Origin of the sequence: Agathobaculum sp. (assembly GCF_034098985.1) — a bacterium.
Classification (GTDB): Bacteria; Bacillota; Clostridia; order Oscillospirales; family Butyricicoccaceae; genus Agathobaculum.
Genome location: NZ_JAXEOA010000004.1, coordinates 1 through 57,306 on the forward strand (window position 1 = coordinate 1; position 57,306 = coordinate 57,306).

Annotated in this window: 52 protein-coding genes, 1 pseudogene and 1 CRISPR repeat array (1 of these 54 only partly in view); of the genes and pseudogenes, 25 read left to right on the plus strand and 28 right to left on the minus strand. The window is 59.5% G+C overall.

Annotation, left to right across the window (positions count from 1 at the left end):
* Positions 1 to 21 precede the first annotated feature (21 nt).
* Positions 22 to 520: direct repeats of the CRISPR family, unit length 32 nt; unit sequence ATTTCAATCCACGCTCCCGCGAAGGGAGCGAC.
* 173 nt (positions 521 to 693) lie between these two features.
* The 7 genes from cas2 to cas3 are packed head-to-tail and all read right to left on the minus strand — an operon-like array spanning position 694 to position 8,381.
* Positions 694 to 984 (minus strand): CRISPR-associated endonuclease Cas2, encoded by a 291-nt coding sequence (gene cas2, locus SO058_RS00975; RefSeq protein ID WP_320841138.1) that lies wholly within the window; start codon positions 982 to 984, stop codon positions 694 to 696.
* Between the two features lie 9 nt (positions 985 to 993).
* Positions 994 to 2,025, minus strand: coding sequence for a type I-C CRISPR-associated endonuclease Cas1c (gene cas1c / locus SO058_RS00980; protein ID WP_320841139.1), 1,032 nt, complete (start codon positions 2,023 to 2,025; stop codon positions 994 to 996).
* Positions 2,022 to 2,684, minus strand: coding sequence for a CRISPR-associated protein Cas4 (gene cas4, locus SO058_RS00985; protein WP_320841140.1), 663 nt, complete (start codon positions 2,682 to 2,684; stop codon positions 2,022 to 2,024). Before cas4 ends, cas1c begins: the two co-directional genes overlap by 4 nt.
* A complete protein-coding gene (gene cas7c / locus SO058_RS00990) occupies positions 2,674 to 3,516 on the minus strand; it encodes a type I-C CRISPR-associated protein Cas7/Csd2 (RefSeq protein WP_320841141.1) in 843 nt (280 codons plus the stop codon). Before cas7c ends, cas4 begins: the two co-directional genes overlap by 11 nt.
* Positions 3,497 to 5,278, minus strand: coding sequence for a type I-C CRISPR-associated protein Cas8c/Csd1 (gene cas8c / locus SO058_RS00995; protein ID WP_320841142.1), 1,782 nt, complete (start codon positions 5,276 to 5,278; stop codon positions 3,497 to 3,499). The genes cas7c and cas8c overlap by 20 nt, the downstream gene beginning before the upstream one ends.
* Complete coding sequence (gene cas5c, locus SO058_RS01000; protein WP_320841143.1) at positions 5,279 to 6,010, minus strand: type I-C CRISPR-associated protein Cas5c; 732 nt, start codon at positions 6,008 to 6,010, stop codon at positions 5,279 to 5,281.
* Position 6,011: 1 nt separating this feature from the next.
* The gene (cas3, locus tag SO058_RS01005) at positions 6,012 to 8,381 is read right to left on the minus strand and encodes a CRISPR-associated helicase Cas3' (RefSeq protein WP_320841144.1); all 2,370 of its coding nucleotides are present in this window, start codon (positions 8,379 to 8,381) and stop codon (positions 6,012 to 6,014) included.
* 396 nt (positions 8,382 to 8,777) lie between these two features.
* Between cas3 and SO058_RS01010 the strand changes: the two genes are divergently transcribed.
* The 7 genes from SO058_RS01010 (at position 8,778) to SO058_RS01040 (ending at position 16,094) form a co-directional block, all read left to right on the plus strand.
* Positions 8,778 to 9,605: a sugar phosphate isomerase/epimerase family protein gene (locus SO058_RS01010; RefSeq protein WP_320841145.1), complete on the plus strand. Its 828-nt coding sequence runs from the start codon at positions 8,778 to 8,780 to the stop codon at positions 9,603 to 9,605.
* A 118-nt stretch (positions 9,606 to 9,723) separates the two neighbouring features.
* Positions 9,724 to 11,112, plus strand: coding sequence for an MFS transporter (locus SO058_RS01015; protein ID WP_320841146.1), 1,389 nt, complete (start codon positions 9,724 to 9,726; stop codon positions 11,110 to 11,112).
* A 35-nt stretch (positions 11,113 to 11,147) separates the two neighbouring features.
* Entirely contained in the window at positions 11,148 to 12,206 is a 1,059-nt protein-coding gene (locus tag SO058_RS01020) for a zinc-dependent alcohol dehydrogenase (RefSeq protein WP_320841147.1), read from the plus strand.
* A 17-nt stretch (positions 12,207 to 12,223) separates the two neighbouring features.
* Positions 12,224 to 13,087: a transketolase gene (locus SO058_RS01025; RefSeq protein WP_320841148.1), complete on the plus strand. Its 864-nt coding sequence runs from the start codon at positions 12,224 to 12,226 to the stop codon at positions 13,085 to 13,087.
* Between the two features lie 7 nt (positions 13,088 to 13,094).
* Positions 13,095 to 14,060, plus strand: a complete 966-nt coding sequence (locus tag SO058_RS01030; protein WP_320841149.1) for a transketolase family protein — start codon at positions 13,095 to 13,097, stop codon at positions 14,058 to 14,060.
* A gap of 22 nt (positions 14,061 to 14,082) precedes the next feature.
* Positions 14,083 to 15,195 (plus strand): glycerol dehydrogenase, encoded by a 1,113-nt coding sequence (locus tag SO058_RS01035; RefSeq protein WP_320841150.1) that lies wholly within the window; start codon positions 14,083 to 14,085, stop codon positions 15,193 to 15,195.
* 20 nt (positions 15,196 to 15,215) lie between these two features.
* The gene (locus tag SO058_RS01040) at positions 15,216 to 16,094 is read left to right on the plus strand and encodes an AraC family transcriptional regulator (RefSeq protein ID WP_320841151.1); all 879 of its coding nucleotides are present in this window, start codon (positions 15,216 to 15,218) and stop codon (positions 16,092 to 16,094) included.
* A gap of 58 nt (positions 16,095 to 16,152) precedes the next feature.
* On the opposite strand, the gene SO058_RS01045 is transcribed toward SO058_RS01040, so the two are convergent.
* Positions 16,153 to 16,587: a NifB/NifX family molybdenum-iron cluster-binding protein gene (locus SO058_RS01045; RefSeq protein WP_320841152.1), complete on the minus strand. Its 435-nt coding sequence runs from the start codon at positions 16,585 to 16,587 to the stop codon at positions 16,153 to 16,155.
* Entirely contained in the window at positions 16,584 to 17,402 is an 819-nt protein-coding gene (locus SO058_RS01050; protein WP_320841153.1) for a P-loop NTPase, read from the minus strand. The genes SO058_RS01045 and SO058_RS01050 overlap by 4 nt, the downstream gene beginning before the upstream one ends.
* Before the next feature lie 103 nt (positions 17,403 to 17,505).
* Here SO058_RS01050 and SO058_RS01055 point away from each other — a divergent pair, with 103 nt between their 5' ends.
* Positions 17,506 to 18,009, plus strand: a complete 504-nt coding sequence (locus SO058_RS01055; protein ID WP_320841154.1) for a superoxide dismutase family protein — start codon at positions 17,506 to 17,508, stop codon at positions 18,007 to 18,009.
* A gap of 672 nt (positions 18,010 to 18,681) precedes the next feature.
* Here the strand turns inward: SO058_RS01055 and SO058_RS01060 are convergent.
* Together SO058_RS01060 and SO058_RS01065 are read right to left on the minus strand one after the other, a co-directional pair.
* On the minus strand, positions 18,682 to 19,674 hold the full coding sequence (locus SO058_RS01060; protein WP_320841155.1) for an ATP-binding protein: 993 nt from the start codon (positions 19,672 to 19,674) through the stop codon (positions 18,682 to 18,684).
* Entirely contained in the window at positions 19,664 to 20,599 is a 936-nt protein-coding gene (locus SO058_RS01065) for a DnaD domain-containing protein (protein ID WP_320841156.1), read from the minus strand. The genes SO058_RS01060 and SO058_RS01065 overlap by 11 nt, the downstream gene beginning before the upstream one ends.
* Positions 20,600 to 21,447: 848 nt before the next feature.
* Between SO058_RS01065 and SO058_RS11100 the strand changes: the two are divergent.
* From SO058_RS11100 to SO058_RS01080, 3 genes and pseudogenes are all read left to right on the plus strand, one after another.
* Positions 21,448 to 22,029 (plus strand): annotated as a pseudogene (locus SO058_RS11100) (DapH/DapD/GlmU-related protein); the annotation flags it as partial.
* 50 nt (positions 22,030 to 22,079) lie between these two features.
* Complete coding sequence (locus SO058_RS01075) at positions 22,080 to 23,039, plus strand: ribose-phosphate pyrophosphokinase (protein ID WP_320841158.1); 960 nt, start codon at positions 22,080 to 22,082, stop codon at positions 23,037 to 23,039.
* 67 nt (positions 23,040 to 23,106) lie between these two features.
* Positions 23,107 to 23,889, plus strand: a complete 783-nt coding sequence (locus tag SO058_RS01080) for a TIGR00282 family metallophosphoesterase (RefSeq protein WP_320841159.1) — start codon at positions 23,107 to 23,109, stop codon at positions 23,887 to 23,889.
* Here the strand turns inward: SO058_RS01080 and SO058_RS01085 are convergent.
* Positions 23,831 to 25,546 (minus strand): DUF975 family protein, encoded by a 1,716-nt coding sequence (locus SO058_RS01085; protein WP_320841160.1) that lies wholly within the window; start codon positions 25,544 to 25,546, stop codon positions 23,831 to 23,833. The genes SO058_RS01080 and SO058_RS01085 overlap by 59 nt on opposite strands.
* A gap of 45 nt (positions 25,547 to 25,591) precedes the next feature.
* Here SO058_RS01085 and SO058_RS01090 point away from each other — a divergent pair, with 45 nt between their 5' ends.
* Entirely contained in the window at positions 25,592 to 26,773 is a 1,182-nt protein-coding gene (locus SO058_RS01090; protein WP_320841161.1) for a metallophosphoesterase, read from the plus strand.
* A 238-nt stretch (positions 26,774 to 27,011) separates the two neighbouring features.
* A complete protein-coding gene (locus SO058_RS01095) occupies positions 27,012 to 28,883 on the plus strand; it encodes a DUF4914 family protein (RefSeq protein WP_320841162.1) in 1,872 nt (623 codons plus the stop codon).
* Positions 28,884 to 28,930: 47 nt separating this feature from the next.
* On the opposite strand, the gene SO058_RS01100 is transcribed toward SO058_RS01095, so the two are convergent.
* From SO058_RS01100 to SO058_RS01115, 4 genes are read right to left on the minus strand one after another with little or no spacing between them, the layout of a single operon-like run.
* Entirely contained in the window at positions 28,931 to 29,980 is a 1,050-nt protein-coding gene (locus tag SO058_RS01100) for an Ldh family oxidoreductase (RefSeq protein ID WP_320841163.1), read from the minus strand.
* 41 nt (positions 29,981 to 30,021) lie between these two features.
* The gene (locus SO058_RS01105) at positions 30,022 to 30,960 is read right to left on the minus strand and encodes a transketolase family protein (protein ID WP_320841164.1); all 939 of its coding nucleotides are present in this window, start codon (positions 30,958 to 30,960) and stop codon (positions 30,022 to 30,024) included.
* The gene (locus SO058_RS01110) at positions 30,957 to 31,811 is read right to left on the minus strand and encodes a transketolase (protein ID WP_320841257.1); all 855 of its coding nucleotides are present in this window, start codon (positions 31,809 to 31,811) and stop codon (positions 30,957 to 30,959) included. The genes SO058_RS01105 and SO058_RS01110 overlap by 4 nt, the downstream gene beginning before the upstream one ends.
* Positions 31,805 to 32,608: an HpcH/HpaI aldolase family protein gene (locus SO058_RS01115; RefSeq protein WP_320841165.1), complete on the minus strand. Its 804-nt coding sequence runs from the start codon at positions 32,606 to 32,608 to the stop codon at positions 31,805 to 31,807. Before SO058_RS01115 ends, SO058_RS01110 begins: the two co-directional genes overlap by 7 nt.
* A 293-nt stretch (positions 32,609 to 32,901) precedes the next feature.
* Here SO058_RS01115 and SO058_RS01120 point away from each other — a divergent pair, with 293 nt between their 5' ends.
* Positions 32,902 to 34,830: a sigma 54-interacting transcriptional regulator gene (locus SO058_RS01120; protein WP_320841166.1), complete on the plus strand. Its 1,929-nt coding sequence runs from the start codon at positions 32,902 to 32,904 to the stop codon at positions 34,828 to 34,830.
* Positions 34,831 to 35,039: 209 nt separating this feature from the next.
* On the plus strand, positions 35,040 to 36,389 hold the full coding sequence (gene rpoN / locus SO058_RS01125; RefSeq protein WP_320841167.1) for an RNA polymerase factor sigma-54: 1,350 nt from the start codon (positions 35,040 to 35,042) through the stop codon (positions 36,387 to 36,389).
* Positions 36,390 to 36,431: 42 nt separating this feature from the next.
* Here the strand turns inward: rpoN and SO058_RS01130 are convergent, their stop codons facing one another.
* Both SO058_RS01130 and SO058_RS01135 read right to left on the minus strand, forming a co-directional pair.
* Complete coding sequence (locus SO058_RS01130; RefSeq protein WP_320841168.1) at positions 36,432 to 37,169, minus strand: N-acyl homoserine lactonase family protein; 738 nt, start codon at positions 37,167 to 37,169, stop codon at positions 36,432 to 36,434.
* A gap of 91 nt (positions 37,170 to 37,260) precedes the next feature.
* Positions 37,261 to 38,478, minus strand: a complete 1,218-nt coding sequence (locus tag SO058_RS01135; RefSeq protein ID WP_320841169.1) for an ABC transporter substrate-binding protein — start codon at positions 38,476 to 38,478, stop codon at positions 37,261 to 37,263.
* Positions 38,479 to 38,939: 461 nt separating this feature from the next.
* On the opposite strand from SO058_RS01135, the gene SO058_RS01140 reads away from it, so the two are divergent.
* The 6 genes from SO058_RS01140 (at position 38,940) to SO058_RS01165 (ending at position 45,006) form a co-directional block, all read left to right on the plus strand.
* Positions 38,940 to 39,836 (plus strand): branched-chain amino acid ABC transporter permease, encoded by an 897-nt coding sequence (locus tag SO058_RS01140; protein WP_320841170.1) that lies wholly within the window; start codon positions 38,940 to 38,942, stop codon positions 39,834 to 39,836.
* Positions 39,837 to 39,846: 10 nt separating this feature from the next.
* Entirely contained in the window at positions 39,847 to 40,851 is a 1,005-nt protein-coding gene (locus SO058_RS01145; RefSeq protein ID WP_320841171.1) for a branched-chain amino acid ABC transporter permease, read from the plus strand.
* Positions 40,848 to 41,606 carry an ABC transporter ATP-binding protein gene (locus SO058_RS01150; RefSeq protein WP_320841172.1) on the plus strand — a complete coding sequence of 253 codons (759 nt, stop codon included), beginning with the start codon at positions 40,848 to 40,850 and terminating at the stop codon, positions 41,604 to 41,606. The genes SO058_RS01145 and SO058_RS01150 overlap by 4 nt, the downstream gene beginning before the upstream one ends.
* Positions 41,599 to 42,330, plus strand: a complete 732-nt coding sequence (locus SO058_RS01155) for an ABC transporter ATP-binding protein (RefSeq protein WP_320841173.1) — start codon at positions 41,599 to 41,601, stop codon at positions 42,328 to 42,330. The genes SO058_RS01150 and SO058_RS01155 overlap by 8 nt, the downstream gene beginning before the upstream one ends.
* 207 nt (positions 42,331 to 42,537) lie before the next feature.
* A complete protein-coding gene (locus SO058_RS01160) occupies positions 42,538 to 43,476 on the plus strand; it encodes a 3-hydroxyacyl-CoA dehydrogenase family protein (protein ID WP_320841174.1) in 939 nt (312 codons plus the stop codon).
* A gap of 15 nt (positions 43,477 to 43,491) precedes the next feature.
* Positions 43,492 to 45,006, plus strand: a complete 1,515-nt coding sequence (locus SO058_RS01165) for a UxaA family hydrolase (protein ID WP_320841175.1) — start codon at positions 43,492 to 43,494, stop codon at positions 45,004 to 45,006.
* Between the two features lie 467 nt (positions 45,007 to 45,473).
* Here SO058_RS01165 and SO058_RS01170 read toward each other — a convergent pair whose 3' ends face one another.
* Positions 45,474 to 45,686, minus strand: coding sequence for a helix-turn-helix domain-containing protein (locus tag SO058_RS01170; protein WP_320841176.1), 213 nt, complete (start codon positions 45,684 to 45,686; stop codon positions 45,474 to 45,476).
* A gap of 89 nt (positions 45,687 to 45,775) precedes the next feature.
* On the opposite strand from SO058_RS01170, the gene SO058_RS01175 reads away from it, so the two are divergent.
* Positions 45,776 to 46,030, plus strand: a complete 255-nt coding sequence (locus tag SO058_RS01175; RefSeq protein WP_320841177.1) for a DUF6809 family protein — start codon at positions 45,776 to 45,778, stop codon at positions 46,028 to 46,030.
* Positions 46,031 to 46,051: 21 nt separating this feature from the next.
* On the opposite strand, the gene SO058_RS01180 is transcribed toward SO058_RS01175, so the two are convergent.
* Genes SO058_RS01180 through SO058_RS01220 form a run of 9 tightly spaced genes read right to left on the minus strand, consistent with a single transcriptional unit; the run spans position 46,052 to position 53,969 of the window.
* Positions 46,052 to 46,975, minus strand: a complete 924-nt coding sequence (locus SO058_RS01180) for a hypothetical protein (RefSeq protein WP_320841178.1) — start codon at positions 46,973 to 46,975, stop codon at positions 46,052 to 46,054.
* A gap of 17 nt (positions 46,976 to 46,992) precedes the next feature.
* Positions 46,993 to 48,813 (minus strand): hypothetical protein, encoded by a 1,821-nt coding sequence (locus SO058_RS01185; protein ID WP_320841179.1) that lies wholly within the window; start codon positions 48,811 to 48,813, stop codon positions 46,993 to 46,995.
* A complete protein-coding gene (locus SO058_RS01190; RefSeq protein ID WP_320841180.1) occupies positions 48,813 to 49,181 on the minus strand; it encodes a hypothetical protein in 369 nt (122 codons plus the stop codon). Before SO058_RS01190 ends, SO058_RS01185 begins: the two co-directional genes overlap by 1 nt.
* A 21-nt stretch (positions 49,182 to 49,202) precedes the next feature.
* Complete coding sequence (locus SO058_RS01195; RefSeq protein ID WP_320841181.1) at positions 49,203 to 50,234, minus strand: chitobiase/beta-hexosaminidase C-terminal domain-containing protein; 1,032 nt, start codon at positions 50,232 to 50,234, stop codon at positions 49,203 to 49,205.
* Between the two features lie 34 nt (positions 50,235 to 50,268).
* A complete protein-coding gene (locus SO058_RS01200; protein WP_320841182.1) occupies positions 50,269 to 50,745 on the minus strand; it encodes a hypothetical protein in 477 nt (158 codons plus the stop codon).
* On the minus strand, positions 50,723 to 52,276 hold the full coding sequence (locus SO058_RS01205; protein WP_320841183.1) for a hypothetical protein: 1,554 nt from the start codon (positions 52,274 to 52,276) through the stop codon (positions 50,723 to 50,725). The genes SO058_RS01200 and SO058_RS01205 overlap by 23 nt, the downstream gene beginning before the upstream one ends.
* The gene (locus SO058_RS01210; RefSeq protein WP_320841184.1) at positions 52,266 to 52,457 is read right to left on the minus strand and encodes a hypothetical protein; all 192 of its coding nucleotides are present in this window, start codon (positions 52,455 to 52,457) and stop codon (positions 52,266 to 52,268) included. The genes SO058_RS01205 and SO058_RS01210 overlap by 11 nt, the downstream gene beginning before the upstream one ends.
* 19 nt (positions 52,458 to 52,476) lie before the next feature.
* The gene (locus SO058_RS01215) at positions 52,477 to 53,739 is read right to left on the minus strand and encodes a phage terminase large subunit (protein WP_320841258.1); all 1,263 of its coding nucleotides are present in this window, start codon (positions 53,737 to 53,739) and stop codon (positions 52,477 to 52,479) included.
* Between the two features lie 20 nt (positions 53,740 to 53,759).
* Positions 53,760 to 53,969, minus strand: a complete 210-nt coding sequence (locus SO058_RS01220; RefSeq protein ID WP_320841261.1) for a hypothetical protein — start codon at positions 53,967 to 53,969, stop codon at positions 53,760 to 53,762.
* A 180-nt stretch (positions 53,970 to 54,149) separates the two neighbouring features.
* Here SO058_RS01220 and SO058_RS01225 point away from each other — a divergent pair, with 180 nt between their 5' ends.
* From SO058_RS01225 to SO058_RS01235, 3 genes are all read left to right on the plus strand, one after another.
* On the plus strand, positions 54,150 to 54,962 hold the full coding sequence (locus SO058_RS01225) for a Cof-type HAD-IIB family hydrolase (RefSeq protein WP_320841185.1): 813 nt from the start codon (positions 54,150 to 54,152) through the stop codon (positions 54,960 to 54,962).
* A gap of 110 nt (positions 54,963 to 55,072) precedes the next feature.
* Positions 55,073 to 55,909: an undecaprenyl-diphosphate phosphatase gene (locus SO058_RS01230; RefSeq protein WP_320841186.1), complete on the plus strand. Its 837-nt coding sequence runs from the start codon at positions 55,073 to 55,075 to the stop codon at positions 55,907 to 55,909.
* Positions 55,910 to 55,925: 16 nt separating this feature from the next.
* Positions 55,926 to 57,306: the 5' portion of an FtsK/SpoIIIE family DNA translocase gene (locus tag SO058_RS01235; RefSeq protein ID WP_320841187.1), read on the plus strand. It continues 1,097 nt past the right edge of the window; the window shows 1,381 of its 2,478 coding nt (coding positions 1-1,381); the start codon lies at positions 55,926 to 55,928; the stop codon falls past the right edge of the window.

Sequence of the window (57,306 nt, forward strand, 5' to 3'; positions counted from 1 at the left end):
TAAATGTACTAACAGAGAGAAATTTCAATCCACGCTCCCGCGAAGGGAGCGACAAAAGACGCCGGCCACCGGCCACCTGAATGCCAAATTTCAATCCACGCTCCCGCGAAGGGAGCGACGCGGTTCGGCTGTAACGCTCTCCTTTAGTAGTGTGATTTCAATCCACGCTCCCGCGAAGGGAGCGACGATATGTCACGCTGACCGCTGTTAAGCCATATTCGATTTCAATCCACGCTCCCGCGAAGGGAGCGACGGACGCGAGAAGCGGCAACAGAAGACGGACGAGATTTCAATCCACGCTCCCGCGAAGGGAGCGACTTCTCTTTCTCGATCCATGCGCGGGAATTATCAAGAATTTCAATCCACGCTCCCGCGAAGGGAGCGACGCTATATGTACAAAGCGAGATACACCAGCGACGAATTTCAATCCACGCTCCCGCGAAGGGAGCGACTTCAAGCTGGTTCTCGGTGGATACGCGGACATAACCATTTCAATCCACGCTCCCGCGAAGGGAGCGACGACAAAAACATACAAAACTCGTTTGCTGGTTTTGTATAATCAGCATAAGATCGGCCATTTACTTTAAGACGTGGGGCATTACGTAGTATAAAAAAGGAGCAAAAGAGGTGTTATAGCCTGAAAAAACAGTGCGAACCCCGCCAAGATTTCTTGTGAACTGCCCCTTCGCACCATTATAGTAACAGCGTATCCCCGGGCAGATAGGTTTCCCTGCAGCCGAAATGCTCAATTCTATTTTCATAGCGCTTTCCCAGATAATAGAACCGTAGGCTGTCTTTTTCCGGATCCATGATGGTGCACAGCTTGGCTTGCAGGCTGCGGCACTGCGCCGGGTCGAGCAGGCACTCAAAAACTGAGCACTGCACCCGCTGGCCGTAATTGACACACTGTTTGGAGATCTGCCGCAGGCGCTTTCTGCCCGCGGCATCCTGCGTATTAACGTCATATGTGATGAGAACCAGCATACCATGCCCTCACTTCCACAAAAACGGCGGATACGCGTCCACGTCGCCGCGTAGATACCGCGCAAGCAGCAGCGCCTGGATGTAGGGTACCATGCCCCACTGCAGCTTTTCTTTTAGATAAGGGTGCGTCAACGTATCCTTTTTCTTTTCTTGCCAGGCTTTTAAGAACGTTTTTCTGGCATCGTCGGCCATTAGTACAGCGTCGCTTTCACGTGTTTCGAAATCCGACGGCGCGACCATGCGGTTGTTGACCAGCGTCAGAACAAAACGGTCGGCCATGATGGGGCGCAGCTCCTCCATCAAATCGAGCGCGAGGGACGATCTACCCGGTCTGTCTCGGTGCAGAAAACCGACGTATGCATCCAGCCCAACGCTCTCCAGCGCGGACGCGCAGTCGTGCGCCAGCAGGCTGTACGCAAAGGAAAGCATCGCGTTGACCGGGTCGAGGGGCGGTCGGCGGTTACGTCCGCGGAACGCAAAGACCTCTTTATTATTTAGGATCATCTCGTCGAAAACGCTGAAATACGCGGCCGCGCCCGTCCCCTCGAGCCCGCGCAGGCTGTCGAGCGAAATCTCTTCGGCGGCAAGTGGGAGCAGCGCCTTAATCCTGGCGGACGCGTCCGCCAGCTTTGCGCCGTCTACCCGCAGGCCGTGGTCGCGCCGGGTGCGCTCGATGCTCCAGCGGGCGTTTGCCAGCTTGCCGAAGATCATTGTCCGCGCGGTACGGCAGCTTTGCAACGGATCGTCCGCCGCCCGGTACTGTGCGCGGCGCAGCAGTACGTTGCCGCCGCCCTGTCCGCATACCCGCGCAAGGAACCGCCCGCGCGGCGTACAGAGCGCAAAGCCCACGCCGCGCTCTGCGCACGCGCCCATCAGCGCGGGGGAGGCGCCGGCGTAGGAAAAGGACACGATATTTTGCAGCGTATGCAGCGGATACCGCGCCACGATCTGTTTTTCACGGTTCGCTACCACGTTTTCACCGTCCAGGGATAGGTAAATATCCTCTGAGGTCACAAAAAGCGTGTTCAGCAGCTGTTTCATGGCGTTTCTCCTATCGCATCGGACAGATAATCCGCGACCGTCCCCGTGCGGAGCAATCCGGGCAGGCAAAGCTCCTTCAGAGAGCACGCGCCGCAGGCTTTGGTGGGTTTTACCTTGGGCGTATAGCCGCGCTGGTATAGCTGGTGCATTTCCGCAAGGCAGTCCCGCACGGCTTGGCGCAGTTCCTGCGTGAAAGGCACCGGGACGCGGCGGCGCGTCTCCCCAAAGTAAAGCGCGCCCTCCGGGACGGCGCAGCAGAGCATTTCCTCTAGGCACATGGCCTGTGCGCAAAGCTGCAATTCGTCGCCCCCGCGCCCGCCCGGCGCGCCGCGCTTGTATTCAACGGGATACGGCTGCCAGAGCCCGTCCCGCCCGGGAAGCGGCACACCCGTTTCACCGCGGTGAAATTCGACGATGTCGCACTCGCCGGACACGCCGAGCGATGCGGAGGATACCGCGAGGCCGCGCGTTGTGAGCAGACTGCCCCGGCTTTCGCGAAAGCCTTTGTCGTGTGCGTTGCGGTGCAGCAGCGCGCCGTCCACCGTGCGGAAATTTTCTGCCCATTGGCGCTCGATATGGATGAGTGCCCACTGCCGGCGGCAGAATTTAAAATGCTGAAGGCCGGATAATTGGAGGAAATCCTCCTCTTTATAATCCATCAATGATCTCACAGTGTAGCCCGGGCAGTTCGCCAAGGGTGATCTCGTAATTGTCCACGCTTGTGGGTGCGGCGACGTCCTGCTTCAGTTTGGCCTGCACCAGTTCATGCACCTTGGCCGAGGAATGCTGCCCCGACGGACAGTTATGCTCCCACCAGTAAAGCTTTACGACCTCCATCGAGCCCTCCGGGCGCGCCGCAGAAGCGTCGTTTTCAAACAGGGTGCGCAGGCACTCCTTGACCGTTTGCGCGTCCTCTTCGCTGAATCCGGTCTTTTCCGCAAGCTGTACGTTGATCGCGCCCTTAACTTTATATAGGCCGAAGCGGACGAAGTGCTTGGAACCCATGGTGTCCGAGCTGCGTTTTTCACCCGGTTCACCGTTTACGCTCTTGGTGATCTGCATTGACCGCACCTCGACCGGGGACACGCTGACCGCCTGATGGATGGAGACCGGCCCGCGCACGCCGACCGACACGCCGCTTTTATCCGCCTTGAACGCGAATACCTGGCCGAACGCGCGCACATCGAGCCACTTTTCGCAGGCGATGCGGGCGTATTCGTCCGCGTCCGTTACCTTGCCGATCTCCTTAGAGGCGCGCTCGCTCAGGCTTTTATATCCGTCCTCGCAGCGGTCGGCCGACTGGACGAAGATCTTGTGTCCCATATCCTGCATGCGGTTGCGGATTTTGCGCTTGACGCACACATCGGAGATCTCGCCGAAGCTCTCGTAATCCGTGCGGGGGCGGTTGCCGTTGAGCGGGTCGCCGTTTCCGTTTGCCATTTTGACGCTGACCAGCGCGACAAAGTCGATCTTATTCTGCAGTTTGCTCATGTTCTTTTTCCTCCGTCTCCGTTGTGTCTTTTTCGTTGCCGCGCGCCGCGCGCTGGTGGTAATAGCCGAGCAGGTACACGTCGTCCAGCTTTTGGTTCAGCGACGGGTCATCCCAGTCGAGCTTGTCCGTGATTTCGCTGATGATGTTTTTGTACCAGGCGCGCAGGTTGGGGGTCAGACGCGCAAAATAGGGATTTAACTGCTCGCCGAGGATGCGCCATGCGTACAGCGGTCGCTGCGCAAAGACCGTCTGCATGCGGATGGCGTTGGTCTCGCGGCCTTCCTCCTTGCCGTAGGTGCTGCGCTCGACCTTTTCCGCCACGGCCAGCAAGCGGCCGAACAGATAGCTGCGGTCCGTGCAGGATGTATCCAGTGCCAAGGTCCATTCCTCCTTTTTGTCGTTGTGGTATTTGCGGATGACGGCGCACGCCGTATCCAAAACGCTCTTCCGGTTGCCGCGGCTGTAGGCCAGCGGCATGCCCGCCCGTGCGGCGAGCGCGCGGACGATGTCGGCCGGCAGGGGACGGCCGTCCAGCAGGCAGGGCAGCAGTTGCTGAATATGTTCCCGCTGCACCCGTTCGTCCGCCTCGATAAACTGTCCCTTTTCCGTGCCGAACGCGCAGTCCACGATGCGGCGGAGGGACGGCGCGTGCACGCCGAACCGGCCGGAATCCACGCAAAAGGTATCATACCAGCGTTCGATGCGGTCGAGGAAGTCCGAGCCTCTAAGTTCGTTATAGTAGGTGACGCTCAGCCGGCCGGGCGTGGCCGCGTCCAGCGCGGCGACGACCACGCCGTCCGCCGGCTCGAGTTTCTGCCGGTAGCCGCCAAGCGTTTCAAGCAGATTTTTTCGGTAGCTGGGGAAATCCGGCGCATGGTTTTCTGAAAAACCGAACAGCGAGAACGACGGCACTTCCCGCCCATCTGGATTCCAACACAGGAACGTACGGCCGCCGATCATCACGCCGTGGTTGGCGGCGACCCAACGCAGCGCGCTGTGCGCTTGCTGCGAGGCCGTATAGCCGACGCTCACCGCCTGCTCCGCCTTGACAAAGCGGCCGCGGTAGGTGAAGCCCGCATGGTCGTTGGAGGAGATAAGCTTTGCGTTGCCGTATTTGGCGACCACGCCCTTCTGATGCATGCTGCAAAACATATCCTGCCGCCCGGAGACCATGCAGAGATCTTTCGGCCGTCCTTCGCACTGCGCGGCATAGAACTGCGTAAAGCTGTCGAACAGCGTCGTATCCCGCCAACATTCCGCAGAGGTGTTCTCGGGTTTGGGCAGCACGCGCCAGCGCACCAGCCATTTCCCATATTTATCCGGCTTATCCTCCGGCAGGATCAGGCCGGCGGCGGTCAGGTCGGCAATCACGCTGCCGCCCTTTATGTAGCGGAGCACAGCCTGCACCTTGGGGTGCGTGAAAGCCGACGACGCCCAGGCCTCAAGCTGCGCGACATATGTCTCATGCGGCCCTCCGCCATCTGGCGTCAGATAAGCGAGCTGGTCGCAGAGCGGATGGGGACAGGGGGCCGACGTCCGGTTTGCGGATTCGATCGTGGCCGGGATGATGGTCTTGGCGTCCTCCTTGGGCACAGGAGACGCGCTTTGGAAAACGCCGCCGTCTGAAATAGTGATTTCAAGCTGTGCGTTTTGCACAATGTGCGACACGGGCGTCAGCGGTTCCTTTTCGCCCTCGTGCATCACGCCAACGCGGTGCGCCTGCGTTTGATAGGTGCGGTAGGCCGCCGCGAGTAGTCCCATTCACTCCACCTCCCCAAACAGGCTGTCCGCACTTTGGAAATTGCCGAGCGCCTCGCCAAATGGTTTGACTGCCATTTCCCGCGCCGGGCGGGCGACCGGGCACTGCTCCGGCCGGGCAAATTCGATCACGCCCCGGCGCATCACCGGATACCAGAACCGGACGGTCATCTTGCCCTCCGTTTCAGGGGAGTACGCCTCGTCTGCATAGGTGATGCCGTGGTAGGTCAGGCCAAACGCGAGCTCGGAGGTGCCGTCGTAATCCCCTTCACCTTCGCCGAATATACAGGGCGATACATATCCTTGACATTCCCGCGCGCCAAGGAAAATATCGCGCCGCCCGCCGCGCTCGATCATTCTCCGCGCGATGTTGTGGTGCTTGTGCTCGTTGCGGTCACCCGCGAGCGCGGGGCGGTTTTCGTTCCACTCGAAATGCGCGCGTACTTGATAGCGGCAGTCTTTCAAATAGGTATAGTAAGACAGGTCGTTTTTATTATCCTGCCAATGGATGGGGCGAACGCCCTTGACCTCGGTCTGGATCGGGTTCATCACGCGCACCGCATCGATATACCAGATGAACGTGGGCTTCCAATAAACTGAGCTGAGTACGCCCTTGAGCGCCTCATAAGTGGGGATCTGAAGCGTACACTTCTCCCCGCCGACGCGCAGGATCGGGTCGGAGAACAGCGCGTAAGCGCCGGACACCTCAAATTCTACCGTGTTTCGATAGGCCATATCACACCTCCAAAAATATATTGACATCCCCCTCCGGGGAAAAACCTGTCTGGTCGGAATAAAACTCTGGGCGGAGCGCCAGCACCGCCCCTTCGCAAAGGGGATAGACGCCGCCGCGTTCACGCAGGCGGTCAACTTCATATTGATACAACGGGATAGAAAACGCGCCCGTCTGCCGAAACAGGTCAAAGCGGTACGCCAAATCATGCCCCGCCTGGGGCGAACCGAGCGACGCGATCAGCGCCGCGCCGCCGCCATACGGCACGAGGACGTCTACCGCAGCGTCATCGAACACATGGAAAGCCTGCCCCGCAGTGGCGAAAGCCTGCCCTATCAGATAATTTTCTGCCGCCGCGCAGTGGCCGCGCCCTTCGCTGTTGAGGGACAGCAGGTCGAGCAGCGTGCCGCCGCCCGGCAGCGGGTAGTCCTGCGCGCCCTGCTTCATCTCGGCGTACAGCGTTTGGTAATACGCGCGCACGGCCACCGCGCCCGACAGGTCGTTTCCAAATGTCTCAGGATCGCGCGCAAACTGCAGCAAAACCGAGGCCATGGCCTGTTGGGACTGCGCGATCTCTTTTAAATGCGAAAGGTTTTCACACTGTAGTCGAACTATATAAACCGGGCGCACCCCGCCGAGCTCGCCGCTCCGGTTGCAGCGTCCGGCAGACTGGATTAGGTTATCCAGCCCGGCCAACACGCGGATAACGCAGCCGAACGAAAAATCGACGCCGGCTTCGACCAGCTGGGTTGATACACAGACCACCGGGCCGCGCCCGGCAAGCGCCTGTTTGATCTTGTCTATGGTCGGTATCCGGTGCGCCATGCACATAGCGTTGGATAAATGGAACAGCTGTCCGCGCCACCGGCTGCGCATCGCGGCATAAAGCGCGCGCGCCTGTGTCCGGGTATTGCAGATCAGCAGCAGGCTGCCGTTCGCCTCCGCTTGGGAGGCCGCGAAATCCGCCAGTTCCTCCACTGTGAAGCCCGGCGGCTCCAAGCGGCTGATAAACTCTGTGCGGTGGAATGTCCGGCTTTCGTCCTGCGGGACGAGCTCGGGCTGCTCCGCATACCGCAGGCGGTGCGCGGCCTGCTCCAAACACGGCTGTGTGGCTGAACAGAGCACGACGGACGCGCCGCAGAAGCCGACAAGGTAATTCATCGCCAAATTGAACTCAGATAGCAGGTTCCGCGGCACGGACTGCACCTCGTCGATGACAATCACGCTGCCGCGCAGCGCGCCCATGCGCCGGATGCACGAGGTCCGCCCGGCAAGCAGGGTGTTTAGCAGCTGGACAAGCGTGGTGACGACGACCGGCGCGCGCCAGTTTTCCAGCAGCAGCTCGTTTTCGTCGAGTTCGCCATCCACCGTATTTTCCCGCACGGCGTTGGAGTGGTGCTCTAAGATCAGTTCGTCGTCGCTGAGCCAGTCCCGGATGACCTTCGCGTTCTGTTCAAGTACGGAAAGAAGCGGGATGACGAAAAAGATCCGCTCCCCGCCCAGCGCCGCCGCCGCGAGCGCGTAGCGCAGCGACGCCAGCGTCTTGCCGCCTCCTGTAGGCACATTCAGCCGGAACACGCCGCCGCCTCTGTCAGCCGCGGCGCGGCAGCAGTCGGAAATGCGTTTTCTCGCCTGATTGATATCGCCCGTGTCTGAAAAAGCGGCGAGCCGGGATTCGAATGCGGTAAGCAGGGTGTCCCAGCAGACATCCGGCGCGTCCCCACACACGGCCGCCCGGGCGTATTCGGCGGTGTCCTGCCGGTCGCCCTCGATAACCGCTGAAAGCGTTTGCCGGGCGAGCAGGCCGAGATAAAACAGCATTTCCTGCTCACTGTCCGCAAGCTGCCGCAGCCGTTCGCACGCGGCGGTTACCTCACGGACGGCCTCGCCGAATAGGCGGTCGAGTGCCTGCTCATTTTCGCAGTCCCGCAGGAAGGCTGCGCGCGCCTGCACGTAGCCCGTGCCCTCGGTTTCCAGACGGCGGCGGAAGCCATCCGCCCCATCTAGGGCGATGCAGTCGAACTGCCCATGATGCGCACCGACGGCATAGGCGACAAGCTCGCACGCAAGCGAGCGGAAGGATTGCTCCTTATCCGTATGCCAGCGTTCGAGTGCGTACCGCGCGCCCGCAAACGTGTGGTTGACGCTGCCGCGGCGCACCTCTTCGCCCGCCGCCGCCCGGCGGAGATAGTCTTGAAAGGCTGTGGAATACTTGCCCATATCGTGCAGCAAGCCGGCTAAATAAGCCGTTTTTTCCATGCCCGGCGGCGCGGATGCGCTGGCGTATACGGCGCACTGGCGGCAATGCGCCGCAAGCGGCTGGAATTGCAGGCTGCCTTTTTCATCCCTGCGGGAATGCGCGATTTCACACATAACAGAACGCCTCCCATGAAATGCACGGGTTGTTATCTGCTTCCAGCATACCACAGCTAAAGTACAATAAAAAGGACTTTTAAGCGTTTTGCAGATTTTTTGTAAAGTTTTGCGTTGCAGGTGTTCGGTTGTTTTGTAACCAGTATAGCATAGGCCGCGGATCATTTCCAAGAATATTCCATAAATCGGCATATGCCATGGCGGTTTCAACAATTCACATAAAATGCATTTGTGGATTTTGACAATATGCCTAGAATCGAAATAAAAAACAGACCAAAAATTATGGAAGCTGTCTTTTTAAAACATTGGAACTTTGTGCGTTTCGTCGCAAAATAGAGCTTACAGAAAGCGGAATCTATGCAATATCACAAAATATGGAAGCGAGGTCGGAAAGGGATGGAGCTTTGTTACAACCTGCAAACCTGTTCGGAAACGTCGACCCTGGACCGCGACGTGAGGCTGTGCGCCGAGGCGGGCTTTCCGCTTATTGAAATCGATTTCCAGAAAGCGCGCCAGTACCTGCAAAGCCATTCGCTGGACGACCTGACCGGGCTTTTGCGGCGGTATGGCCTGAAATGCGCGACGATCAACGCGATCTTTTCCATCAATTTCTGCTCGGAGGCGCAATGGGCGGACATTTGCAGTCAGTTCGACTTCGCCTGCGATCTGGGACGCGCGGCGGGCGCGGACACGGTGATCGTGCTGTCAAGCGAGCGCGCCGACCTGCCAGACGGCTGGACGCCGGAAGCCGTTTTCGAGGATACCGCCGCCGCGCTGCACCGTTTAGCCGATCTAGGCCGCAACAGCGGCATGAAAATTGCGTTCGAGCCGGTCGGCACGATGGCAATTGGCGACATCGCCACGGCATGGCGGCTGGTGCGGGAGGTCGACCGTCCCGAAGTCGGTCTGGCGGTGGACGATTTTAACCTCTTCCTATGGGATGTAGGAGCGGATTTCGATATGATCCGCGGTCTTGATCCGGAGAAGATCTTTATCGCGCACATTAACGATGCGGATGCCATGCCTTTTGCACAGCTCGACCAGATGCACCGCTGCATGCCGGGCGACGGCCGCATCGACGTGCGGCGGTATATGGACTGCCTGCGCGCCTGCGGCTACCGCGGGCCGGTTTCGGTCGAGGTGCTCAATCCGCGCATTTGGGCAAGGGGGCCGGAAACGGTGATACCGGAAGCATACGAGAGGCTTCGCAAATTCGTCTTTTGATGCCGCGCCGTTACTGCAGGACGGCGTAGCATTCTTTAGAAATAGGCCGCACAGGGCGGGGGGAAGAGGTCTCCCAGCGGCCACCGGTCACAATATAACTGTGGAATAGGAGAACGGTATGAGTAATTTACAAGACGAAAGCAGACGCTATTATGTCAAAATCGGTACCGGGGAAAAAATGGCCTACGGCTTTTGGGGCTTCGGCAGCGATTTGGTATTCCAGACCATCACCATTTATCTCACTTTCTTCTACACCGACATCTTTGGGATTACGCCGGCGCAGGTCACTGTGTTATTTCTGGCTGCGCGCGTATGGGACGCGATCAACGACCCGCTGATGGGCGCAATTGTGGAAAAATGCCACTTCAAGCATGGGAAATATATCCCGTGGTTCGTCGGCCTGTGTATTCCCTATGGAATTTCAACAGTCCTCGTGTTTACCACGCCGGAAAGCGTCAGCAAGGTCGCTTATGCGTGGTTTACTTACATCCTCTTCGGCATGCTGTTCACCGGCATCATCATCCCGGTTACCTCGCTGTCCTCTTCGATGACGCAGGACCCCATCGAGCGCGCCAAGCTCAATTCTTTCCGCATGTTCTGCTCGGGCATCGGCGGCGTCGCCTGCTCGATCCTCGTCCCCAAGCTGTCCGCCAGCCTCGGCACCACCCCGCAGAACGGCTACCAGCGCGCGATGCTCGTGCTGTCCGTCGTGATGGTCATTTCGTTCCTCACTGCGGGCAAGGTGTGCAAGGAGCGCGTCCCCGAATCCGCGCTGGACGCGGAGGAGCCGTTCCGCTGGCGCGATATCGGCACCCAATTTTCCAAAAACAAACCGCTGCTGATCCTGTTCGTCATGTATCTGGCGGCTTATACGTACAACATCATGGTTTCCTCCGTGGGCACCTATTTCATCCAGTATAATCTGGGCGGACGGATGGATATGGGCACGTGGAATTTGCTTCAGACCCTGCCGTCGATTATTCCGATGCTGTTCGTGCCGGCAATCGCCAAGCGCGTAGGCAAAAAGATGACGATTATTTACGGCTGCATCATTTCGACCATCGGTATGCTGCTTTTCTTCGTGATGCCGGACGGCGCGCTGACCGGCTTCTGCATCGGCAAGGCGCTCGGTTCGTTCGGCTACGGCATGACGCTGGCCACCATGTGGTCCACCCTGCCGGACTGCGTGGAATACGGCGAATATGCGACCGGCCGCCGCTGCGGCGGTTTGATCTTTTCGCTCGCCTCATTCTCAATCAAGATTTCCATGACGATCGCGGGCATCGTGCCTACCATTTTGTTTGACCGCACCGGCTATGTGCCAAACGCTGTGCAGAACGCGGCGACACTGACCGCCATTAAGGCGCTCAACTCTCTGATCCCGGCCATTATCCTGATTATCGGCATTGTGGTATATACGCGCTATACGCTCACCGAAAAACGCTTTGACGAGATCGTGCAGGAACTGACTCGCCGCCGTCTGGCAAGGTCGGAAACGCAATCATAAGCAGTGTCAATTTAAGAAGCAAGGAGGCTTTTTCTATGAAAGTCGTATGCGGCGTAAAAGTCGGCAATATGAAAGACCGTGACGAGGCAAAGCGCGGTAAGGTCGGTATCGTAGACTTCCCGGTAAAGGAAGTCGGTCCGGACGATGTGAAGATCAAGGTAGCCTATTGTTCGATATGCGGATCAGATCCGCATATCGTCGGCGGCGCGTTCGGCTGGGAGCCTCCGTTCGGGCTGGGGCATGAAATGTCCGGCGTGATCGTCGAGCTCGGCGAAACCGCAGGCAATACGGGGCTGAAAGTTGGCGATAAAGTCGGCGGCAATTTCCTGAAATATTGCGGCAGCTGCTACCACTGCAAGACCGGTAACCCGGAATACTGCGAGGACGTGGGGAATGAGCCATGTATGGCGGAATACGTGGTCTGGCACAAGTCGCAGGTCGTCAAACTGCCCGAAAGCGTCAGCTTGCTGCAGGGCTGCATGATGGAGCCGTTGTCCATCGGCGTGCGCATTATGGATAAATGCAATTTGCAGACGGGCGGCCGCGCGCTGGTCTCGGGCGGCGGCCCGATCGGGCTGATCGTCTGCCAGCTGCTTAAAAAGCGGGGCGCGGCCTGCCTTACCCTGAGCGAACCAAACCAGGAGCGCTGCCGCATCGCCAAAACGATCGGCGTGGATTATACGGTCAACCCATTGGAGGAAAACCTGTTCGAGCGCGGCATGGAGCTGACCGGCGGCCATGGTTACGATGTGATCGTCGAGGTGTCCGGCGTGCCGAGCGCGGCGGAAAACGTGCTGCCGCTCGCGGCTAAATGCGCAACCGTGTTGTTCTCCGCGATGTTCCCGAACAGCTACGACCTGCCGTTCAACCTGTTTGAATACTGCTATAACCGCCAGATCACCGTTTCGGGCACCTACTGCACGCATTTCAACTTTGAGCGCACGGCGCTGATGCTGTCTGACATGGACTTCAGCGCATTTACCGCGCCGGAGCAGATTTTTGATATCGATGATTGTGAGCAGGCATTTGCCGCCCATCTCAGTGGGAAATACCCCAAAATCGTCATCCGGTGCAACAAGATCGACGGCGAATGAGAAAGAAGGTCATTTCAATGAGCGAGAACATACTTACCACCATTCCGGAACTGGAAAACAAATGCGCGGACATCCGCAGCGACCTGCTTCGTTTTATCTACCGCATCGGCATGGGCCATCTGGGCGGCGAGCTGTCCATTGTTGAAATGGCGGTGGCGCTCTATTACAAATACTTAAACTATGATGTGCTCGATCCGCACAAGGAGGGGCGCGACCGCTTTATCCTGTCCAAGGGGCACTGCTCGGAAACACTGTACACCATCTTTTCCGACCTTGGCGCCTACACGCAGGATTACATGGTGGAGCATTTTGAAAACCTCGAAAACTACAAGTTCGGTATGCACTCCAACCGCAAGAAATGCCCGCAGATCGAGGTTTCGGCCGGCTCGCTCGGCCATGGCCTGCCGATCGCGGTCGGCTATGCGCTCGGCGCGCGCTACCGCAGGGAAAACTACCGCGTGATCGTTATGATCGGAGACGGCGAGTTTGACGAAGGCACCAACTGGGAGGCGCTTATGTCCGGGGGGCACTACCAGCTGAGCAACCTAACCTGCATTTTGGATAAAAACGGTCTGCAGATGACCGGTACGACCGAGCACGTAATGAATTTGGGTGATGTGGCCGCCAAGGTCAGCGCGTTTGGCTGGAACGTGATCGAGGTAGCGGACGGCAACGACATGTCGCAGGTCTGCGCCGCACTCGACCAGCTTCCCAAACGCGACTGCGAAAAACGTGCCAAGCCGACCTTTATCGTCTCCAACACGGTCAAGGGCAAGGGCGTCAGCTTCATGGAAAACAACCACAAATGGCACGGCGGCGGAATCAGCGAGGACGACTTGAAGACCGCGCTGGCAGACGTTGCGAAAATGAGAAAGGCGTGAAGCGGTTATGGCAAAAACAACGTATGATTTTGACATGATGCTCTCCAACGCCCGCGAGGCGTACGGCGAAGAGCTTTACAAAATGGCCAAGGAGGGCAAGGACTTCGTGTTCACGTTCAGTGACAATGTCGCCCCCTCGTCCTCGGCGGGCAAACTGCTCAAAGAGTTCCCCGAGCGCTGCTTTAACTTCGGCATTGCAGAACCAGATCAGGTGGGCGCGTCGGCCGGGCTGGCGTTTTCGGGCTGCACAGTGTTTTCACAGGTTTTCGGCCCTTTCCTGCCGCTGCGCGCGGCCGACCAGATCCATACCGATATCGCTTATAACGACGTCAAGGTGCGCCTGATCGGCACGCATTCGGGCGTGACCGCGGGCGGCGGCCCGACCCATAACGACATCGCCGACCTCGCGCTGTACCGCGCGATCCCCAACTTGACCGTCGTCGTCCCAGCGGACGCGGCGCAGTGCTGCAAGTTCATCCGCGCCTCGATGGATTACGACGGCCCGATGATCATCCGTATCGACCGCGCGGGTTCGCCCAACGTTTATGCAGAGGATTACGATTTGGAGATTGGCAAAGCGATCGAAACAATCGAGGGCACGGACGCTTCCATCATTTCATGCGGCTCCAACCTTTACGAATGCCTGATGGCCTCCCGCATGATGAAAGAGAAGCATGGCGTGAGCGTGGGCGTGCTCGATGTGCACACCGTCAAGCCGCTCGATACCGAAGCGATCCTGCGCGTGGCCGAAAGGACGGGCAACGTTGTCACGGTCGAGGATCACTCGATCAACGGCGGGCTGGGCGGCGCGGTAGCCGAGGTGCTGTGCGAAGCCGGCTACAAGGGGAATTTCAAGCGCGTGGGCATGCCGGACGAATTCGCCGTGCTCGGCTCGGTCGACGACATCTATCACTACTACGGCATGGACCGGGACGGCATTGTAGCGACGCTGGAAACCATGCTCAAACTGTAACGGGAAAGCGGGAGAAACAGTTATGACGACACAAGTGATGGGCTGCTGCGGCAAATATGTGCAGGGCTACGGAGCGATCCGCGAACTGAAAAAATATGTGGACTGGATGGGGGAGCGTTTTCTGGTCGTCGCCAGCAAAAACCGTATGCGCGATCTAAAGGACACGATCGCCGAGGCGCTTTCGGGCAAGGAGCTGCGCTTTTATGAGTTTTCGGGCGAGTGCAGTTGGCCGAACATCGAAAAGCTGATGCAGGCCGCCGCGGAATTCGGCGCGCAGACATTGGTCGGCGTGGGCGGCGGCAAGATCGTCGATTCGGTCAAGGCGGCGGCGTTTAAAAGCGGGCTGCTGCACGAGGTCATTATCCCGACCATTGCAGCCACCGATGCATACACCAGCGCGGCTTCCTGCATTTACGATGAGCAGACCCACATGATGACCGAGGCGATCAATTCCCCGAAAAACCCCGATCTGGTGCTGGCGGACACCGAGATATTGCTCAAGGCGCCGGTGCGGCAGTTCGTTTCCGGCATGGGCGACGCGCTTTCCACCTATGTGGGCGGCTTGGTGTGCCAGCAAAACTTTATTAACAATCACCATGGTGGCGTCGGCACGCACAGCGCGCTGGCGATTGCCAAGCTGTCGTATGACATGCTGTTTGCATACGGCGTGCAGGCAAAACTTGCCGCTGAGAAAAAAGCGCTCAGCGACGCATATAATGCTATAATAGAAGTAAATATCCTGATGAGCGGCATGGGTTTTGAAAACAACGGCTCCTCTTCAGACCACTGCTTTTATTTTGGCATGCTGGCGCTGCCGAACCGCGAAGAATATGTCTATCATGGCGAGGGCGTAGCCTTCTCTACCTGCTGCCAGTTGGTCATGCAAGGAGCATCAAACGACCAGCTCGATCAGGTCTACCGGTTCTGCCGCGACGTCGGTTTGCCGATTACCTTCGACGACATGCACCTCCCGGATCTGACCGACGAGGAATACGACATCATGACCCGCGCGGCGCTCGAGCAGGTTTTCATGAAGAACCAGCCGTTCGAGGTGACATACGAGAAGGTGCTCGGCGCCTACAAAGCCGCGGACGCCATCGGCCGACTGTACCATGAAGGAGGATCGCTTCTCTAATTATGAATAAGCGGCAGTACATGAAAAACATCGAAGAGCTTGCGTTTTCCGGCTATAAGTTTGTCGTGTACTATGCGGAGACGCTCGACCAATGGATCGCCGAGTTTCCGCATAACCATCCGCTGTATGAGATTTATTATGTGCTGGAGGGGTCTATCCGCATCAATATCGCGGGAAGTACACAGGAGCTTGCCGCGGGGCAGGCCTGTGTGCTGGCCAAGGATGTGAAGCACCATGTTTATTACAATCCTGATGTTCCCAAACGCTACTTTGCACTCATTTTTGATCTTGTCCCCTGCGAGCAGCTTGCAATGAACGGGCCGGATGGTCCCTTGGAGTTTTCCGATATCACGCAGGCGCTCGCGCCGGTCGATACGGTCGGCTATCAGGTGGTTTCCGACCTGCCGGCCGTCGAGCCGCTTATCGGGCGGCTGAACGCCGAGCTGCGCGAAAAGCGGCTGGGCTGGAATACGCAGGCCGTCCTGCTGTGCTATCAAATCGCCATCCAGACACTGCGTCAGCTCGGCGCAGCGAAAGTGCGCGATACACACTTCGCGGGGCGGGAGAATCTGGCGATGCAGGGGTCGATGTATATCCACGCGCATTACCCGGAAAACGTTTCCGTGGAAAACGCGGCGGAGGCGCTCAACGTTTCGCCGCGGCATCTGAGCCGCGCCTATAAAGCGATGTTTTCCACCACCTTCATCAAGAATACCAACCTGCTCCGCATCGCCTATGCGAAAAACTACCTGTGCACCACCGATTATTCCATTGAAGAGATCGCGGAAAAAATCGGGTTTTCTTCGCCCCGCGCGCTATACAAGCTGTTCCAGCAATATGAAGGGCTTTCTCTTTCCCAATACCGCGAACAGCATAAAAAAGGAAAACCAGAGGACTGACGGGATTGCTTGCAAAAACGAAAAAGGGATGAAAACAGCCTGTTTTCATCCCTTTTTCTTATTTATCCTGCGGAATTTGCTTTAAAATCTCGATCGGGCCGCAGCCTGCGCATTTGGCGCAGTCGTGCATGCAGGCCATCGGGTCGTCCGGGTCTTCCTCGCGCGCAAGGTCGAGGATGGACGGGTCGCCTTGCTTTTCGCCCACCAGAAATTTGGCGACCGCCTCTTCCGCCGCGCCCTCACAGCCGGGAACGAGCAGCACGCCCATCATTTCGAGGGCGTTCCGCGAAGCGATGCCCAGCGTGCCGCAGATGAGCACGTCCACCTTTTCCTCATTCACCAGCTTGAGCATGGCCGTGTGGCTGCCATCCGCCCACGGGGCAATGTGTTTGGCGGTCGGCAGGCCGTCCTCGGCGGTGACGATCAGAAACTCCCGGCACGCGCCGGAAAGCGCCGCGACCTGCCCGTTTTCACAGGCTACCGCAATATTCATAGCAAGCCCTCCAACGCGGCCATCGCGCCGGAAAGCGCGTCCGGTAGCTTGGCGTCCTCAATTTTGCCCGCGTCCACTGCTTCGGCGAGCTTGGGGTCGATCGGCAGCTTTGCGAGCACGTTCAGCTCATACTGCGCGGCCACCTGATCGAGCTTGCTTTCGCCAAACACGGAAATGTGCTTGCCGCAGTCCGGGCAGGCAAGATAGCTGTAATTTTCGACCACGCCGATGAGCGGGATATTCATCATCTTGGCCATCTTGACTGCCTTGCCGACGATCATGGAGACCAGATCCTGCGGCGAGGTAACGACCAGAATGCCGTCCACCGGCAGGGACTGGAATACGGTCAGCGGCACGTCGCCCGTGCCGGGCGGCATATCGACGAACAGGAAATCGACCTCGTCCCACAACACGTCCGACCAGAACTGCTTGACGGTCTCCGCGATGATCGGCCCGCGGTAGATGACCGGGTCGTCCTCATTGGGCAAAACGAGGTTGATGGAGATCATCTGCACGCCGCCCTCGCTTCGCGCGGGCAGGATGCCGTCCTCGGTGCCGTCCAGATGGCCGTGCACGCCAAAGGTCTTGGGGATGGAGGGGCCGGTGATGTCGGCGTCCAGAATGCCGCAGGTGTAGCCCTTGCGGGTCATGCCGACCGCGAGGGACGAGGTCAGCAGGCTTTTGCCGACGCCGCCCTTGCCGGAAACGACGCCGATCACTTTTTTTATGGATGCTTTCGGGTTCGCGGCGACTTGCAGGCTCTTTTCCGAGCCGCAGTTCGACGAACAGGATTCGCAGTTATGCGAACAACCCATGGTTAACAACTCCTATCTTGGCTAAAACGCTAAGAATAGTATACCGCAACGTGGAGGCATTATCAAGAGGGGGCGCATAGGCTGTTTTATGGAGGGAATGCCAATGAAACAGTCTAATTCACAATATTTTGCATCGATTATCACAGGCGGCCTGCCGGATGCGGCGGCAGTCGTGCAGGGCGCGCCGGGCGGGCGGCAGATAGAAGGGACCGTGTCCTTTTACCAGACGCCGCAGGGCGTACTGGTCACCGCCGCTGTGCGCGGCCTACCGGTTAACCGCATGGCGTGCGCCCAGCCGATCTGCGCACTGCACATCCATGAGGGCGGCTCGTGTTCGGGTACGGCGGGAAAGCCGTTCGCGAACGCGCTCGGGCACTTTAACCCCGGGAATTGCCCGCATCCGTACCACGCGGGCGACCTGCCGCCGCTTTTCGTCGACCGCACGGGCTTCGCTTGGATGGCCGTGCTGACCGACCGCTTCCGCTTGCCGGACGTGACCGGTAAGACCGTCATCATCCACGCAAAGCCGGACGATTTCACAACCCAGCCCTCGGGAGGCGCGGGCGATATGATCGCGTGCGGCGTGATCGCGCCGGTGAGGCGCTGAATAAAAAGCGAACAGGAAAGCGCCCCGGGCCTGTTGGGGGAAACAGGATTCCGGGGCGCTTTCCTCATCTCACAATAAAAAGGGGGGTAAAAAAGAGAAATAAAAGATCGGTAGGCTGCTGTGCCAGCGGGGGATTGCGGCTTCCCTTGCTGACAATCACAGTATACCCCGCGGCGGGCGCGGATGTGTGAATAGATTTTGAACATCCTGTGAAAGAATTGTTTCAGCTGCCACAAAGCGGAAAAACGCCCGTTTTGCGGAGGGGGAAACCGCGAAACGGGCGTTTTTCAATTGACAGAAAAAAGGGGGAAAGAGAAGAATCAAAAAGTTTGGCTTTTTGCAACAGGGCTTCGTGACTTCCCTGACTACGTGTTTAGTATACCGCGCTTTTTTGCCAAAAGTGTGAACGGCGTTTGAACATCCTGTGAAAGGTTTTTAAAGGCTTCACGCGGACGGGAAAAGGCCCCTGCTTTGTTGGGGGAAACAAAGCAGGGGCCTTTTCGTTCGGTTCACAAAATAAAGGGGGGTAAAAAAGAGAAATAAAAGATCGGTAGGCTGCTGTGTCAAAGTGGGGATTGCGGCTTCCCTACCTGACAATCACAGTATAACGCCGCAAAAAGGAGAATGTGTGAATAAAAAATGAACAGCTTGTGAAGCTTTTGTTTCCGTCTGTCAGGAACGCTTTTTCAGCAGTCGGATATCGTCCCCAAAGAAGCGCAGCGCGAGAAATTCCCCCAAAAGGCGCGAGGCGACCGCGGGCGAATATTTTTCCGAAAGCGTTTCAGGCAGCAGGTTGGTGTTGACAATCATCGGCCGCTTTGCCATCAGGCGATTGTTGATGAGGTTATAAAGCGCGGACACGGTGAACGCCGTACCCATTTCGGTGCCCATGTCGTCGATGATGAGCAGGTCGGCGCGCTCATAACGCTCGGTGCGCCGCGCGGCGCTTTCGCCGTCCCCGTTGCCGAATTTGAGCGTTTCATACGCGGCGACAATGTTGATCGCCGTATCGTACGCGACTGAAAAGCCGCGTGCCGCGACCGCGTCGGCGATACAAGTGGACAAAAAGGTCTTGCCCAGCCCGGTAGAGCCGTACAGCAGCAAGTTGGGAGACGCATGGCTGAACTGCGCGGCATAGGCCTTGCACTCATCCAGATTATATTCCATATTTTCGCGCGGCGACACGCCGAGGCGCGCGTCCGGGCGCGCGGAATAATAATCAAAGCGGAATTTTTTGAAATTCTGATCCTGGATCGGCAGCACGGCGGACAGTTCCTCCTGAAGCATCCGCGCACACCGCTCTTTCATGCAGCCGCAAAGCGCGCTGCCGACATAGCCGGAGTCCCCGCACTGCGGGCACGCGGGCTTGTCGGACAGGTAATCGGCGGCAAAGCCGTTTTGCGAAAGGAGTGCGGCGCGCTCCTCCTGCAAGGCGAGGTTGTTTTCGCGGATGCGCGCGACCGCTCTCTCGGGGTCGCCGCCCGATTCGAGCGCGGCGCGCAGCACGGCGGCGGCGGTCGCGGAGAGCTGGCGGTCGATCTGCCGCACGCGCGGCGCCTTTGCGTAGACCTCGGCGCGGCGGGCGTTGAGTTCGTCCTGCCGTGCGGCGCGTTCGCGTTCCAGCTCGCGCCGTGCGGCGGCGAGGATGCGTTTCTCAATTGCCATTTGACGGTTCCTCCGATTGTGCGCGGTGGCGCTTGACGCGCGCGGCCCAGTCCTGCTCCCATGCGGCGAGCGTGGCGCTGTCGGTCGGCGCGGGCTCGTGGGTCTGGCCGACGGCCGCGCGGGTCTCCGGCTCAAGCGCGGTGATCTCGCTGACGGTATGTACGCCCTTGCCGTCCCACTGGCGCAGGATGCCGAGCGTGTAGTCGAGGCTCAAACGCCCCTGCTGCTTCTCGCAGCGCTGCACCGCGAGCGCGACCGCCTCGGGCGGGAACCCGTGGGAAAGCGCAAACGCGCAAACGCGCTGTTCCTTGGGCGCGGGAGCGTCCCCCTGTGTGCCAAGGGCTTTGTAGACCGCCTCGGACAACGGCTTTTCGCTCGATTTCCGCGCGAGGTAGCTTTGCGCGTCGCGCGCGGAATAGATGCCCATATCGGCCCACGCATAGGTCTCGCGCCGGATGTCGGCCAGCCGCACCGTCCCTTTTTCTTTTTTGAGATACGCCAAAAGCTCGATGATGGCCTCGGCGGACAGCCCCAAATGGTCGTAAGCGGTGAGTAGGCAGCGGAGCTGGCCCTCGGTGAGCGTGCGGCCAAGTGTGTCCTCGGCTGTCTGGCACACGGCGGAAAAGCGATGGTCGTCCCCGCGGGCGCGGCGCAGCTCGTCCGGCGTATACTGGGGAAGCTGGGGCTTGTCCGCCGGTTCGGCAGCGGCGGCGGGCGCGGTCAGCGAGCGCAGGGTGAACGCGGCGCGTTCATAGCGGTCGCGCGGCAGGTGCAGCGCGCGCTGGACGGTTTTATCCTCCGCCCCGTCGCCATGACGCAGGACATATAAATAGAGCAGGGCGGCGTCGCCGTCGCCGACGGCGATCAGCTTGTCCAGCGTTTCGCAGCTTGCAACGCGCAGTTCGCCCTCGGGCAGCAGAGACATACCGGCTTTCCTTTCCCAAAACGTGTTTTCGTATCTCCCATTATACCTTGCGCCTCAAAAAGACGCAAGGGGGACGGGAATTTTATCAAAAATGCTGATGCAATTTGCGTGCCGGTGTTGTATAATGTTTTTGTTAATGCAATTTCGGACTTTTTTTGTCCAAATGAGAACGGAAGGATTCGTTTATGGAGAATATCACCGCCGCCCTTGTTGGCGGACTGTTTGACGCGGACGGCGTTGCCGCGTTCACCCGCCCGGTTCTGTTTGGCACAGCCGGGGACGTTGTCCTGCACGCGCTCCCCGAAACCGTGGGAACGCGGTTTTTCGCGCATACCGCGGAGGAAAGCGCGCTTCCCGGCACGCAGGACCTGCCGCTTGCCGAAAACCGGTTCGCCTCGCTCGCCGGCCTGCCTGAGTGCGGGCATGTGCTGGTCGCCGCCGCGCCGTTCGCCCTTGCGGAGGACGACGCGCTTTCCCATCTGCTGGAAAGCCACACGGCGGCGGGCTACGGCGTGAGTGTGCTGACCGGCGACCGCCAGGGCTACGACGCCGAGGGCCAGTCCATCCCGGCGGATAAGGAATGCCTCGTCGCGGTCTTTGCGTATGAGTTCCTGCTAAAGGCAGTCGACAGAGGCGCGGACACGCTCGACGGGCTGGTTTCCGCCGCGGTTGCCGCGGGCGCGCAAAAGGGCGTCGCGGTGACCAATGAGATCGTCCCCATCCGGGACGGCTCCTCGGCCTATATCGCGTTCCGCTCGATGGTCAGCCGCGTAAACTTCGGCCTTATCGAACAGGGCGTTCAGATCTTCGACCCCGCGGGCACCTACATCGCGCCCGACGCGAAGATCGCCCCCGGCGCGACCATCCTGCCCGGCTGCCACATTCGCCCGGGCTGCGAGGTGGGCGCGGGCGCGGTCATCGGCCCCAATTCGATCCTTGAAAAGTGCAAAATCGGCGCGGGGACGACGGTCAACAACTCGCAGGTCTATGAATCCACGGTCGGCGCGCACGTCACGGTCGGCCCGTTCGCCTATATCCGCCCGCAGTGTGTGGTGGGAGACAATTGCCGCATCGGCGACTTCGTCGAGCTCAAGAAATCGACCATCGGAAACGGCACCAAGGTTTCCCATCTCACCTATATCGGCGACGCGATGGTCGGCGAGCGGGTGAATTTCGGCTGCGGCACGGTCGTCGTCAACTACGACGGCTACCATAAGACCCAGACCGTTATCGGCGACGATTGCTTTATCGGCTGCAACACCAATCTGGTGTCCCCGGTCAAGCTGGGCGACCGCGTGTTCACAGCCGCCGGGACGACGGTAACCAAGGACGTGCAGGACGGCGCGCTTGCCGTCGCCCGCGCGCGGCAGACCGTGCTGGACGGCTGGAACGACCGCCGCCGCGCCGCGCATGAAAAAGAGAAAAAATAATCCGGGACAGTTCGGGGAATAAAAGAAAACAGACGGAGGGGCAAATCGAAATGATTTCTCACGGAAAAAACATCAAGATCTTCGCCGGCAACTCACATCCGGCGCTGGCCATGCAGATCGCATCCGCGCTCGGCCTGTCGATCGGCAAGTCGACCATCTCGACCTTTGCGGACGGCGAAATTTCAGTGTCGGTGCAGGAGTCGGTGCGCGGGTCGGACGTATTCCTCGTCCAGTCCACGTGCGGGCCGGTCAACAACAACCTGATGGAAATGCTCATCATGATCGATTCTTGTAAACGCGCGTCGGCGGGCCGCATCACGGCGGTCATCCCGTATTTCGGCTACGCGCGGCAGGATCGTAAGAGCAAGGCGCGCGATCCGATCTCGGCAAAGCTGGTCGCCAACCTGATCACGGCGGCGGGCGCCGACCGGGTGCTGACCATGGACCTGCACGCTGCGCAGATCCAGGGCTTTTTTGATATCCCGGTAGACAATATGCTCGGCTCTTCCGTGCTCATCCCGTATATCGCGGGTAAATTCGGCGTCGGCACCGACGATACGGTGATCGTCTCGCCTGACCTCGGCTCGGTCACACGCGCGCGGAAATTCACCGAAAAGCTGGATATGCCCCTTGCCATCGTCGACAAACGCCGCCCCAAGGCCAACGTTTCCGAGGTCATGAACATCATCGGCAACGTCGAGGGCAAAAAGGTCATCCTGGTGGACGATCTGATCGATACCGCCGGCACGCTGTGCCACGCGGCGGACGCGCTCGTCGAAAAGGGCGGCGCGACTGAGGTTTACGCCTGCGCGACGCACGGCGTGCTGTCCGGCCCGGCCATCGAACGCATTCAGTCGAGCCCCATCCGGGAGCTTGCGCTGCTTGATACCATCCCGCTTGCGCCCGAAAAGAAGATCGACAAGATCAAGCTGCTTTCGACCGCGCCGGTATTCACCGAGGCGATCGCCCGCATCTATGAAGAAGTTTCGGTTTCCACGCTGTTTGATTAAATGGACACGGAAAAGGGGCTGCTGCGAATGCGCAGCAGCCCCTTTTGCATAAGAAAGAGGGAAGTGCATGAAGATTTTAGCGGTCGGCGATATCGTCGGCGAGGCGGGGCTGGATACGCTCTCCGCGCTTTTGCGCCGTGTGAAGCGCGAACACGGGATCGATTTTACCGTGGTCAACGGCGAAAACGCCGCGGGCGTCGGGCTGACGCCCAAACAGGCCGATGAAATGCTTGCCGCGGGCGCGGACGTGCTGACGCTCGGCAACCACACGTGGGGGAAACGGCAGATCGTACCCTATCTGGACGACAGCCCGTATATCCTGCGGCCGGCGAACTATGCGCCGCAGGCGCCGGGACGGGGCGCGGCCGTTTTCGACGGGCCGCAGGCCTCGCGCATCCTGGTGGTGAACCTGATCGGCCGGTGCGACATGCAGTTTGGCCCGGACAACCCGTTTTTGTGCGCGGACAGGGTGCTCGCGGAATATGCGGGGCAATATGATATCGCCCTGTGCGATTTCCATGCGAACGCCACGAGCGAAAAGATCGCGATGGGCTACTATCTGGACGGCCGCGTGTCCGCTATCTGGGGCACGCACACGCATGTGCAGACGGCGGACGAGCGGATAAACCCCAAGGGGAGCGGGTACATCACCGATATCGGTATGACCGGCCCGATCATTTCCGTTTTGGGCGTGTGCCCGGAGCAGTCGATCGCGATGTTCCGCGGCGACCTGACGGAATATTTTAAAACCGCCCCCGGCGACTGTGCGCTTTCGGGAGCGGTCTTTGAGATCAGCATGGATGGGAAGTGCCGGTCGGTGCGCCGGGTCTGGGAGCGATATGCGCGATGAGCCCCGCATCGGCGGCGGGTTTCGCGCCGTCCTGCCAGTCGTTATAATCGGTGATGCCGCGGCCCACGTTGGGATGGAAGTGCGAGTAGGCCGCGTCCGCCGAAAACAGCGCGACCAGCACGGCGCACAGCGCAAGCTGCGCGGAGGGAGACAGCTTATCGATCAGCCCGGCGAGCAGGGGGGCGGCAAAATAGACGACCGCGCAGCAGCCCAGACCGAATACGACCGCGCCCTCCAGGCAGATGCGGCCGTTCAGGTTCATAAAATAGCCGCTGTAATCCCACCAGCGCACGCCCTTGGTGACCTCTAAGTACCAACTCGTGAAATATTCGACGACCGAGCAGACCACCATGGAGACAAAGAACGTCGCCACCGGGCTTTTAAACAGCTTTTTCAACAGGATGAGCACGAGCGCGCCGCCCGCGCCGTAGATCGGCAGCCACGGACCGAGCATGGTGCCGCGGTTGATGAACATGCCCTGCGTGACGATGTGCAGCGCGACCTCCCACATCCATCCGGCAAACGAAAACGCGAAAAACAGCAGAATGAGCGTTTTTACATTGTAGCGGCGGTTGTAATCAAATTTGTGGTGGTGCTGATAATGGAACACCGCGCCGCTTTGCGGCGTGTGGACGGCCGTATCGTCGATCGGGGGCTTTTGCCCCTCCGGCTGTTGGCCGCCGAATGCCGGAATGGTGAACAATTCGCACCCGGGCGCGTTCCGGTCGAGCTGATCCTGCCGCAGCGCGGCATACAGTCCGGCAAATGTGGCGGATTTGTAGCCGTTGACAAAGAAAAGAGATAAAAGCCCGGTCAGCCCGCCGGCAATGGAACCGCTCAGCAGCGGCTGGCCGGCGGCCATGCCGATGAGCATGCCCAGAAGCGCCGCGAGCAGGGACGGAACAAGCGTCCACTGCAAATAAAAGGTCAGGTCGATCACAAAACAGCGCCATTTATTGCCGTGCATCATCCGGCGGGACAGCGCGATCGCCTCACGCGGCTTTGCCTGCGGATTCTCCGCGAGGATATACGGCACCATGCGGTACGAATAGCTTTTAATGGCAAAGCCGACAAGCGTCAGCCCCCAGAGGAACAGATAAACGGTTTTGAGCAGCATGGCTTTGACCGTGTTCCACCAGTTCCCACGGTGATAAGGCGTAAACATGGCCGCGATACTGATATGGTCCTGCGCGCGGCTTTCCAGGAAAAACCGCCGCGCGCCGACCTGCAAAATGCCCACGACCCAAATGGAAAGCCACACGCCGCCTAACATACCGAGCACGGCGAGCAGCACACCGCCCACACCTGACGCACCCGAGCGGCTGAGAAAGGCAAACATCGAGGAGAACGGACCGGTCAGCGTGTCGAAATATGGTTTTACCGACGCGTCGGCCGCCGCCCACATCGGATGTGTGCCGTCTGCCACATCGATGCGCAGCCATTCCAGCATGGTGTCCCAGTTGGACATGGCTTCGCTCTGGACAACAACCTCGGCGTCCGGCTTCATGTTTTCCGCGCTGAAGTCATGGATGAAGCTGACGGAGTCGGCAAATTCCGCCCCGGCGAACGCCAGCACAAAGCAGACGGCGGCAGCAGCCCAGAAATTCCGCAAAAAATTCTGCTTGCCGCACCGCTTCAACTCTTTTCGATCCCACATAAAATGAACCCTCTCTTTATTTACCCGAAATGATTGGAGATAAGAATGCTCGCATTTATTTTCGCACCCTTTTACATCCTCGTCAACCTTTATTTGGTGCGCTGGGTGCTGCGCTGGACGGGGGCGTGTCACAAGGTCTTCGGCAGTAAAACGTTCCGTGTGATTTTCATTTCCATATATGTGTTTGCGTCGCTCACACCGCTGACTTCTTTTGTCATTCACTCGCCTGCGTGGCTGCATCGGCTGCTGGAGCAGATTAGCAACTATTGGTTTGGCTGGCTGGCCTATCTGATCCTCGCGGTTTTGCTGACCGAGGCCGTATTGTTTGCCGTTCGCCGGCTGCGCGGCAAGGACTTTGCGGAAATGCAGCGTGTTCGGCAGGTGCAGGGAGGCATTGCGCTTGCGCTGTTATGCGTGGTCAGCTTTTACGGCATGGCGCACGCAGAGCGGCTTTATATCACCGATTATACGGTGGAGATCGATAAACCCGGCGAAGATATGACAGTTGCGCTGCTGGCCGACCTGCACCTTGGATACAGCACCGACCCGGACTATATCGAAGAGGTTGCGCAGGCGGTAAACGAGATGCGGCCTGATCTGGTCGTGCTTGCGGGCGATATCTTTGATAATGAGTATGAAGCCGTTCCAGAGCCGGAGGCTGTTAAGGCGCTGCTGAAAAATATGCACAGCACCTATGGTACATACGCCTGCTGGGGCAACCATGATTTGAAAGAACCCATTCTGGCAGGCTTCACTTGGAGCACGAAGGACGAGAATAAAAACGACCCGCGCATGGAGCGGTTCCTAACCGAGGCGGGTATTACGCTTTTGGCTGATCAGACCGAAACGCTGCCAAACGGCGTGCAGCTCGCCGGACGTAAGGATCCGGCGCGCGCCAAAAAAGTTGGCGAGGCGCGCCGTACGCCGGAAGAACTGCTGGGAACGCTCGACCAAAGCGCGCCCATCTTCGTCATTGACCACCAGCCTAAGGAGCTGGCCGAGCTTGCGGCAGCCGGAGCGGATCTCGACCTTTCCGGGCACACGCATGACGGGCAGGTGTTTCCGGGCAACCTAATCATCAAGCTGATGTGGCGCAACGCGTGCGGCTATTTGAATGTGAACGGCATGCACTCGGTCGTCACCTCGGGCGTGGGCGTGTGGGGGCCGGCCATGCGTGTCGGCACCAAAAGCGAGGTTGCTCGCATCCATGTGCGTTTCACAGGATGAAACACATTTGTCCATGTGGCAAGAACAACCGAAAAAGCCCGCGTGATTTTGTACATTTTGCAAGAACTTGTCTGGAAACTTGCAAAAATGCGAAAATCAGTTGACGGCGGCCGCTGTTTTGATGTATGCTAATAATGAAGTAAAATGGGCCTTGAGGGGGAATGCTAACCCGCAGGGCGCCTGTGCTGCATCGCCAGCGTACCGCTATGCGCGGCGCGGTGCCAAAGGAGGAAATACAATGGATCCGCTGCTTAAAAAATTCACCTTTACCGATGAACTGACCGATGTCATTGAACACTGTAAAGGCGTTTCAGTGCCGACAAGCAAGGCCGAGCTGTATGAAATGGTGTTTGGCCCGACGGGGGCCGACGTATTCGACGTTGTGTTCGACGTGCCCGGCAAGGGCGCGGTCAAGGAGGCCGACGTCACCCGCTGCAAAAACGGCGCCTCTGTCAACTATGTTGAGGACTACATGCGCCGCCGCGATCCGGACTGCATGCGCATCGCGGACGACAAGCCGACCGACAAAAAGCGTTTTGCCGACGTATACGGCTATCCCTTTGCCGATCTCCGGAAAGAGACTATGGAATGGTTTAAACAGCAGGAGCTGATCGTGATGCCGTTCAATTCGGGCGGCAACATCTATGGCTACGGCTCCATGCTGGTCTGCCCCAAGCAGGCCGCGTTCTTTGCGTTCGGTCTGGCGCATCTCCAGGGCTTTGTTAACGCCGAAGAGTCCGAGGGCTATAAGCCGCGCGCGATCGTCTACGTCGCGCCGCCGTTCCGCCACACCCACTTTGAGGGCAAGCAGGTCGTCGTGCACAACCGTCTGGACGACTGCCATGAGGTCTTTTCTTACAACCTCTATCCGGGACCGTCCGCCAAGAAAGGCGTCTACTCGGTGCTGCTCGATATCGGCGAGGCTGAGGGCTGGGTGACCGCGCATACGTCCTGCGGCCGCCTGGTCACGCCTTATGAAAACGAAATGGTCATCATGCACGAGGGCGCTTCGGGCGGCGGCAAGAGCGAAATGCTCCAGGATATCGCCCGCCTGCCGGACAACCGCGTGCTGCTTTCCAAAAACACGGTCACCGGCGAGGAAACCATCATCAATATGGGCCAGACCTCATCGATCGAACCCGTGTGCGACGATATGGCCACCTGCTATCCGGGTCTGCAGAACGACAGCGGCAAGCTGGTTCTGGTCGACGGTGAGGACGGCTGGTTCCTGCGTATGGACGGCGTGACGCACTATGGCTGCGACCCCGTTTACGAGCGCATCTGCACCGAGCCGGACGAACCGCTCTGCTTCTTCAATATGGAAGGCCATCCGGGCGCGACGCTGCTCATCTGGGAGCACACGCTGGATTCGAACGGCAAGCCCTGCCCGAACCCGCGCGCCATCGTGCCGCGCTGGAAGGTGCCGCACATCGTCAAGGAGCCGGTCGAGGTCGACGTGCGCTCGTTCGGCGTGCGTATGCCTCCCTCTACCCGTGAAAACCCGAACTATGGCATCATGGGCATGATGCATATTATCCCGCCCGCGCTTGCCTGGCTGTGGCGCCTGGTCGCGCCGCGCGGCTTCAACAACCCGTCCATAGTGTCGGGTAATGAGCTGAAGAGCGAGGGCGTCGGCTCCTATTGGCCGTTTGCAACCGGCCAGCGCGTCAAGCAGGCCAATTTGCTGCTTGATCAGATCATGGCGTGCCCGAACACCCGCTATGTGCTCATCCCGAACCAGCACATCGGCGTTTATAAGGTCGGCTTCGCGGCTGAGTGGATCTCGCGCGAATACTTGGCGCGCCGCGGCGCGCGCATCCGCCGCGAGCATCTTGAACCCGCCCGCTGCCCGCTGCTGGGCTACGCGCTCAAGGATATGACGATCGACGGCCAGCGTATCCGCTCCAAGTATCTGCGCGTCGACACGCAGGACCGCGTGGGCGAGGACGGCTACGACGCAGGCGCCAAGATTTTGACCGACTTCTTCGAGAAAGAGCTGCAGAAGTTCGACACCCCCGAGCTCAAGCCGCTGGGCAAGCAGATCATCGAATGCTTCAAAAACGGCGGAACGTTGGAGGATTACGAGGCGATCACGCCGATCCGTTTCTAAAAATGACCGATAAAAAGAGGACTGCTTTTGCAGTCCTCTTTTTGTCTTTATAGCGGAGAAACGTCAAACGGCACGCCGTACCGCTCGGAAAGCTCGGCAAACTCTTTGAGGATGGGTTCGGAAAGTTCGATGCCTGCCTGCCGGTTGGCAAGGCTGGCGTTCCATTCGATTTCGCCGGGCACCATGACTTCGCGGAACCCCTCGGCGGGCGGGCAGGCCTTGAGCGAGTCGAACAGCGCGTCGGCGCGGCGTTTGAATTCATCGAGCGGCACAAATTTGGAAATGTCGATCACGCCCATGAAGTAGCCGATCCCTGAGGGCTCGTCCAGGTTCTCAAATACGCGGGGGATCGACATGCTGTCGTGCCCGCCGGCAAGACAAGCGCATAGGACGTCGATGATCAGCGCGATCGCATAGCCCTTTGGACCGCCGAACGGCAACAGCGCGCCGGTGTTTGCAGCGACCGGATCGGTTGTGCGGCGGCCTTCGCTGTCGAGCGACCAGTCGTCAGGAATGTCGCGGCCTTCCTTAATGGCGAGCGCGATCTTGCCTTTTGCGACAACGCTGGTCGCCATGTCGAGCACAAGAGAGGGATACTTGCCCGCGGGAATGGCGACAGACAACGGGTTGGTGCCGAGAAACGCTTTTGCGCCTCCGAACGGCGCGACGAGCGCCGGCGTGTTGCACACCTCAAAGCCAATCATGCCTTCGTCCGCCGCGTGCATGACATAGTATCCGCCGAACCCGTGGTGGGAGGCATTTCGCACTGCGGCGTAGGCAACACCGGTTTCACGGGCGCAGTCTATGCAGGCGTTCATGCTTTTCCATGCGACCGTGGAGCCCATGCCGTTTTGTCCATCAACGACCAGCGTAGACGGCGCGGTTTTGGTGATTACCGGCTCTGCCTTGATATCGGTTACGCCGTGCTCTACGCGTGCGAGGTAGCCGCGGAATTTGGTTACGCCGTGCGAGCGGATGTTGCGGAGATCGGAGCAGAGCATGTTGTCCAGAAAAATTTCTGCGTTTTCCCGGCTCATACCCGCCTTGACAGCGACCTCGATTCCGAATGTACGAATGGATTCGACTGGATATTTCATAGTATAGACCCGCTTTCTAAAAGGATAAAAATGAATACTGCTTAGTGTTTATGAGAAACGGCGCGCAGAGCCGCTTGGACAATTGCGTCTGCATCAAGGCCGTAGCGCTGCATGAGTTCATCCGGCGCGCCGGACTCGCCGAACGAATCCTTGATGCCAACGCGCTCGACCGGGATCGGACAGGCTGCCGCGAGCGCCTCGCATACCGCGCTGCCCAGCCCGCCGGTGATTTGGTGCTCTTCACAGGTGACCGCCGCACCGGTTTCCTGCGCGCAGCGCACCACGTCTTCCACATCGAGCGGCTTGACCGTGCCGACGTCGACGACACGGGCGGATACGCCCTGCGGCTCGAGCAGCTCGGCGGCCTGCATGGCGTGATACACCATTGCGCCGCAGGCGAACAGCGTCACGCCGTCTCCTTCGCGCACGCGGCGGTTTTTGCCGATGACAAAGGGCTCATCCGCTTCGGTGACGACCGGCACGGCCTCCCGCCCAAAGCGAATAAAGCACGGCCCGGGATGCTCGTACATGGCGAGCGTGGCCTGATAGGTCTGGTTGCTGTCGCAGGGGGTAAGCACAGTCATGCCGGGCAGCACGCGCATCAGCGCAAGATCTTCCAGCGCCTGGTGCGTCGCTCCATCCGGGCCGACTGAGATGCCCGCGTGCGCGCCCGCCAGCTTGACGTTTAAATGATTATAACACACGGTGTTGCGAATTTGATCCCAAGCCCGTCCAGCGAGAAAGACGCCGTAAGTTGAGAGGAACGGTGTAAGACCGGTCAGCGCCATACCGCAAGCGGTGCCCACCATATCCTGCTCGGAAATGCCCATATCGAGGAATGCTGCGGGGTTTTGTCGGTGTACCCATTCGGTGCGGGTGGATTTGGCGACGTCGGCGTCGAGCACGAGCACATCGTCATGCGATTGACTGAGCGCGAGCACAGCGCGGCCATAGCCGTCGCGCATCGGTTCGTATTTCATGCCATCGCCTCCAATTCTGCCATCGCGGCGCGGTATTCCTCATCGTTTGGTGCCTTGCCGTGCCATTCGGCGCGGTTTTCCATAAAGGATACGCCCTTGCCCTTGACTGTTTTGGCGAGCAGCACGGTCGGTCCGTCGGCATAGGCGCGCGCCTGCGCGAACGCCTGATAGACCGCGCACACGTCGTGGCCGTCTGCTTCAAGCACATGCCAGCCGAAGCTTTCCCATTTTTCACGCAGGGGAAAGACCTCTTTGATCTCGCTTACGCTGCCATCCAGCTGGATGCCGTTGTAATCCACGATGGCGCATACGTTGCTGAGCTTGTGCTGGGCGGCGAACAGCGCGGCTTCCCAAACCTGTCCCTCCTGCAATTCGCCGTCGCCCATCAGGCAATAGACGCGTGCACTGCTTTCGCGCCGCCGAAGCGCAAAAGCAATGCCGTTTGAAATGGAAAGCCCTTGCCCGAGCGAACCGGACGAGCAGTCCAGCCCGGGCGTCGCGCCGCGTTTGGGATGCCCCTGCAAACGGCTGTCCAGCCGCCGGAGCGTCAAAAGCTCCCCGGGCGGGAAGAAACCACGCCGCGCGAGCGCGCTGTAAAGAACGGGCGCGGTGTGCCCTTTGGACAGGATAAAGCGATCGCGGTCCATCCAATCCGGGTGATTCGGATCGCACCGGAACATATCGGAAAAGTAAAGCGCGGCTACTAGGTCGGCGGCAGACAGCGAACCGCCCGGATGCCCCGAGCCTGCGGCGTGTACCATGGTCAAAATATCACGCCGGATTTGCAGGGCGGCTTGCCGCATTGCGGTTTCATTGTTCATAAGGCGGACCTCCTTTGCGGCTCTCAGTATGCGGCGCCGAGCGCGTCAAGCGTGCTGTGCGCGCCGCTGAGCACAGCCTTGCCGCCGTTTACGATGTAGTTGAAATCGAAATTCATGCACAGCCAGTTTGCACCGCGTCCGATCCAGTCGCGCACGAACTGTTCGCTGTATGCGCCCGACACGCCGAACGGCTTGCCGGTTTTGCGCAGAATTTCGCCGATCTTGTCAAATTCGGCCTTGGCCTCGGGAGAAGCCGCAGTGAACCGCTGGGCGGGGGTGTTCATACTCATCGCATAATCGTTCGGACCGATTACAAAGCCGGAAATGCCGGGAAGCGCGGCGATCGCCTCCAGATCCTGAACGACGTCTACGTGCTCGATCTGCACGATAGTCCAGATATGCTGGTCTTCGTTTGCGGTATATTCCGCCTTGTCCCACATCGAATAGTTGACTGCGCGGCGTGTGCCCATGCCGCGTACGCCGTTCGGGGGATAATGAGTTGCGGCGGCGGCGGCTTTGGCCTCCTCCAGCGAACAAACCATCGGCACGACGATGCCGTCCGCACCCATATCGAGCACGCTTTTGATAAATACCGGATCGTTCCACGGCACACGTACAATGCCGGCTACACCCGCCGCACGGCAGGCGAGCAGGTGGTTTTGGATGTCTTTTTTGTCAATGGCCGAATGTTCGGCGTCGACCCAGATAAAGTCGAAGCCGCTGCCGGCGAGCGCTTCGGTTAGAAATGGGCTGTCAAAGCCAACATGCGAACCGATAGGCACTTTTCCGGCGGCGAGTTTGTCGGTGATTTTTTGAAGCTGATACATGATGAACTCCTCCTTGCGGAATTAAAAATAGGCAGCGCTTACGTTGCGCTGGACACGCGGATGCTGTTGGGGACTGTTTGACAGAATAATCCGCAAGAAGTGTGCCAAGGTTCAAGAAAAGAAAAAATTACCAATAACGGCATAGGTTTTGCAATGTGATTCGGATGAAATGCACAAAATAAATGCAGATCAAGCTTGCATTCTAACAAAGGCTGCGTTATATTGAAACTGCGGATGTTGCATATAGGGAATGAGACTGTTTCAGGAAACAAACGGAAACGGGAGAGAGAAACATGATTCGGATTATGATGGCGGTGCCTTTTGAAGATATGACCGACCTTGCCTATGCGGTCTGGGCCGAAGCCGAACAGTTCGCGCGTGAGCAGCAGTGGGACGAAGAAGAATATGAGTTTACCGTAGCGAAAGCCAGTACGACACAGGAGGTGTTCCGCCTGGAACCTGACGTCGATGTGGTGATCGCACGCGGTGCTACGGCTTACGACCTGCAGCGCAACCATTTCCATATCCCGGTCGTCGAGCTGATGATCAGTGCGAACGACCTGCTGCAGACTATTTTACAAGTGCGGGAGACCTATGGGAATATTCCGGCGGCGTTTATCGGTTCGCCCAATATGTTTGAGGGGATTGACAGACTGGCGGAGTCGCTGCAAATTGACTGCCAGCCGTTTTACTTAAAAGAAAACACGGAAGAGGAAATTTATCGGAACGTGGAAGCGGCAGTCGACAGCGGCCGGCGGGTGATTATCGGTGGTATGCGCGGCTGCATCTATGCGCGTAATTTCGGCGTCCACCATATGTTGCTTCGGTCGAGCCGGGATTCGATCTGGAACGCGATCATGTCGGCGCGGCAGCTTGGCGTGACCAGCCGGCGCAACAAGGAGTATGTGCTTAGCAATCAGGCTATGCTGGACAATGCGTTTGAAGGGCTGATTTCGCTGAATAAAAACCATTGTATCACCGCGCTGTCCACATCAGCGAAAAAAATACTGAATCTGGCGCCGGGGGACTGGTGTATCGGTATGAGTATCCGCGACGTGCTGCGCTCACCGCGCATCACCGCGCTGGTGAACAGCCCGGAACCCTACGCGGATGAGATTATCGCTTATAATAACACGCATCTTTCGTTCAAAAAAGTAGGACTGAAGCTGCATGGCGAACCGGTCGGCTGCGTGCTGACCTTTTTGAATGCCTCGCAGATTCAGGAAACGGAGATCAAGCTGCGCGGCAAACTATACGAGCATGGGCATGTGGCCAAGTATACGTTTGATACGCTGATCGGCGAATCGGAAGAAATGGGGTCGACGATTGCGGTTGCGCGGGCTTATGCAAAGACCAATTCGGATATTATGCTGGTCGGCGAGAGCGGCACGGGCAAGGAACTGTTCAGCCAATCCATCCACAATGCAAGCCTGCGCAGCGCGCATCCGTTTGTGGCGGTCAACTGCGCGGCCATTCCGGAAAACCTGCTGGAAAGCGAGCTGTTCGGCTATGTCGGCGGCGCTTTCACCGGCGCGAATAAGAATGGGAAAATCGGTCTGTTTGAGCAGGCGCATCATGGCACCATTTTTCTGGATGAGATTTCAGAGATCCCGTTACCGCTCCAAGGCAGGCTGCTGCGCGTGCTGCAGGAGCGCGAGGTCATGCGGCTGGGACACGACCGCGTGATTCCGGTCGATGTGCGCGTGATCTGTGCCACGAATAAAGACCTGCACGAGCAGGTTCAAAAGGGGCTGTTCCGCGAGGATTTGCTTTACCGCATCTATGTGCTCAGCCTGCGCATTCCGCCGCTTCGGGAGCGAAAAGGGGATATTCCCCTGCTGGTGGAGCATTTTGCCGGACAATTTTGCGCCCGGGAGGGGCGCGAGCGGTTGTTTTTCACCGCAGAAGCCTTGGACATGCTGGAAGCACAGCCGTGGCGGGGGAATATTCGGGAACTGCAAAACTTTTGCGAACGTGTAGTAGTGCTGCATCAGGGCGGGGAAATTGACGCCGCGTTTGTTGCGCGGTTGTTGTCTTACGACCGCCCAGCCTCCTCCTTTCCACAGGCAGAAGCATCGCCTGAAAACACGGAACCGATTGAGCCTGAGCGGATTCTCAAAGCGCTTGAAAAATCAGGAGGAAACAAATCGATGGCCGCAGAATTGCTTGGCGTGAGCCGAGCGACGCTTTGGCGGCATTTGAAGAAAATGCAGCAGCCCTGATGTTTCGTGTTGCAGGGGTGTGAAACGTTGAAACGCCAAGAGCCGCGATCCCGCATCCCAAAAAGGATTTGTGCAGAATGTTGAAATGCGTCTGCATGAAACAGCGGTTTGACGAATTTCACATAAACAGCGAGATTGGCACGAAAATTGCTTTTAAAATACATGCCCATAAACCATCATGCCGGATTTCAGGAGAGAGGAGGAGGGGCATGGACTTGCATACTGAAATACAAGTAACGCAAAAACACACGCTTGCACTTGCACAGATGCAATCGCTTCGCGTGCTGGCAATGAACGCGCAGGAGCTGGCGGCGTTTTTTCAGAAGGAACAGCTTGAGAATCCGCTGCTGGAGATGGAGGAGCCGCAGTCTGCGGAAAGGCTGGAAGCGTTGGTCTCAGAGCAACAATGGCTGCAGCGAAAAGAGACGCGAAACTGCGTATCCGCCGGCACGGATGACGAGGCTGCATGGAACGATATCCCTTGTAGCGACAGCACAGATCTTCGCACGTTCCTGCTCAGCCAAGTCAATGAACGGCAGTTGGGGCCGCGACTATACCGTTTGCTGGTCCGGCTGGTGGAATGCTTGGACGAATACGGGTATCTGAACGCCGATCCTGAGCAATTGGCCGACATGCTGCCCGGTGACCTGCAGTCTGTGAGGCACGCATGGGAGCTGCTGCGGTCGCTTGAACCTGCGGGCGTCGGTGCCCGCGATTTATCGGATTGCCTGCTTTTGCAGCTTGCACGTCAGAAAATTTGTACGCCGCTTCTGGAACAGATACTCACAGAACACTTGACCGATATCGCCGCCGGCCGCTTTCACGCGGTTGCGAAGGCGTGCGGCGTATCGCTTGAAAAGGTCAAGGGGGCGCTGCGCAGTATCCGGTCGCTCAACCCGCGTCCGGGCGCTGAATTTGCGTCGGGACGAGCGCAATACCTGTCGCCGGACTTGCTGGCGAGTTATGAGCAGGGGCGTTGGGAGATTGAGCTGAATGACAATTATGTAGGCTCGATCCATATCAGCCCGGCCTATCTCGCGCTGGCGCGGCAGGCGGCAACTGAAAAGGATCGCACTTATTTTGCCGAAAAGATCGAGCGGGCAAAATTCGTGATCCGCACGGTTGAGCAGCGCAGGCAGACCATCATATCAGTAGCGCAATGCGTGTTGCGGCATCAGACGAACTTTGCCCTGCACGGCGGCTCGCCCGGCCCATTAACACTGCAAACGGTCGCGGATGAGCTGGACATCCATCCATCCACAGTCAGCCGTACAGTGCGGGGAAAATATGTGCAGTGTCCGCGCGGCGTGCTCCCATTCCGCAGCTTTTTCGATACTGCAGCGGGGCGGGGCGGCACGGCAGAATGCAGCCGGGATGCCGTGAAAAGAAGACTGGAAGACCTGATCACACGGGAGGACGCAGCGCATCCGCTGCGGGATCAGACGCTTGCGGAACAGCTGGGCGAAGAGTTCCACATGTCGGTATCGCGGCGTGTAGTGGCGAAATACCGGACCGAGCTGGGCATCAAAAGTGTGTACGAACGACATTTTGCAGAATAAGAAAACGCCCCCGGGGCTGCCCGGGGGCGTTCGTTTCGGATCTTATACGCCATAAACCGGCTTAGCGAGCACTGTGTCATCATGACCGGGCAATACGAAATCGGCTAGGCGTTTGGCCTTTTCAAAGCTGGCATACCAGGCGGTCAGGCTCGTGTGGCTGCCGGCTGGGATACCGGAAGTGAAATTTTCCAATAGTGGAAAGTGGTCGCTTGCGAGCAGACATTTTCCCTCGGCTGTGTCAACCAATAGGCCGTGCAGGCCGGGGCTGTGGCCGGGCAGCGTGACGATGGACAAACCGTCGTCTAGCGCGAAATCTCCCTCGAGCAGCACCATGCTTTCATAGCCTTTCAGCCATTGCGGCAATCCGTTGCCATCCTTAACATTGTAGTTGTGCGCTTCGCACGGCATAGGCGTTAGCGCGGCGCGCACTTCATCCGCCTGCACATAGATTGGCGCGTGCGGAAAAAGCTCCAGATTGTAGGAATGATCCCAATGCAGATGAGAAACGATGACCGCATCAATATCGGCCGGGTTTAGCCCGTGCTCGGAGAGGCGGCTTTCGAGGGATACGTGATGGGTGATGGTGCGGTGGGTCGTGTGCGGCGCATCCTCGGGATTTTCCGGACCGCAGTCGAACAGCAGGCTGCGGCCACCGCCCTGCACGAGGAAAGAGAACAGCGGCGCGTCGAGGCCGACGCCAAAATCCTTTTTATACGTGAACGCGGACTTTTCGTGCGCGACAAACCGGCCGAGCAGCAGGGGGGTAATGGTATAGAGCATGGATAGCCTCCTTTGGAATGGATAGGGACGGCACCGCCCCGTCAAACGCGGGGCGGTGCCTTGGAAAGAAAGGAAAGAGAAGAGGAAGAGGTTATTCGATGACCTCGATCATCACCGCCAGGCCGTTCTGGTTTTGCACCAGCATCTGGTTGGAGGCCAGACAGCGGGTCTCGTGGTAGTTATAGGTAGTCATAACGCCTTCAAAATCCTTGACCTCCTTGAGCGCGTTGTTGATCGCGTCGCGGTCGGTCGTGGTGCCCGCGATTTCGCAGGCTTCCTTGAAGAGCAGCACCGCATCGTAGCAGGTGGCGGAGATGTAATCAGAGGGGGCGCTGTAGGCCGCGCGGTACGCGTCTTCAAACGCCTTGCCGTTCGGAGTAGAGACCTCGCTCGTCCAGTCGGAGATCGCATACCAGCCGTTGGCCGCGTCGCCCGCGTTGTCGCGGCAGACCGCGGTGCAGAACGAGTTGCCGCCGATCATGGGCAGGTCGAGCCCAGCCGCGTCCACCTGTTGACAAATCATGGCCGCCTGGAGCTGGCTCATCGAGATGCCGATCAGGCCGTCAACGCCGGAGTTCTGGATCTGGGTGATGATAGGAGCGAAGTTTTTGTCGTCGGTCGTATAGCCGTAGAGGTTGCTTTCCGGAACCTCGATGCCGAGTTCTTTCAGGCCGTTCACAACCTGGTCCTTGAGGCCTGAACCGAAGCTCTCAGTTGAATACATGATGGCGGGGTTTTTCATTCCCAGCTTTTGCGCGGCGGCCTGCGCGATGCGCGCACCCGATTTGTCATCGGTCGTGCGAACCTGCCACATATATTCGTTGTTTTCCGCCGGAATGTTGGCCGAAGAGCCGGCGGCGAACATGGGCACCTTCTTTTCCGCGACGATGGGCGACACGCCGATGTCGTTCGCCGAGGAAGAGGAGCCGAAGAACGCGACTACGTCCGGGTTGTTGACCAGCTTGGTCATCGCGTTGACCGAAGCCTGCATGTTGTCCACTTCGTCCTCGGCAACCAGCACAAGCTCTTTGCCCAAAATGCCGCCCTCGGCGTTGATTTTGTCCTTGGCGAGGTTGGCGGCGTTCATAATATAATCGCCGTTCATCTTGTTGGTACCCGAAAGCGGCGCTGTGATGCCAAAGGTGACCGTGCCGTCGAGCGCGGACGCGTTGTTGTCCGGGGCGTCTGTGGTTTGCGCCCCGTCATCCGAGCTCTGCGGCGTATCAGGGGCTTTCGAGCTGACGCAGCCGGTGGCGGTCAGCAGCAGCGAGCCTGCCGCGAGTAGCGCGAGTAGCTTTTTTCTGTTCATAAAATTGCCTCCTTTAAGATTGATGCATGGATTATGATAGGAAACCGCTTGCCGGCGCAGGCGGGTTTCTTGTAACCGGCGGTTGGCTTACCTGCCCAGATAAATAGCAAGCGCAGTGCCAAGCGGCTCCTAAAGCTTAAATTTGCCGTTTCAAACAGAGAAGCCGGCGAAAATTTGTTGGTTTCGCGAATAGGAGCTAGGTGGCAGATAGGATGGGATGGAACAGATCTGCCACTGTTTCACTTGGATTGTTTCACCGTTTCCCCTGATGTCGTACTATGGGCGAAACGCATAAATACATTGCACTCCGGGTTGCCGCGTGCTGCAAGATAGACAAATTTACAGAGGGAATGTCGGCGAGAATGACAAATTGGGGAAACGCGTTTGATTTGGCACGGGGATTGCTATTAAATCTCGCGTGAAGACTGAAAATAAACTGTTTGGTGCAATGAGGTGATCGGATGAACTTTAATACTTTAATATCCCTGACGGTCAACGGATTCGCCATGGGGATGATTTACGCACTGATGGCGATGGGCATTATCCTGCTGATCCGCGCGGTCGGCGTGATGAACTTCGCGCAGGGCGACCTGTTGATGATGGGCGCGTTTATCACCTGCTGGCTGACAATCGACATCGAGCTGCCGCTCTATGTGATGATTCCGCTGGCGCTGGTGTGTTTTGCGGTGCTCGCGCTGGTGTTCATGTTTACGGTATACTGGCCCCTGCGGAACGCCTCGTATCCGGCTGCGACCATTATTTCCACCATGGGCGCGGCCATGGCGCTCAAGGAGATCGCCACACTGGTATGGGGCAGCCTGCCGCGCAGCATGCCGCCGCTGATGAAAAACGCGGATACAGGGAAAGCAGCGGTGCTTAAGGTGGGAACGGTAACGCTGCAGTGGCAGTATGTATTGACGATCCTAGTCGGTGCGGTACTGATTATCGGCGTGTTCGTTTTGTTTGAAAAGCTATACGCCGGGCGCATGATGCAGGCGGCGGCGCAGGACAGCTACGCGGCCGAGCTGCTTGGCATCCCGACTATTCTGACCACAGCCGCGACGTATATCATTGTGGTCATCCTGTCGGGCGTGGGCGGCTACATGATCTCCCCAATTTTCATGGTCAGCAATACGCTCGGCTCGCTCCAGCTCCGGTCGTTCGCGGGCGTGGTGCTCGGGGGATTCGGAAATATCAAGGGCGCGATCATCGGGTCGCTGGTCATCGGCTTGGTCGAGTCCTACGCCTCCATCCAGTTCTCGCAATATAAGGATGCGGTGGTGTTCCTGGTGTTGATTGCAGTGCTGCTGATCCGGCCGCAGGGCTTGTTCGGCGAAAAAATTGCGGATAAGGCGTGAGGTGGATAAAATGAAAAATAAAAAGATAAAGCCGTCCACGCTGCTGATTGTGCTCGCGCTCGCGGTGTTCGTCATTGTGATTCCGCGGGTCAATACCGGATATTCCATGATGATCGTCAACCTCGCGCTGATCTACGCGGTCGCGACCTACGGCGTGTCGGTCATGCTCGGCCTGGGCGGGCAGCTTTCGTTCGCCGCAACCGCGTTCCTCGGCGTAGGTGCGTATTTCGCGGCCAACCTTTGCTCGGGTCGGTGGGGCTTCTGGGTCGATTCGTTTGCCGTCCTGCTGCTCACGCCGGTGTTCGCGGGCGTGGTCGCCTTTGTGATCGGCATGATCCTGTTCCGGCTCAAGGGCACGTATTTCACGTTCGCCACGGTAGGCTTGGTACAAGTGGCATGGTGCTTCTTCCTGAATTATAAACCACTGTTCGGCGGGCCGGACGGCATTTCAGGCGTCGCCCCGATCTCGATTTTCGGCTGGACGCCCAAGGATTATAACGAGTGGTTTTACCTGCTCGCGGTGATTGTATTAATTGTCGCGCTGCTGGTCGAGCGCGTCCGCCATACGCAGCTCGGCCGCTCGCTCGCCGCGGTGCGCGACAACGAGGTTGCCGCGCAGACGCTCGGCATCAACGTGTATATGACCAAGGTGATCGCGTTCACCATCGCGGGCATTTTCGCGGCGGTCGCGGGGGCGCTGTACGCCATGCACAGCCAGTTCGTTTCGTCCGATATGTTCACGTTTGAGCGCTCAACCTCGTACATCATCATGGGCATGCTGGGCGGTATCAACAACACGGCGGGCGTCTTTGTCGGCTCGGTGCTGGTCACGCTGCTGCCCGAATGGCTGCGCGGTATGCAGCAGTATTTGCAGCTGATCTACGGCGTCGGCGTCATCCTGCTGATGATCTTTATGCCCATGGGCCTCGCCGGCCTCGCGTCCAATATCTGCAAGACACTCAAGCGGAAGCTCCGCGGCAAACAGGAAACGGAATCTAAGGAGGTGCGGAAATGAACCCGATTTTAAGGCTCGACGGCGTATGTAAGCACTTCGGCGGCGTGGTCGCGGCGGAGGATGTGACGTTTTCCGTCATGCCCGGCACGGTGCACGGCCTGATCGGCCCGAACGGCGCGGGAAAATCCACGCTGATGAACCTGATTAGTGGCATTTACACGCCGGATAAGGGCAGGATCTATTTCGATGAAACGGACATCACGGGCGCGCCCTCCCATGCCCGTGCGCGCATGGGCATCGGCCGCACATTCCAGACGCCCCGCTTTCTTCAGCGCTCCAATATCCGCGATAACCTGCTGCTCGGCACCGACCTTGGCAACCAGATGGGGTATCTAAAAAGTTTTTTTGGCAAGAAAGGCTCGGATTTTGAGAGCGAGCTTAACGAGCTGATGCAGTATGTCGGTTTTGGATTCGACTGGGACGACGATATTTCCGCGCTCGCCTACGGGCAGCGCAAGCAGCTCGAAATTGTGCGCGCCATGCTGGCGCATCCCCGGGTCATGCTGGTCGACGAGCCGGCGGCAGGGCTGAACAATAAGGAGATCGACGACGTGATGGAACTGCTCGGCCACGCCGCGAAAGACAAGGGCATCGGCGTGCTGCTGATTGAACACTCGATGGATATGATCATGAACATCTGCGAGCAGATTGTCGTGCTTTGCTTCGGCAAGGTGATCGCCGAGGGCAACCCGGAGCAGATTTCCTCGAACGAAGCGGTCATCGAGGCGTATCTGGGGAGGGAGAACGATGCTTGAAATCAAGAATCTGCACGCCTATTACGGGCCGATCGAAGCGCTCAAGGGCATTGACGTTTCTGTGGCCAACGACAGCATCACCTGTCTGATCGGCTCGAACGGCGCGGGAAAGACCACGCTGCTCAAGTCCATTTCAGGCATGATCCACCGCACCGGCTCGATTGAATTGGATGGCTTGGGCGAGATTACCGGCAAGAATTCGCGCCAAATCGCGCGCGCCGGGCTGATCCATGTACCCGAAGGGCGGCATGTGTTCCCGGGGCTGACCGTGCGCGACAATCTGGAGACCGGCACGATCAACTGGCACGGCTTTTTCGGCAGACAATCGTACAGAGACGAGCTGGAGGAGGTCTACGCGTTGTTTCCGCGCCTCAAGGAGCGTGAAAACCAGCTTGGCTGGAGTTTGTCGGGCGGGGAACAGCAGATGCTCGCAATTGGCCGCGCGCTGATGGCGCGCCCCAAAGTGCTCATGCTCGACGAGCCCTCCATGGGCCTTGCGCCGCTCGTGATCGCCGAGCTGTTTGAAAAAATCGTAGAGGTCAACCGCACCCGCCATATCCCCATCCTGCTGGTTGAACAGAACGCGCGGCTTGCGCTAGATATTTCTGATCAGGCGTATATCATCGACGGTGGGCGCGTTATTCTGGAGGGAAAAGCGGCCGACCTCAAGCACGATGACCGCGTGGTACAAGCGTATCTCGGTAAATTTGCCGCGGGACAATAGGCGTTAACCTATTGGACGCATTCATTATAGCCGCATGGAACACCGGCGTAAATGGAAATGAACCCCAGAATATTATGAATACCGCAGAAAAAGAGAGCAAATTTTTGTTCAGTATGTGCGTTTCTGTCCGATAGGGCAGAGTTGGCATACTGGTTGCTATTCACAAAGTCGAGGTCTTCACATCAAAACGACTAGGAGGAATCGACAATGCTGCATAGCAAAATGGGTTTGGTCGGCGCGGGCCGAATCGGCGCGAGCGAGGCGACTTTAATGGCCGGACACGGCTGCGCTGTGACCGTGATCGCCGTGGACGAGGCGGACGTGGCGCGCTGCCGCAAAATGATGGAGAACAACTGGGATGAACTGATTCGCGACGGACTGGCGACCGAGGCAAACAAGCGAGCGGCGCTTGCCCGCACAGAGGTGACCACCGATTACCGGGCGCTCTCTGGGTGTGAGTTTGTGCTGGAGGCTGCGCTCGAAAATCTGGAGATTAAACGCGCGGTCTATGAAAAGGTGGAAAGCGTATGTGCGCCAGACATGCTGCTGGCCTCCACCACGTCCGCGATCCCGGCGGGCGTGCTGGCGGAGAAGCTTTCGCATCCGGAGCGGTTCTTTGTCGCGCATCCGTTCCAGCCCGCGCACATGGTGCCGCTGGTCGAGCTGGTCGGCGGGCCGCAAACCACGCCGGAAACGCTCTCCAGCGCCAAGACGCTGCTCGAAGCGCTGGACCGCGAGGTGGTCGCGCTTAAAAAGGGCGTGCCGGGATTTATTATCAACCGGTTTGCGCAGGCCCTGTTCCGCGAAGCAATTTATTTGATCGAGCAGGACGTAGTATCGACCGAGGATATCGACAAGGCGGTAAAATACGCGGTTGGTATGCGCTATGCCTCGATCGGCCTGCTGGAGTATTTCGACGACGTAGGCTTCCAGCTGGAAAGTGAGATTGCGCAGACCGTATATCCCGACCTGTGCGGCGTGCGCGAGGTGCAGAAGCTGGTGCGGGACGGGCTAAATCGAGGAAGCACTGGCCGCGCTGCAGGCCGCGGTCTGTACGACTGGAGCCAAAAGGACGACGGGGATTATCTCAAACGCAAAGCAGCGCCCTATATCGCCTGCTTCAATTGGGATATGCCGTCAGAGTAAAAAGGAGTGCTGAACGTGTATCATTGCATTCAGGTGGACGCGCGGGACAATGTGGCCGTGGCGGTGCACGCGCTGGCGGCGGGTGACGCGGCGGCGAGCGGTCTGACCGCGCTCGAACCGATTCCGCAGGGGCATAAAATCGCGCTGCGGGATATCGGTGAGGGCGACCCGGTTGTGCGCTACGGTGTTTGTCTGGGGCACGCGCTGCGAAGTCGGCCGCGCGGAAGCTTGGTGGGCGAGCACGATATCCGCGCCGCTGCCGCGCCGCCGCTGGACCGGCTGGTGTGGGGCACCGATCTGGTATCGAAAGAGCGGCTGCCTGCGCCGCCTGCGGCCACATTTGAGGGATTTCGCAATGCGGAAGGCTTCGCCGGCACGCGCAATCTGCTCGGCATCGTGACGACCGTCCAGTGCGCGGCGGGCGTGGCCGAACAGGCGGCGCAGCGCATTCGGGAGCGGCTGCTGCCGCTGTATCCGCGCGTGGAGGATGTGGTCGTTCTGGTGCCGCCCTACGGCTGCGGCGTCGCGATCGACGCGCCTGAAGCAAAGGTGCCGATCCGCACGATCCGCAACCTGATCCACCATCCGAATTTCGGCGGACAGATTTTGGTCGTTTCGCTGGGCTGTGAAAAACTGACGCCCGAGCGCGTGCTCGAGCCGGATGAGATCACGCCGGAGAACCGGCTGGTATTACAAGAATGCCGCGGATTTGAAGCAATGGTCAGCGCGATTTGCCGCATGGCCGAACCCAAGCTGCGCCGGCTGAACGAGCGCAAGCGGGAGCCCCTGCCGCTGTCACAGCTGATGGTCGGTTTACAGTGCGGCGGGAGCGACGCGTTTTCCGGCCTGACGGGAAACCCAGCCGCAGGCTATGCGGCCGATATGCTGGTGCGTGCGGGCGCGACCGTGCTGTTTTCCGAAACCACGGAGGTGCGCGACGGCGCGCATCTGCTCGCGGCGCGTACACCCGACGCCGAAACCTGCGCGCGGCTTGCTGAGGAAATGCGCTGGTATGACCGGTATCTGGCGGCAGGCGGAGTCGACCGCAGCGCCAACCCGACGCCGGGCAATAAAAAGGGCGGGTTGTCCAACATTGTGGAAAAAGCGGTGGGATCGATCGCGAAATCGGGATCGTCGCCCATTGTCGAAGTGATCGGCACGGGCGAACGGCCGCGCAGGCAGGGGCTTATATACGCCGCCACCCCGGCGAACGATATGATCTGCGGTACGTCGCAGTGCGCCTCGGGCATCGGCTTGCAGGTGTTCATCACCGGGCGCGGCACGCCCTATAATATGCGCGCGGTGCCGGTAGTCAAGGTTGGGACACGCACCGACTTAAAAGAGCAATGGTTTGATTTGATCGACATCGACGCGGGCACGATCGCCACCGGACGGAAAAGCGTGGCCGAGGTAGGGAGCGAACTGTTCCGGTGCATTCTTGAGGTTGCGAGCGGCAAGCGGCAGACCTTTGCTGACCTGCATGGCATTTATAACGACACCTATGTTTTTAATCCTGCGCCGATTACCTGAATTGGAAAGAGGACTGCTTGTTTGCAGTCCTCTTTTTTTCAATTAGGAACGGCCGCGCTGCCCGCGCGGGGCACAAAGGGACAAGACACCTACGGTTTCTTGTCCCTCTGTGGACTCCCTATCTTCCCTTCGGTTGTATTTCACGCGTTGGCCGCGCCGTCACTTCACGCAGTACCTTCCTAACCCGAAAAAAAGCGGGGAACGGGGTGCAGGCGGCGACTCGGCTCAATCCAAGGCGCCGCCGTGCTGGCGGGAGCCTCGGGCCAGCACGGCGGCAAGCGGAGCAGAGCCAAGTTGTTTAACGGCGTATCCCCGCGCTTCTCCGCGGCTGCAAGGTACTGCGGAAAGAAAGCGCGCGGCGCAGAAAGCGAAAAACTACATGAGGGAAGATCGGGAGTTCCAAGAGGGGTAAGAAACCGTAGGTGTCTTACTCCTTTTGGCCCCCGCCGCGGGCGCGGCGAAACGTCCTATTGTTGCGGCGGAGCGGGATTGTTGGTGCGACCGAGCAGGTAGTCGGTTGATGTACCATAGTAATCGGCAAGTTTGCATAAAACTTCTGTAGGAATATCACGTTTTTCGAGCTCATAATTAGAATACGCCACTTGGGAGCAACCTAAATAATTTGCAAGAATTTGTTGTGTTAAATCCTTATCCTCGCGAAGGTCTTTTAAACGATTCATCTATATCACCCTCAATATCATATATCAAAACAAAATGTTATATTGACAAATATAACATTTTGTTTTATGATAATTTTGAGGTGATAATCATGTACAAAATCTACGAGGCCATGCACACCCATATTTTGCAGGAACTCCCTCCCGCCCCGGATCATTTGGGAACTGCAATGGAAGAGCGGGAGAAGAAATTCCGCAACAGCCTGAGCGAAGCGCAGCAGGCGGCATATAAACGCCTGACCGAGCTGGAAGCCCAATATGACGCGCGGCAGGAACTCAGCGCGTTCCGCGACGGTTTTGCCTGCGCCGCCGCGCTCCTGCTCGACGCGCAAAAAAGCAGGCTGTGACCGAAGTCACAGCCTTGCTTTTTAATATCCGTAGCCCGCTTTCCATCGCTGGAGCGAGAGCGACGCATTCTTGTAGCTTGCATCCGCCGTCGGGGTGCCGGCGGGCACGCCAAGGGTCGCCGCGTCCGATTGCAGCACGTAGCCGTAGGTCTTCCAGCGGTTAAACGCCTGCTCATACGCCTGTGTCTGCCGGTCGGACAGCGCCGCATCCTGCCCGGTCTGGTACTCCCGCCAGCCGAGCGTCGGCGTGCCGTTCAAAAACCCGGTCAGTCCGGCGACCGACAGGCTGTAATCCCGGTCGGCATTGTACTGCTGCAAAGCCGCCTGCGCGCGGGTGAGCGCCGCGTCCGATTCGGACTGGTAATAGCCGCTCGAAAGCGCGGCCTCGCGGTCGGCGGCTTCGGCCTGTGCGGCGGCGCGCGCCGAAAGGCGGGCGTTCCCGAGCGCGTTTAAGTCGCCGCGGTACTGGTTGTCCACCGCGATGCGGCTGGTTTCGGCTGCGCCCGAGGTCGCCGCGTCGGTGCGCGCACCCATGTTGAGGCCGAGCGCGGCCAGCTTTTCCTCGTTGCCGATGACCGATTTCCGTGCGTTGATGTCGGTCTGCGTCATCGCGGCGCGGTAGTCGCTGTCGATTGAGGACAGGCTGCCCTGCAGCCGCTGCTGGATGCGCTTCCGCTCGGCTTCAAAGCGCTGGAGCCGCGCGCGTTCGGCGGCGTCGTATAGGCCGTTTACCGTGAGTGAGCCCGCGCGCGTGCTGGAAGACGAATAGGGCCGGTAGCCGCTTGTCCAGGTGGACACCGCGTCGTTGGACGCGACCTTGCCCGAAAGCCCCTCCGCGTCGATCTTGTTCTGCCGCTCGGCAAGCAGCTGCTGACGCTTGCCCGTGTCGCTCGTGTTCGCGATCGCCTCGGAATAGTCAAAATCCTTTTGATAATATCCTGCCATGCGTTTCCTCCTTTCTGTCAAATGACCGTGCGCCCCAGCGTCCAGCGGACGGTGAGCGCCAATAGCCCAAACGGCTCGCCCGGCCTGTCGTTGCCGATGCGCACGGCGAACAGCGGCGTTTTATGCTGCCGCCAGCGCGTGCGGTAACTGACCGCCCCCGGCACGCACCGGAACGAAAAGCGCGAAAAATCGAGCGTATCGAACGAAAACAGGTCCATATTCTGCGAAAGAGCCAGAAGCGTGCCGTTTTCGTTCTCATACTGTACGGTCGCGCCCGATCGGGAATAGGGCATGAGCGTCGGGATCACATCGCGCACGGTTTTGACGCGCCCCCATTGCGATAACGGCAGCGTGGGCGTGCGCCAGTAGGCGTCGATAGGGGTATCGTCGTCGTTATAGGCATTGTCCTCATCCGCTTCCTTAAAACGGCACAGCCTGCCGTCCGCCGTGCCGAACCAGAGCTGGTTTCCGAGCACGGCAAGGCATTGGGCCGGCACATGGGTGAGGTAAAACCACGCGGGCGCGCCGTCGTCCTCGGTGAGGCGACCGTCGGCAACGTACATATGGCCGTTCACGGCGAGATAGTATTTGTCGGCGTGAACGACGGCGCATGCGTCCTCCAGTCCGCTCTCCTGCTCGAGTTTGGGCAGTACCGCGTCCGAAATGGGGCGGACCGACCGCTGTTCGGCGACCGCTGTGCCGTATACCCCCATCACACCGCGGGAGGAAAGGAATAACGGCAGGTCGTTTAGAGAGGCGAACGTCCGGTAAGAGACCGCGCCCGCGCCCTGCGCGCCTTGCTTCAGGGGATAAAGCGCGGTGCCGTCGTCGGCCATCAAATAGGTGCGCAGAAAGCTGGTGGATTCCTGCGCGCCGCCCGATTTGACCACGAGCTGGCTCTCGTACTGCTTGAGATAGCCCATGATGGCGGAAGCGTCGGTGCCCATGCGGGTGTAGCCCGTGTCGGGGAAATACGTCGGGTCGTATAGGCCGGACTGCCAGTCACAGTCCGGCTCGTTCGGGTTGCCCGCGAGAAAGACGCGGGTGTCGTTCTTGCCGCCGTACAGCCCGGCAAAGCGGCACTTGTCGATCTTGCCGGCGTAGCCCTCGACCGTTTTGGAAAACGTGATGGCGACGTTCGCAAGGCCATTGCCGTTCGCCGGTGCAGAGGAGAGCGTGACCATGCCGGTCGCGCGGTTGACTGACGAGACCGTGACCGCGTTCCCGTTTACCGTGGCGGTCACCGGCGCGTCGTCGAGCGCCTTTGCGTCGACTTGGAACTGGGTAGCCGAGCCGTTGCCGATAAAGGTGTTGATGCGCTTGGGCGTCAGCAGGTTTACCGCCTCATACGACGTGCCGCCCCCCGTCGGCGCGGCCGAGATGGTCGTCGTCGGCACAAAGGCGTGATCGCGGACGGGTACGGCCTCCCATGCCGTGTCCGCGTCGTTCCGGCGCACGGCGCGGTAGGTTTTTCCGTCCAGCAAGTACAGCGCGCCCTTCATGGTGAACGACTGTGAAAACGCCTCGTTCATATCAGCGCAGAGCGCGGCCTGTGTGCCGTCAGGAGAGCGGCAGAACAGCTTTTTGCCCGCGTGGACCACCGCGCCCGTTCCGTCCGGCAGAGGGAAAACGCCGTACACCGCGCCGTCGTAGACCTGCTGCGTCTGCCAGCCCGTGCGCTTTACCAGGAAATCGTTCTGCTCGCAGACCATATTCTGCATATCGGGAGAGCGGGAGAGCGAGGCCTTGGTAGGGTGCGTGCGGAAATCCACGCCGCCGAACCGCCGCACGACCGTCTGCCGTACGGTTTCGGGGTTTGCAAACTGATACGGCTTCATCAGAGCATCTCCTGCACGGCGGTGAACTGCGCCGGGCAGTGCGCGAGCAGGCGGGAGGCGAACTCGCTGGCGGCCCAGTTGAAGCGGTCCTTGTCGTCGTCGCACACCAGAAGCGCGGCGAGGCCGTAGGGGAAGCACTCGGCGGCTAGCGCTTCGTCCGCCGGAATTTCCTCGGTGAGCGCACTCATGCGCGGCGGCGCGGCGAGCGGCGTTTCGCCCGCGGAACTGCGCAGAGCGTTGTTTTCGCGCAGGCAGTTTGCCAAAAGCTGATTCATGGCGGGCAGCGCGAATTGTTCATAATACGCGCCGCTGTCCGCCGTCTCGCCCAAAAGGGCGAGCGCGGCGGAGAAACATGCGGAACCTGTCATGCGGTTCCCTCCTTTCCTCTTTTATCCCGCGACGGGCGAGGGGTATTTGCCCTCCTGCACCGCGTAGGCGCGCACCGTTTTGCCGGTTTCCGGGGTGAGCGCGGTGCCGGACGTGTAATCGAGCGCGGAATCCGAGTAGCGCGGATCGGAGCCGTCGAGCGTGTAGCGGATCGCCCCCGTGCCGGTGATCTTGTGGTCGGCGGTGACAGTGGGCGCGGCCGATGTAGAGCCGGTATTCACCAGCGCGTACACGCCGCCGCATTTCGCACCCAGTACGTATGCATCGTAATAATGGCGGCCTTCGATGAGTGCGCCCGACACGCCGACCGGGTCTTCGTGCACCTTGGCGTCCGCGATTTTATAGGGCATGAGCACCGCGTCCTTGTGGGCGACGAGGAACCACACGTTTTCGGGCAGATAGCTCTTCGGCACGCGCACGACGTTCATGCCGAATACCTCGCCGCATACGCCCTTGGCGATAGACTGGCGGGCGAGCACGTCGACCGACGCGAACTCGTCCGACGTGCACACCAGCTTGTACATTTCGCTCGTCAGGTATAGGTAGCGGTTGTCATCGGGCACGAGCGCGTCGTCGAGCGCCTGCGACGCGTCCGCGATTTTTGAGATGATGTTTGCCTTGGTCGGCTTTTCGCTTTCCGTGATCGTGCCCGCCATGGTGACAAAGCGCGAAAACGCGTATTTGTCCGCCGCCGGAGTGGATTTTTCGTTCAGCTGCAGGCGCAGCATGTCGGCCGCGTTTTTGACCAGGTTCTGGTCGAGGTTGTTGCCCTTGTCGATGGTCAGCGTGAACGCCTTGTCCTGCGTCATGGTGAGCTCCTGCACCACGTCCTGCATCTCGGTCACGTCGCCATAGCGGGCAAGGCCGCCGTCGCGGTCATAATCGACCTCTTCGACCGTGATCGGCGTGTACACCTTGAGCGTCTTAACGCCGGTCAGGTCGAACGTGGTCGCGGTCTTGCCCTTGATGAACGACGAGCGCGTGAACACCTCGGCGATCTGGTCGGAATATTTGCTTGCAAGATTGATAGCCATATGGATGATTCCTCCTATATATTACAATGAGTAATTACCTGCCGAGCAGCGCGAGCGTGACCGGGTCGACGCCTGCGGGCTCACCGTCGCCTTTCGCCGGGCCGACGGCGGCCTTGCGGTTTTTCGCGTTTTGCTCAACGGCGGCGAGCTGGTCTTTCAGCTCGAGCAGTTCCCATTTGCGGTACGCCGCGACGAGCGAGCCCTCGGCCTGCGCCCAGTCCCAGACCTGCTGGGGGATGTCCTCGGGGCGCACGTCGGGGTATTCCTCGACGAACGCCGCGTAGATCTGGCCGTTTGACAGCCCGCCCGCCGCGCGGTTGCGGCGGATATAAGCGTTCTGTTTGGAAAGGCCCTGCTCGGCCGCGGCGATCAGCTCATCGAGCGTCAGCTCGCGCGTTTCGCCGTCCACTGTGACCGGAAAGACCTGTTCGGCGGGCGTTTCCGCCGGGGGCTGCTGCGAAAACGGGTCGCGTTCGGCGGCGGCTGCGTCAAGGCTGGGGTTCTGCTTCATGGTTCGGTTCCTCCTTTTGTGTCTGGCGCTGCATGCGAAGCGCGTGCAGCAGGTCATTTTTGCCGCGAAGCTGGTGGTCGGGCACGTTTTCGAGATACAGCAGCGGATCGGAGATCACGCCGCTTTCGAGCAGGTGGTCGTTCGTGACCGTCTGCATGGTCTCGGACCAGTAGCTGGCCGCGCCCACGTCGACCTGCAGCCGCAGGTCACGCCCGGCGAGCGCGGAAAAGTCGAAGGACTGTATTTGCGGCTCGCCGCCCGCTTCATCCGGCACGGCGAGCCGGCGCACGCCGTAGTGCGCGCCTATCAGGTCGAGGAAGATGCGCGCCCAGTCCTCGGTGAAGCGGTAAAACTCCATGCGGGTCAGCTCAAGTGGCGCGGCGGTCGCGTTCTGCACCGCGACGATCGCCGACGTGTTGTCCGGCCGCACCGTGCCGAGCGCGGCCTCGGAAGCGCCCATCAGTTCCATCGTGTCGGTCATCATCTGCTTTAGAAGCGTCAGCACCTGCGCCGAGATGTCGGGCGCCTTGAACGCCGCCGCGATCGCCTCGTTCGGATTGCCTCGCATGCCCACCGCTTTGCCCACATCGTTCGACCAGCCCTTGGGGAAGCGGGTCATGTCGTATACGATTTTGGGGAACGCGACCTGCTTGATGCACTGCACGTACATCGAATACAGCTTGTTGATCGCGATCTGATTGGGGATGGCTTCCGTGAGCGGGCTTTCGCCGTGGCAGGAATTGCGCACGCGGTTCCAGCTCATGTAAGCGACCGGGTAAAGCCGGTAGGGCAGTGTCTTTTCGCGCATAACTGTGGCGGTGCGCGTGGTTTTGGAAAACGCCACGCCGCCGTCCACCTTGCGCATATGCAGCAGCACGGTCACGCGGCTGCCGTCCTCCTCGGAAACGGTCAGGCGTTCGCTTTCGGCGTCGGGCACGATGGCGGAAATCTCGTCCGCGCGCAGGCCGTTTTTCCTGGCCTCCTCGCGCACCTCGTCCACATCGCGGCGCATGGCGATGATGAGGTAAGGCTGCTTCTGCACATCGTCTGACGCAGGGTTTCCGAAGTAGATACTGGTCGAGTCGATTAGTTCGACCGCGAGGTCGCCCTTGACCGCCTGCCCGGTTTCGAGCGCGGGGTCGAAATGGATGTAAAAGCAGCCGTCGCCGTCGACGCAGGCGTTTTTGAGCAGGCCGCGCCCCAGCGTCTTGACGCCCGACCGCTCGATGGCTGAGGCGAACGCCCGGTCGAGCACGCGCGCGGTTTTGCGGTCTTCGGGCGTGTCGTCGAAAGGCTTCGCGCGCACGGCGATATCGTCCGACACCAGCATGGATACGAACAGGTTGACGCAGCGGCGCAGGACATTAAAAATGAGCGGATCGAGCGACTGCACGCGCAGCCCCTCCCACTGGCGGCCTAAATAGAACGCCTCGTTCCGGCGCACGCGGTCATATAGGCCGATCGAGCGTTTATAGTCCTGCCCGCGCTCGTACCGCCGCCACACGGCGGCGGGAGACAGGTCAAGCTTCATCGGACTCCTCCTCTCCGCCAAAGGCGAGCATGGCGCGGATGTCGCGCGTCAGCTGGTCGTCGGGTTCGGCGCTGCCCGCAGCGGGCGGCTCGCGCCAGCAGGGCAGGGAAAAGCCGCCGGAAATCACCGCGCCGGTCACAACGAGCAGCGCCGCGCCCAAACAGGTCAAAATGATGGTCATAAATGGGTTTCCTCCTTTGTCAGTAGCTGAGAAACGCGCCGATCTCACAGTCGTACGCGCTGGGCCGCGCGGGGGCGGCCGGTTCGCGGACGGTCGCGGCGTAGCCGCGCAGCGCGTCGGGGGCGTGGGTCAGCTCGTGCGGCGCGCCCGCCACGTCGGACGGGTTTCTCGCATCGTGCCGCAGCGCGGGCAGCGTGCGGATCAGGTTGCGGCAGGTTTCCGCCACGGTGAGCAGCGGCCTGCCGTCCCTTCGCGGGACGAGCAGCTCGTGCAGCGCGAGCCAGCCGGAAACGCGGTTGTTGTCGCTCTTTTCAAAGTCTAGCCCGCACTCGGAAAACAGCTCGGCCGCGCTTTTGCCCGTTTCCTGCCGTCGGTTCCATAAGTCGGGCGGGGCGAGGCGGCAGTCGATCTGCTCATTTGCGCTTTCGCACGCGCGGATGCGCGCCGCGGCTTCGGAAATGATGAGGTTTGGCTCGTACAGCTCGCGATAGACCAGGCTCCTGCCGTCCGGGCTTTGTGCGATCCACAGGGCGGCGAGCATGTCGAGGCCATAGTCGATCGTCAGACAGCGCCGCCAACCGCGCGGGATCGGGTGCGGCGGCACGACATGGAGCGCGGGCGACCATTCGGTGAAATACCGCCCCTCGTCGAGCTCCCACACACCGTCGAGCAAGGCGCGGCGGTCGTGTATGGAAAGCAGGCGCAGGCGCTTTTCGTAATCCGGGTCGGCGCGGCGCAAAAAGGGGTTGTCCGCGAGACAGGCGGGCAGGAACAGCCGCGAGCCGCCGTCAAACTCGGCCACCGTGCCGGGCGGCATAGGGTCGATATACCGGGCTTTGACCCAGTGGTGGCCAACCCCACCCGGATTGGTCGTGCTTTTCACCTGCTTGGGATAGCCGTTCGCCCCGCGAACGCGCGAGATGAGATAGGTGAACTGGCTTTCGGTGAAGTGTGTGAGCTCGTCGAAGCGCAAAACGTCGTATTCGGCGGATTGATAGCGCGTCACGTCGCTCTCCGCATCGCAAAAGCCAAATTCGAGCACCGAGCCGTTTTGAAACCGCCACTGGTGCTCGCCAACTTTATAGGACGCGATGCGCTGCGGGTACAGCCGGAGCGACGCGGGCACGAGCGAGCGCTCGAGCTCGGGCATGGTGCGCCGCAGCATGAGCTGCCGCGAACCGGGATAGCACACGGCGAAGCGCAGCGCGTCGAGCAGCTGGCCGTGGCTTTTGCCGCCGCCCGCCGCGCCGCCGAACAGCGTTTCAAACGCCGTCGACCCGATGAACGCCGCCTGCCTGCGCGTTACGGGGTATTCGTACTGTCCTCGATGCGAAAGACGATCTCGACCGCTTCCGCCTCCGCCTCGTCCCCGCTCAGCATCGCACCCTTGCCGACCGTCCGGTCCAGAATCTCCTTGATGGCGGACAGGCGGCTGTTGGCCGGCGCTTCCGCGTCCCCGGCGATGTCGTACAGCATGGCGACAAGCGCGCCGGGGTCGTCGTTTGGTCGCAAGATGGCATCTCCTCCTTTCCGGGATGGATTTGCTTACTTTTCCCGTGAGGCATAGAATAGCCGGGTTTTCCACGCGCGTCAAGAAAAATAAGAACATATGTTCGCGTGATTTGACTTGCATTTCGGAGGCCGATAGGGTATGTTAATAAGGAATGAAAGCGAAACGAAAAGGAGACAGGCATGCAAAACATTGATCTGATCGCGCTCGATTTGGACGGCACCGCGCTTGCGCCCGGAAACACCGTCACGGAGGCGACGAAAGCCGCGGTTACACGCGCCCGCGCCGCGGGCGTGCACATCGTCATCGCGACCGGGCGCATCTGCGGCGAAGCGCGCGAGTTTGCGCGTGAGATCGGCGCGGACGACCTGATGGTCACCTCGGGCGGCGCGGCGCTCTCCAGCATCCGGTACGGCACATGCACCATGCGCATCTCGATGCCGTGGGAGCCCGCCGTGCGCGCGGCGGCGGTGGTAGAGCGCATCGGCATGACCGCGATGGTCTATGCTGCCGAGACCATCCTCATCACGCCTTATGACGACCTGGAGTTCGGAAAATACAAGTCAAACGAGGGCTATCTGGCGGTCAAAAAGGTGGTGCCGTCGGTCGCGGAGCATATCGCGGACGAGCGGCTGTCGGTCGATAAGATCTTTGTGCGCAGCGGCGACCCCGCCATGCTGCGAAACGCACGGCGGCAGCTTGCCGGCATTCCGGGTGTGCGCGTTATGAGCTCGGCCGAGGACAACCTTGAGATCGTGTCGCCCATCGCGGATAAGGGCACGGCGCTCGGCATGCTGTGCCGCACGCTGGGCACCGACCTTTCACGCGCCGCCGCCATCGGCGACAGCGAAAACGATCTCGAGATGCTGCGCGCCGTCTCGCTGCCGGTTGCCATGGGCAACGCGTCCGACGCGGTCAAGGCCGCGAGCGTCTTTACAACGCGGTCAAACGCCGAGGACGGCGTGGCCGCCGCAATCGAAAAAATTCTCTTGTAAAGGACGAAAAGGGAGCGGAAACGCTTCCTTTTTTAGGTGGTAAAACCGGAATATCTATGATATAATGAACCCGTATGTAAAAACGTTCCCCCAACGAGAGGAGAGACACCATGAGTTTACTGTTTGCGATCATCCTCGGCCTGGTGCAGGGCCTGACTGAATTTTTACCCGTATCGTCGTCCGGCCATCTGGTGCTGGCGCAGTCGATCATGGGGAGCGCGGCCAACATCGAGGCGGATTATATGCTGTTCGACGTGCTGCTGCACTTCGGCACGCTGTTGAGCGTCATCGTCGCGTTCTGGGGGGACATCAAGGAGCTGTTTTTGGAGTTCTTCGGCTGGATCCGGGACGGGTTCAAGATCAACGGACATCCGTACCGCCGCTTCCTTATCATGATTTTGATTACGATCGTGCCCATGTTCGCCATGCTGCCGGTCAAGTCCAAGCTGGAGGGCTTTTTCTCCAACCCGCTTCTGGTTGGCCTGCTGCTGCTGGTCACCGCCGCGATCCTGCTGCTCTCCGAAAAGGCGCCCAAGAAACAGAAGACCGAGCAAAACGCCACCTGGCTGGACGCGCTGCTGGTCGGCGTGGCGCAGTGCTTTGCGGTGCTGCCCGGCCTGTCCCGCTCGGGTACGACGATCTGCGCCGGCCTGTTCCGCGGCTTTTCGCGGGAATTTGCCGTGCGGTTCGCGTTTATTATGTCGCTGCCCGTCATTCTGGGCGCGAATATTTTGGAACTGGCCGACGCGGTGCAGAATCCGGCTGCGGCGGGCGCAGTGCCGCTGTATATCTATATCGTAGGCATTCTGGTTGCGATGGTAGCGGGTCTTGCGGCGATTAAATTGGTCAAATATGTGTCCAAGAGCGGGCATTTCCGCCCGTTCGCGGTATATTGTGCGCTGATCGGCGTGGTCACCATCGTGGTCACCCTGATCCACAATGTGTAAGTGAGGGAAAAGTTCCGTGGCTGCTAGAAAATCCACAACAAAAAAACCGGCGCCCAAGCGGGCGGCGCCCCGGCGCAATGAACCGCCTGCGCCTGACAGCATCATGTCGCGCACGGCGTGGGGGGTTGTCTGGGCGCTTATCGGCCTACTGTGCCTGCTGGCGCTGCTGCCGATCGACGGCTTCGTGCTCAAAGCGTTACATAACGGCCTCGGCGCGGTGATCGGCAAGGGCGTCTATGTGCTGCCGTTCGCGCTGTTCGGGCTGGCCGCGCTGCTGTTTACGCGGCGCAAGGGCCCAGTGCGTCTGCGGGGTATCTGCATCGCGCTGCTGCCCGTGCTGCTCGGCTCGATCGTGCATGCGTTTACCTGCGCGAACGAGTACCAGCTTTCGATGACCGCCCTGACCGAACTTCTCAAGACCGGGCTCGCGGGCGAGTCCGGCGGCCTTCTTTCCGGCGTGCTGTATGTGGCGCTCGAGTGGGCGCTGTCGTCCATCGGCGCGCTGATCATTCTGCTGGTGCTGACGCTGGCCGCGTTGCTGACTGCGCTCCGGGTCACGCCCGCCGCGCTGTTTGACATGTTCAAAGCGCCCGATTATGAATATGAGGACGAAGAGGAGCGTGAGCGCTATGAAGCGCCGCCCAAGCTGCCGAACGTCCATGAGGTCGCGGCGGCGCGGGCGGAAAAACGCGCGGCGCGGCGCGGACCGGTCAACATCGATATCCCATTGGATGACGGACCGGCTTCCACGGCGCCGGCGGACAAGCCGCAGAAAAAGCCGGTCGCGCCTGATGAATACCTGCGCTCTTTAGGCGATAAGGAGGTCACGGGCGAGCAGACCAGTATCCTTGATTTGGTGGAAAACAAGCCGGAGGACGACGAGCCACCGTTTGAAGCGGACAAGCCGCCCAAACAGGAGAAGATTACCCCCAAGGAGCAGTCCGCCATCAGCGCGGAGATCGACGAGAGCCAGAAAGCCCCCGTCCCGGTGTACGACTATCCGCCGCTCGACCTGCTGGCACAGGGAAAGCGCGTGTCGGCCGCGGGGGTGGAGCACGAGCTGCAGGAAAATTCGGAATGTCTGATCGACACGCTGCAATCGTTCGGTATCGATGCGCAGATCATCGGCATCGTGCGCGGCCCGTCGGTCACGCGGTTTGAGCTGACCATCCCGCGCGGCATCAAAATTTCGCGCATCTCCTCGCTGTCGGACGATATTGCGTTGTCGCTCGGCGCGGTCTCGGTGCGCATCGCGCCCATCCCGGATAAAATGGCCGTCGGCATCGAGGTACCGAACAAGGCGACGAGCACGGTCTACATCCGCGAATGCATCGGTTCGCCCGCGTTCTCGAACGCGCGCAGCCGCCTATCCTACGCAGTCGGCAAGGACATCACGG

Coding starts and splice junctions, on each gene's coding strand:
- cas2 (WP_320841138.1), bottom strand. CDS start 984: ATGCTGGTTCTCATCACATATGACGTTAATACGCAGGATGCCGCGGGC.
- cas1c (WP_320841139.1), bottom strand. CDS start 2,025: ATGAAACAGCTGCTGAACACGCTTTTTGTGACCTCAGAGGATATTTAC.
- cas4 (WP_320841140.1), bottom strand. CDS start 2,684: ATGGATTATAAAGAGGAGGATTTCCTCCAATTATCCGGCCTTCAGCAT.
- cas7c (WP_320841141.1), bottom strand. CDS start 3,516: ATGAGCAAACTGCAGAATAAGATCGACTTTGTCGCGCTGGTCAGCGTC.
- cas8c (WP_320841142.1), bottom strand. CDS start 5,278: ATGGGACTACTCGCGGCGGCCTACCGCACCTATCAAACGCAGGCGCAC.
- cas5c (WP_320841143.1), bottom strand. CDS start 6,010: ATGGCCTATCGAAACACGGTAGAATTTGAGGTGTCCGGCGCTTACGCG.
- cas3 (WP_320841144.1), bottom strand. CDS start 8,381: ATGTGTGAAATCGCGCATTCCCGCAGGGATGAAAAAGGCAGCCTGCAA.
- SO058_RS01010 (WP_320841145.1), top strand. CDS start 8,778: ATGGAGCTTTGTTACAACCTGCAAACCTGTTCGGAAACGTCGACCCTG.
- SO058_RS01015 (WP_320841146.1), top strand. CDS start 9,724: ATGAGTAATTTACAAGACGAAAGCAGACGCTATTATGTCAAAATCGGT.
- SO058_RS01020 (WP_320841147.1), top strand. CDS start 11,148: ATGAAAGTCGTATGCGGCGTAAAAGTCGGCAATATGAAAGACCGTGAC.
- SO058_RS01025 (WP_320841148.1), top strand. CDS start 12,224: ATGAGCGAGAACATACTTACCACCATTCCGGAACTGGAAAACAAATGC.
- SO058_RS01030 (WP_320841149.1), top strand. CDS start 13,095: ATGGCAAAAACAACGTATGATTTTGACATGATGCTCTCCAACGCCCGC.
- SO058_RS01035 (WP_320841150.1), top strand. CDS start 14,083: ATGACGACACAAGTGATGGGCTGCTGCGGCAAATATGTGCAGGGCTAC.
- SO058_RS01040 (WP_320841151.1), top strand. CDS start 15,216: ATGAAAAACATCGAAGAGCTTGCGTTTTCCGGCTATAAGTTTGTCGTG.
- SO058_RS01045 (WP_320841152.1), bottom strand. CDS start 16,587: ATGAATATTGCGGTAGCCTGTGAAAACGGGCAGGTCGCGGCGCTTTCC.
- SO058_RS01050 (WP_320841153.1), bottom strand. CDS start 17,402: ATGGGTTGTTCGCATAACTGCGAATCCTGTTCGTCGAACTGCGGCTCG.
- SO058_RS01055 (WP_320841154.1), top strand. CDS start 17,506: ATGAAACAGTCTAATTCACAATATTTTGCATCGATTATCACAGGCGGC.
- SO058_RS01060 (WP_320841155.1), bottom strand. CDS start 19,674: ATGGCAATTGAGAAACGCATCCTCGCCGCCGCACGGCGCGAGCTGGAA.
- SO058_RS01065 (WP_320841156.1), bottom strand. CDS start 20,599: ATGTCTCTGCTGCCCGAGGGCGAACTGCGCGTTGCAAGCTGCGAAACG.
- SO058_RS01075 (WP_320841158.1), top strand. CDS start 22,080: ATGATTTCTCACGGAAAAAACATCAAGATCTTCGCCGGCAACTCACAT.
- SO058_RS01080 (WP_320841159.1), top strand. CDS start 23,107: ATGAAGATTTTAGCGGTCGGCGATATCGTCGGCGAGGCGGGGCTGGAT.
- SO058_RS01085 (WP_320841160.1), bottom strand. CDS start 25,546: ATGTGGGATCGAAAAGAGTTGAAGCGGTGCGGCAAGCAGAATTTTTTG.
- SO058_RS01090 (WP_320841161.1), top strand. CDS start 25,592: ATGCTCGCATTTATTTTCGCACCCTTTTACATCCTCGTCAACCTTTAT.
- SO058_RS01095 (WP_320841162.1), top strand. CDS start 27,012: ATGGATCCGCTGCTTAAAAAATTCACCTTTACCGATGAACTGACCGAT.
- SO058_RS01100 (WP_320841163.1), bottom strand. CDS start 29,980: ATGAAATATCCAGTCGAATCCATTCGTACATTCGGAATCGAGGTCGCT.
- SO058_RS01105 (WP_320841164.1), bottom strand. CDS start 30,960: ATGAAATACGAACCGATGCGCGACGGCTATGGCCGCGCTGTGCTCGCG.
- SO058_RS01115 (WP_320841165.1), bottom strand. CDS start 32,608: ATGTATCAGCTTCAAAAAATCACCGACAAACTCGCCGCCGGAAAAGTG.
- SO058_RS01120 (WP_320841166.1), top strand. CDS start 32,902: ATGATTCGGATTATGATGGCGGTGCCTTTTGAAGATATGACCGACCTT.
- rpoN (WP_320841167.1), top strand. CDS start 35,040: ATGGACTTGCATACTGAAATACAAGTAACGCAAAAACACACGCTTGCA.
- SO058_RS01130 (WP_320841168.1), bottom strand. CDS start 37,169: ATGCTCTATACCATTACCCCCCTGCTGCTCGGCCGGTTTGTCGCGCAC.
- SO058_RS01135 (WP_320841169.1), bottom strand. CDS start 38,478: ATGAACAGAAAAAAGCTACTCGCGCTACTCGCGGCAGGCTCGCTGCTG.
- SO058_RS01140 (WP_320841170.1), top strand. CDS start 38,940: ATGAACTTTAATACTTTAATATCCCTGACGGTCAACGGATTCGCCATG.
- SO058_RS01145 (WP_320841171.1), top strand. CDS start 39,847: ATGAAAAATAAAAAGATAAAGCCGTCCACGCTGCTGATTGTGCTCGCG.
- SO058_RS01150 (WP_320841172.1), top strand. CDS start 40,848: ATGAACCCGATTTTAAGGCTCGACGGCGTATGTAAGCACTTCGGCGGC.
- SO058_RS01155 (WP_320841173.1), top strand. CDS start 41,599: ATGCTTGAAATCAAGAATCTGCACGCCTATTACGGGCCGATCGAAGCG.
- SO058_RS01160 (WP_320841174.1), top strand. CDS start 42,538: ATGCTGCATAGCAAAATGGGTTTGGTCGGCGCGGGCCGAATCGGCGCG.
- SO058_RS01170 (WP_320841176.1), bottom strand. CDS start 45,686: ATGAATCGTTTAAAAGACCTTCGCGAGGATAAGGATTTAACACAACAA.
- SO058_RS01175 (WP_320841177.1), top strand. CDS start 45,776: ATGTACAAAATCTACGAGGCCATGCACACCCATATTTTGCAGGAACTC.
- SO058_RS01180 (WP_320841178.1), bottom strand. CDS start 46,975: ATGGCAGGATATTATCAAAAGGATTTTGACTATTCCGAGGCGATCGCG.
- SO058_RS01185 (WP_320841179.1), bottom strand. CDS start 48,813: ATGAAGCCGTATCAGTTTGCAAACCCCGAAACCGTACGGCAGACGGTC.
- SO058_RS01190 (WP_320841180.1), bottom strand. CDS start 49,181: ATGACAGGTTCCGCATGTTTCTCCGCCGCGCTCGCCCTTTTGGGCGAG.
- SO058_RS01195 (WP_320841181.1), bottom strand. CDS start 50,234: ATGGCTATCAATCTTGCAAGCAAATATTCCGACCAGATCGCCGAGGTG.
- SO058_RS01200 (WP_320841182.1), bottom strand. CDS start 50,745: ATGAAGCAGAACCCCAGCCTTGACGCAGCCGCCGCCGAACGCGACCCG.
- SO058_RS01205 (WP_320841183.1), bottom strand. CDS start 52,276: ATGAAGCTTGACCTGTCTCCCGCCGCCGTGTGGCGGCGGTACGAGCGC.
- SO058_RS01210 (WP_320841184.1), bottom strand. CDS start 52,457: ATGACCATCATTTTGACCTGTTTGGGCGCGGCGCTGCTCGTTGTGACC.
- SO058_RS01225 (WP_320841185.1), top strand. CDS start 54,150: ATGCAAAACATTGATCTGATCGCGCTCGATTTGGACGGCACCGCGCTT.
- SO058_RS01230 (WP_320841186.1), top strand. CDS start 55,073: ATGAGTTTACTGTTTGCGATCATCCTCGGCCTGGTGCAGGGCCTGACT.